This window comes from Aquabacter sp. (genome assembly GCF_965279295.1).
Classification (GTDB): Bacteria; Pseudomonadota; Alphaproteobacteria; order Rhizobiales; family Xanthobacteraceae; genus Aquabacter.
In genome coordinates this window covers 507795-563769 of record NZ_CBDIHQ010000018.1, presented here as the reverse complement: position 1 = coordinate 563769, position 55975 = coordinate 507795, and the positions used below count along the sequence as shown (strand labels likewise).

Annotated in this window: 54 protein-coding genes and 4 tRNA genes (1 of these 58 running past the window's edge); 39 read left to right on the top strand and 19 right to left on the bottom strand. The window is 63.3% G+C overall.

Going from position 1 to position 55975, the window contains the following annotated elements; all coding sequences use genetic code 11:
* Positions 1-752, top strand: the 3' portion of a protein-coding gene (locus tag ADADO0_RS20570) for an ABC transporter substrate-binding protein (protein WP_511307057.1). 286 nt of this gene lie to the left of the window's left edge; only the last 752 of its 1038 coding nucleotides appear in the window; the start codon falls outside the window, past its left edge; it ends in the stop codon at positions 750-752.
* Positions 753-1290: 538 nt separating this feature from the next.
* On the opposite strand, the gene ADADO0_RS20565 is transcribed toward ADADO0_RS20570, so the two are convergent.
* The 3 genes from ADADO0_RS20565 to ADADO0_RS20555 are packed head-to-tail and all read right to left on the bottom strand — an operon-like array spanning position 1291 to position 3814.
* Positions 1291-2079, bottom strand: a complete 789-nt coding sequence (locus ADADO0_RS20565; RefSeq protein ID WP_511307056.1) for an SDR family NAD(P)-dependent oxidoreductase — start codon at positions 2077-2079, stop codon at positions 1291-1293.
* 47 nt (positions 2080-2126) lie between these two features.
* Positions 2127-2618: a CinA family protein gene (locus ADADO0_RS20560; protein WP_511307055.1), complete on the bottom strand. Its 492-nt coding sequence runs from the start codon at positions 2616-2618 to the stop codon at positions 2127-2129.
* A complete protein-coding gene (locus ADADO0_RS20555) occupies positions 2615-3814 on the bottom strand; it encodes a bifunctional 2-C-methyl-D-erythritol 4-phosphate cytidylyltransferase/2-C-methyl-D-erythritol 2,4-cyclodiphosphate synthase (protein WP_511307054.1) in 1200 nt (399 codons plus the stop codon). Before ADADO0_RS20555 ends, ADADO0_RS20560 begins: the two co-directional genes overlap by 4 nt.
* A 204-nt stretch (positions 3815-4018) precedes the next feature.
* Here ADADO0_RS20555 and dusB point away from each other — a divergent pair, with 204 nt between their 5' ends.
* The 18 genes from dusB (at position 4019) to lpdA (ending at position 26375) form a co-directional block, all read left to right on the top strand.
* Positions 4019-5074, top strand: coding sequence for a tRNA dihydrouridine synthase DusB (gene dusB / locus ADADO0_RS20550; protein WP_511307053.1), 1056 nt, complete (start codon positions 4019-4021; stop codon positions 5072-5074).
* Positions 5071-6195, top strand: coding sequence for a two-component system sensor histidine kinase NtrB (locus ADADO0_RS20545; protein ID WP_511307052.1), 1125 nt, complete (start codon positions 5071-5073; stop codon positions 6193-6195). Before dusB ends, ADADO0_RS20545 begins: the two co-directional genes overlap by 4 nt.
* Before the next feature lie 7 nt (positions 6196-6202).
* On the top strand, positions 6203-7645 hold the full coding sequence (ntrC, locus tag ADADO0_RS20540; RefSeq protein WP_511307051.1) for a nitrogen regulation protein NR(I): 1443 nt from the start codon (positions 6203-6205) through the stop codon (positions 7643-7645).
* 337 nt (positions 7646-7982) lie between these two features.
* Positions 7983-10187, top strand: a complete 2205-nt coding sequence (locus ADADO0_RS20535) for a putative bifunctional diguanylate cyclase/phosphodiesterase (RefSeq protein ID WP_511307050.1) — start codon at positions 7983-7985, stop codon at positions 10185-10187.
* A gap of 135 nt (positions 10188-10322) precedes the next feature.
* Positions 10323-12551 (top strand): sensor histidine kinase NtrY-like, encoded by a 2229-nt coding sequence (locus ADADO0_RS20530; protein ID WP_511307049.1) that lies wholly within the window; start codon positions 10323-10325, stop codon positions 12549-12551.
* A 3-nt stretch (positions 12552-12554) separates the two neighbouring features.
* Positions 12555-13916 carry a nitrogen assimilation response regulator NtrX gene (gene ntrX / locus ADADO0_RS20525; protein WP_511307048.1) on the top strand — a complete coding sequence of 454 codons (1362 nt, stop codon included), beginning with the start codon at positions 12555-12557 and terminating at the stop codon, positions 13914-13916.
* Between the two features lie 107 nt (positions 13917-14023).
* Positions 14024-15400, top strand: coding sequence for a Trk system potassium transporter TrkA (gene trkA / locus ADADO0_RS20520; protein ID WP_511307047.1), 1377 nt, complete (start codon positions 14024-14026; stop codon positions 15398-15400).
* A 15-nt stretch (positions 15401-15415) separates the two neighbouring features.
* Positions 15416-16834 (top strand): hypothetical protein, encoded by a 1419-nt coding sequence (locus ADADO0_RS20515; RefSeq protein WP_511307046.1) that lies wholly within the window; start codon positions 15416-15418, stop codon positions 16832-16834.
* A gap of 15 nt (positions 16835-16849) precedes the next feature.
* Complete coding sequence (locus tag ADADO0_RS20510; RefSeq protein WP_511307045.1) at positions 16850-17710, top strand: D-amino-acid transaminase; 861 nt, start codon at positions 16850-16852, stop codon at positions 17708-17710.
* 143 nt (positions 17711-17853) lie between these two features.
* Positions 17854-18114 (top strand): RNA chaperone Hfq, encoded by a 261-nt coding sequence (gene hfq / locus ADADO0_RS20505; protein WP_511307044.1) that lies wholly within the window; start codon positions 17854-17856, stop codon positions 18112-18114.
* A gap of 21 nt (positions 18115-18135) precedes the next feature.
* Positions 18136-19494 (top strand): GTPase HflX, encoded by a 1359-nt coding sequence (gene hflX / locus ADADO0_RS20500; protein ID WP_511307043.1) that lies wholly within the window; start codon positions 18136-18138, stop codon positions 19492-19494.
* A gap of 93 nt (positions 19495-19587) precedes the next feature.
* Positions 19588-19866 (top strand): FtsB family cell division protein, encoded by a 279-nt coding sequence (locus ADADO0_RS20495; RefSeq protein ID WP_511307042.1) that lies wholly within the window; start codon positions 19588-19590, stop codon positions 19864-19866.
* A gap of 164 nt (positions 19867-20030) precedes the next feature.
* Positions 20031-21056: a pyruvate dehydrogenase (acetyl-transferring) E1 component subunit alpha gene (gene pdhA, locus ADADO0_RS20490; protein WP_511307041.1), complete on the top strand. Its 1026-nt coding sequence runs from the start codon at positions 20031-20033 to the stop codon at positions 21054-21056.
* An 18-nt stretch (positions 21057-21074) separates the two neighbouring features.
* Positions 21075-21404, top strand: coding sequence for a hypothetical protein (locus ADADO0_RS20485; protein ID WP_511307040.1), 330 nt, complete (start codon positions 21075-21077; stop codon positions 21402-21404).
* Positions 21405-21409: 5 nt separating this feature from the next.
* Complete coding sequence (locus tag ADADO0_RS20480) at positions 21410-22798, top strand: pyruvate dehydrogenase complex E1 component subunit beta (RefSeq protein WP_511307039.1); 1389 nt, start codon at positions 21410-21412, stop codon at positions 22796-22798.
* 169 nt (positions 22799-22967) lie between these two features.
* Positions 22968-24344, top strand: a complete 1377-nt coding sequence (locus tag ADADO0_RS20475; RefSeq protein WP_511307038.1) for a pyruvate dehydrogenase complex dihydrolipoamide acetyltransferase — start codon at positions 22968-22970, stop codon at positions 24342-24344.
* Positions 24345-24388: 44 nt separating this feature from the next.
* Positions 24389-24967, top strand: a complete 579-nt coding sequence (locus tag ADADO0_RS20470; protein ID WP_511307037.1) for a nucleoside 2-deoxyribosyltransferase — start codon at positions 24389-24391, stop codon at positions 24965-24967.
* Positions 24960-26375: a dihydrolipoyl dehydrogenase gene (gene lpdA, locus ADADO0_RS20465; protein WP_511307036.1), complete on the top strand. Its 1416-nt coding sequence runs from the start codon at positions 24960-24962 to the stop codon at positions 26373-26375. Before ADADO0_RS20470 ends, lpdA begins: the two co-directional genes overlap by 8 nt.
* A 67-nt stretch (positions 26376-26442) precedes the next feature.
* Here the strand turns inward: lpdA and ADADO0_RS20460 are convergent, their stop codons facing one another.
* From ADADO0_RS20460 to pabB, 3 genes are read right to left on the bottom strand one after another with little or no spacing between them, the layout of a single operon-like run.
* Positions 26443-26886 carry an aminotransferase class IV gene (locus ADADO0_RS20460; RefSeq protein ID WP_511307035.1) on the bottom strand — a complete coding sequence of 148 codons (444 nt, stop codon included), beginning with the start codon at positions 26884-26886 and terminating at the stop codon, positions 26443-26445.
* A complete protein-coding gene (locus ADADO0_RS20455; RefSeq protein WP_511307034.1) occupies positions 26841-27227 on the bottom strand; it encodes an aminotransferase class IV in 387 nt (128 codons plus the stop codon). The genes ADADO0_RS20460 and ADADO0_RS20455 overlap by 46 nt, the downstream gene beginning before the upstream one ends.
* Positions 27224-28594: an aminodeoxychorismate synthase component I gene (gene pabB, locus ADADO0_RS20450; RefSeq protein WP_511307033.1), complete on the bottom strand. Its 1371-nt coding sequence runs from the start codon at positions 28592-28594 to the stop codon at positions 27224-27226. The genes ADADO0_RS20455 and pabB overlap by 4 nt, the downstream gene beginning before the upstream one ends.
* A 186-nt stretch (positions 28595-28780) precedes the next feature.
* Between pabB and ADADO0_RS20445 the strand changes: the two genes are divergently transcribed.
* On the top strand, positions 28781-29536 hold the full coding sequence (locus ADADO0_RS20445) for an AzlC family ABC transporter permease (RefSeq protein WP_511307032.1): 756 nt from the start codon (positions 28781-28783) through the stop codon (positions 29534-29536).
* Positions 29533-29877 carry an AzlD domain-containing protein gene (locus tag ADADO0_RS20440; protein WP_511307031.1) on the top strand — a complete coding sequence of 115 codons (345 nt, stop codon included), beginning with the start codon at positions 29533-29535 and terminating at the stop codon, positions 29875-29877. The genes ADADO0_RS20445 and ADADO0_RS20440 overlap by 4 nt, the downstream gene beginning before the upstream one ends.
* Before the next feature lie 13 nt (positions 29878-29890).
* On the opposite strand, the gene ADADO0_RS20435 is transcribed toward ADADO0_RS20440, so the two are convergent.
* The 3 genes from ADADO0_RS20435 to ADADO0_RS20425 all read right to left on the bottom strand — a co-directional run bounded on the left by ADADO0_RS20435 (position 29891) and on the right by ADADO0_RS20425 (position 33808).
* Positions 29891-31870, bottom strand: a complete 1980-nt coding sequence (locus ADADO0_RS20435; protein ID WP_511307030.1) for a PhoX family protein — start codon at positions 31868-31870, stop codon at positions 29891-29893.
* Positions 31871-32011: 141 nt separating this feature from the next.
* Entirely contained in the window at positions 32012-33421 is a 1410-nt protein-coding gene (gene glnA / locus ADADO0_RS20430; RefSeq protein ID WP_511307029.1) for a type I glutamate--ammonia ligase, read from the bottom strand.
* 48 nt (positions 33422-33469) lie between these two features.
* The gene (locus ADADO0_RS20425) at positions 33470-33808 is read right to left on the bottom strand and encodes a P-II family nitrogen regulator (RefSeq protein WP_511307237.1); all 339 of its coding nucleotides are present in this window, start codon (positions 33806-33808) and stop codon (positions 33470-33472) included.
* A gap of 217 nt (positions 33809-34025) precedes the next feature.
* Here ADADO0_RS20425 and ADADO0_RS20420 point away from each other — a divergent pair, with 217 nt between their 5' ends.
* On the top strand, positions 34026-35519 hold the full coding sequence (locus ADADO0_RS20420) for an NAD(P)H-hydrate dehydratase (protein WP_511307028.1): 1494 nt from the start codon (positions 34026-34028) through the stop codon (positions 35517-35519).
* 35 nt (positions 35520-35554) lie between these two features.
* Here the strand turns inward: ADADO0_RS20420 and ADADO0_RS20415 are convergent, their stop codons facing one another.
* Complete coding sequence (locus ADADO0_RS20415) at positions 35555-36829, bottom strand: multicopper oxidase family protein (protein WP_511307027.1); 1275 nt, start codon at positions 36827-36829, stop codon at positions 35555-35557.
* A 305-nt stretch (positions 36830-37134) separates the two neighbouring features.
* On the opposite strand from ADADO0_RS20415, the gene ADADO0_RS20410 reads away from it, so the two are divergent.
* The 8 genes from ADADO0_RS20410 to ADADO0_RS20375 all read left to right on the top strand — a co-directional run bounded on the left by ADADO0_RS20410 (position 37135) and on the right by ADADO0_RS20375 (position 45025).
* A tRNA-Leu gene (locus ADADO0_RS20410) sits at positions 37135-37219 on the top strand.
* A 91-nt stretch (positions 37220-37310) separates the two neighbouring features.
* Positions 37311-38660, top strand: coding sequence for a trigger factor (gene tig, locus ADADO0_RS20405; protein WP_511307026.1), 1350 nt, complete (start codon positions 37311-37313; stop codon positions 38658-38660).
* A 75-nt stretch (positions 38661-38735) separates the two neighbouring features.
* Positions 38736-39368 (top strand): ATP-dependent Clp endopeptidase proteolytic subunit ClpP, encoded by a 633-nt coding sequence (clpP, locus tag ADADO0_RS20400; RefSeq protein ID WP_511307025.1) that lies wholly within the window; start codon positions 38736-38738, stop codon positions 39366-39368.
* A 481-nt stretch (positions 39369-39849) separates the two neighbouring features.
* The gene (gene clpX / locus ADADO0_RS20395) at positions 39850-41118 is read left to right on the top strand and encodes an ATP-dependent Clp protease ATP-binding subunit ClpX (protein WP_511307024.1); all 1269 of its coding nucleotides are present in this window, start codon (positions 39850-39852) and stop codon (positions 41116-41118) included.
* Between the two features lie 297 nt (positions 41119-41415).
* On the top strand, positions 41416-43833 hold the full coding sequence (gene lon, locus ADADO0_RS20390) for an endopeptidase La (protein ID WP_511307023.1): 2418 nt from the start codon (positions 41416-41418) through the stop codon (positions 43831-43833).
* Between the two features lie 209 nt (positions 43834-44042).
* A complete protein-coding gene (locus tag ADADO0_RS20385) occupies positions 44043-44321 on the top strand; it encodes an HU family DNA-binding protein (RefSeq protein WP_511307022.1) in 279 nt (92 codons plus the stop codon).
* Between the two features lie 404 nt (positions 44322-44725).
* A tRNA-Val gene (locus ADADO0_RS20380) sits at positions 44726-44801 on the top strand.
* 147 nt (positions 44802-44948) lie between these two features.
* Positions 44949-45025 (top strand) — tRNA-Asp (locus ADADO0_RS20375).
* 224 nt (positions 45026-45249) lie between these two features.
* On the opposite strand, the gene ADADO0_RS20370 is transcribed toward ADADO0_RS20375, so the two are convergent.
* The 3 genes from ADADO0_RS20370 to ADADO0_RS20360 all read right to left on the bottom strand — a co-directional run bounded on the left by ADADO0_RS20370 (position 45250) and on the right by ADADO0_RS20360 (position 47239).
* Positions 45250-45645 carry a hypothetical protein gene (locus ADADO0_RS20370; RefSeq protein ID WP_511307021.1) on the bottom strand — a complete coding sequence of 132 codons (396 nt, stop codon included), beginning with the start codon at positions 45643-45645 and terminating at the stop codon, positions 45250-45252.
* Between the two features lie 288 nt (positions 45646-45933).
* Complete coding sequence (locus ADADO0_RS20365) at positions 45934-46080, bottom strand: hypothetical protein (RefSeq protein ID WP_511307020.1); 147 nt, start codon at positions 46078-46080, stop codon at positions 45934-45936.
* A gap of 70 nt (positions 46081-46150) precedes the next feature.
* Positions 46151-47239, bottom strand: coding sequence for an alpha-hydroxy acid oxidase (locus ADADO0_RS20360; protein ID WP_511307019.1), 1089 nt, complete (start codon positions 47237-47239; stop codon positions 46151-46153).
* A gap of 216 nt (positions 47240-47455) precedes the next feature.
* Between ADADO0_RS20360 and ADADO0_RS20355 the strand changes: the two genes are divergently transcribed.
* On the top strand, positions 47456-47776 hold the full coding sequence (locus ADADO0_RS20355; protein WP_511307018.1) for a hypothetical protein: 321 nt from the start codon (positions 47456-47458) through the stop codon (positions 47774-47776).
* 62 nt (positions 47777-47838) lie between these two features.
* On the opposite strand, the gene ADADO0_RS20350 is transcribed toward ADADO0_RS20355, so the two are convergent.
* The 6 genes from ADADO0_RS20350 to ADADO0_RS20325 all read right to left on the bottom strand — a co-directional run bounded on the left by ADADO0_RS20350 (position 47839) and on the right by ADADO0_RS20325 (position 50706).
* The gene (locus ADADO0_RS20350) at positions 47839-48096 is read right to left on the bottom strand and encodes a BrnA antitoxin family protein (protein WP_511307017.1); all 258 of its coding nucleotides are present in this window, start codon (positions 48094-48096) and stop codon (positions 47839-47841) included.
* A 169-nt stretch (positions 48097-48265) separates the two neighbouring features.
* Positions 48266-48333 (bottom strand) — tRNA-OTHER (locus ADADO0_RS20345).
* Positions 48334-48399: 66 nt separating this feature from the next.
* Positions 48400-49542 carry a tyrosine-type recombinase/integrase gene (locus tag ADADO0_RS20340; protein WP_511307016.1) on the bottom strand — a complete coding sequence of 381 codons (1143 nt, stop codon included), beginning with the start codon at positions 49540-49542 and terminating at the stop codon, positions 48400-48402.
* A 49-nt stretch (positions 49543-49591) separates the two neighbouring features.
* Complete coding sequence (locus tag ADADO0_RS20335) at positions 49592-49798, bottom strand: hypothetical protein (protein ID WP_511307015.1); 207 nt, start codon at positions 49796-49798, stop codon at positions 49592-49594.
* Positions 49795-50025, bottom strand: a complete 231-nt coding sequence (locus tag ADADO0_RS20330; RefSeq protein ID WP_511307014.1) for a hypothetical protein — start codon at positions 50023-50025, stop codon at positions 49795-49797. Before ADADO0_RS20330 ends, ADADO0_RS20335 begins: the two co-directional genes overlap by 4 nt.
* A 90-nt stretch (positions 50026-50115) precedes the next feature.
* A complete protein-coding gene (locus ADADO0_RS20325) occupies positions 50116-50706 on the bottom strand; it encodes a hypothetical protein (protein WP_511307013.1) in 591 nt (196 codons plus the stop codon).
* A gap of 136 nt (positions 50707-50842) precedes the next feature.
* On the opposite strand from ADADO0_RS20325, the gene ADADO0_RS20320 reads away from it, so the two are divergent.
* The 8 genes from ADADO0_RS20320 to ADADO0_RS20285 all read left to right on the top strand — a co-directional run bounded on the left by ADADO0_RS20320 (position 50843) and on the right by ADADO0_RS20285 (position 55578).
* Entirely contained in the window at positions 50843-51433 is a 591-nt protein-coding gene (locus ADADO0_RS20320; protein ID WP_511307012.1) for a hypothetical protein, read from the top strand.
* Positions 51434-51490: 57 nt separating this feature from the next.
* A complete protein-coding gene (locus ADADO0_RS20315; RefSeq protein WP_511307011.1) occupies positions 51491-51715 on the top strand; it encodes a helix-turn-helix domain-containing protein in 225 nt (74 codons plus the stop codon).
* 17 nt (positions 51716-51732) lie between these two features.
* Entirely contained in the window at positions 51733-52467 is a 735-nt protein-coding gene (locus ADADO0_RS20310) for a hypothetical protein (protein WP_511307010.1), read from the top strand.
* Between the two features lie 113 nt (positions 52468-52580).
* Positions 52581-53333, top strand: coding sequence for a hypothetical protein (locus ADADO0_RS20305; protein WP_511307009.1), 753 nt, complete (start codon positions 52581-52583; stop codon positions 53331-53333).
* The gene (locus ADADO0_RS20300) at positions 53299-53535 is read left to right on the top strand and encodes a DNA methyltransferase (protein WP_511307008.1); all 237 of its coding nucleotides are present in this window, start codon (positions 53299-53301) and stop codon (positions 53533-53535) included. The genes ADADO0_RS20305 and ADADO0_RS20300 overlap by 35 nt, the downstream gene beginning before the upstream one ends.
* 56 nt (positions 53536-53591) lie before the next feature.
* Positions 53592-53900, top strand: a complete 309-nt coding sequence (locus tag ADADO0_RS20295) for a hypothetical protein (RefSeq protein ID WP_511307007.1) — start codon at positions 53592-53594, stop codon at positions 53898-53900.
* A complete protein-coding gene (locus ADADO0_RS20290; RefSeq protein WP_511307006.1) occupies positions 53893-54330 on the top strand; it encodes a hypothetical protein in 438 nt (145 codons plus the stop codon). Before ADADO0_RS20295 ends, ADADO0_RS20290 begins: the two co-directional genes overlap by 8 nt.
* Positions 54331-55152: 822 nt before the next feature.
* A complete protein-coding gene (locus ADADO0_RS20285; protein ID WP_511307005.1) occupies positions 55153-55578 on the top strand; it encodes a DUF7674 family protein in 426 nt (141 codons plus the stop codon).
* Positions 55579-55975: the final 397 nt, after the last annotated feature.

Here is a 55975-nt window from a genome sequence, read left to right as displayed (position 1 = left end):
ACACCATCCGCATGCAGGCCAAGGGACAGGACATTGTCGCCACCCTGGAGCTGGGGCGCTTTCCCGGCATCGTCCTGGTGGCGCGCAAGGACAAGGCCGACAAGTACAAGTCCATCAAGGACCTAAAGGGCGCCAAGATCGGCGTTACGGCGCCGGGCTCCTCCACCAACTTCTTCGTCAATTTCCTCCTGGCCAAGAACGGCCTGACGCCGGAGGACGTGTCGTTCGTCGGCGTCGGCGGCGGCGCGTCTGCTGTCGCGCAGATGAAGCGCGGCGAGATCGACGCGATGGCGAACCTTGATCCGGTCATCACCAAGCTGGAGAGCGACGGCGACGTGGTGGTGATGGCGGACAGCCGCACCGAGGCCGGCAACAACGCCATCTTCGGCGGCCAGAACCCGGCGGCGGTGCTCTATTTCAAGACCGACTTCGTGAAGGAGAACCCGATCACCACCCAGAAGCTGACGAACGCCCTCTACAGGGCGCTCAAGTGGCTCCAGACCGCGTCCCCCGAGGATGTGGCCAAGGTGGTGCCCGAGGAATATCTGCTGGGCGACAAGGCGCTCTATATGGCAGCGGTCAAGGCGTCCAAGCCAACCTATTCCCTCACCGGCGTGATCCCGGAAAGCGGAATGAAGAACGCGCTGAACATGCTGGTTGAGTTCGATCCCGAACTGAAGGGTGCGAAGATCGACCTCGCAAAGACGTTCGACGGGTCGTTCGTGAAGAAGTCGGCAGAGACCGTCAAATAATGAGCCGGATGGGGCGCCGCGTGTCGGCACCCCATCCCTGGCTGAAGCCGAGACTTCCAACATCTCCGCTGTTTTAATCGCAGCGGCCGGTGATGTGGGGAGCGTAGATTTCCGGTCTACGCAGAAAAATTTTCACAAACATGCCCTTGTCCGGGCCGATTGCATGCCTATCTCTACGTCAACCCAGCCGACGTTGTGCGCCCTGCACAAGCGGAAGACGGACGGATGTACTCCGATTCCGCTTTAGCGCCGACGGGACCTTCTCTGAAACGACAAGGTCCGCTCCAAGTGAGCAGGGGGAACCGGTGGAGTGACGCGGTTGAGATGCCGCCGCCCCGGTTCCTGGCTGGGGCTTTAATTTCAAATGGCGGCGGCCTCCCTTTGATAAGGCTAGCCGTTGCGTGTGCTAAGGGAGTTTGCCCTCCCTCCCACTGGCCGTCATGCCCGGGCTTGTCCCGGGCATCCACGCCCCGCCGTTCATGCGCACCAGCGGCGCCGCGTGGATGGCCGGGACGAGCCCGGCCATGACGGGTCTCTCTTACCCGTTCCGCCGTTCGCCCCTGAGTGTCGGCAGCCCGATGCCGGCGGCATCGAATCCGCCGTCCACGGCGAGAACCTGCCCGGTGATGTAGCTGGCGCGCGCGGAGCAGAGAAAGAAGATCGCCTCCGCCAGTTCCTCCTCCAGCCCGTAGCGGTTGAGCGGGATCGCGTCGTGATAGTCCGCGCGAATCTCGGGCGAGTGCACGGCCTTCGCCATGGCCGTGTCCACGGGGCCGGGCGCGACGGCATTCACCCGGATGCCCAGGCCAGCCAGTTCCACCGCCATCTGCTTGGTCAGATGCGCCAGGCCCGCCTTGCTGGTGCCGTAGGCAATTCTCAGGGTCGAAGCCCGCAGGCCCGAGATCGAGGTGATGTTGACGATGGCGCCGGACCCCACCTCTCGCATCAACGGAACGGCGGCCTTGATGCACAGAAACGGACCGGTGAGGTTGACCGCGAGTACGCGGTTCCATTCCTCGTCCGTGGTTTCAAGCACCGGCTTGAACACGGCGATGCCGGCATTGTTGACCAAAGCGTCGAGCCGGCCGAACCGCTCCTGAACACCGGCGAACGCCGCCGCGACCGATGTCGCATCGGAGACGTCGCAGACCAGCGCGAGCGTGTCGTCGGGTTGGGTGAGGCCGTCCACGGCCTGTTTCACCAGTTCGCCCTCGACATCAAGGAGCGCCACCTTCCACCCCTCAGCGAGGAAGCGGCGGGCCGTCGCGAGGCCGATGCCGCGACCGGCGCCGGTGATCAGCGCGACCTTTTCAGTTGAAGCCGTCATGGCGCGTCCATCCGTTGCGGTTTGATTTGATTTCGCGGCGCGCGGCGTCAGCCCGCAGCCTCTTCCAGCATTTCAAGCGCGACCAGCACCGAGCGCTTGCGGATTTCATCGCGCGAAAGATCGCCGAACCGCATCTCGCGGTGGCCGACCTTGCTGTCGCGCCGGGCGATCCCGAAATGCACGAGGCCCACCGGCTTCTCGGCCGACCCGCCGCCAGGCCCCGCAACCCCTGTGATGGAGACCGCGAGGTCGGTACCCGCCGCCGCCAGCGCGCCGGCCGCCATGGCCCGCGCCGTTTCCTCGCTAACCGCGCCGAAGCGGGCGAGGGTTTCTTCCGGCACATCGAGCATGTCCGCCTTGGCGGCGTTGGAATAGGTGACGAAGCCCCGGTCCACCACATCCGAGGACCCCGGCACGGCGGTGAGGGCGCCGGCCACCAGTCCGCCGGTGCAGGATTCGGCGGTCGCGATCGTCAGCCCCGCCGCGCGGCAGATTTCGAGCACCACGCGTGCCCGCTCATAGACATCGGCGTCGATCATGCTTCGTCCTCCTCCGGCAGGCGCACCGTGGCGGAAGCCATGGCGGCGATGCCCTCGCGGCGCCCGGTGAAGCCGAGGCGCTCGGTGGTGGTGGCCTTCACGCTGATGCGGCTTTCCGGCAAGCCGACGATCTCGCTGATGCGCGCGCGAATAACGTCGCGATGCGGACCGACCTTGGGGGCCTCGCAGATCAGCGTCAGGTCGAGATGGGCGATGACACCGCCGCGTGCCCGCACGCGATCGGCGGCGAAGGCAAGGAAGCGATCCGAGGTGGCACCCTTCCATTGCGGATCGGAGGGCGGGAAATGCGCGCCGATGTCGCCATCGCACAAGGCGCCGAGGATCGCGTCGGTCAGGGCATGCAGGCCAACATCCGCATCCGAATGCCCGTCGAGGCCGCGATCGAAGGGAATGGCGATGCCGCCGAGCATCACATGGTCACCGGGGCCGAAGGCGTGAACGTCGAAACCGGTGCCGGTGCGCACGTCGTTGAGCGGCGGGCGCAATGCGCGCTCGGCGCTCGCGAGGTCGGCCGGATGGGTCAGTTTCACGTTCGCAGCCTCACCCTCGAAGATCGCCACAGCGTGGCCCGCCCACTCCATCACCGCCGCATCGTCGGTCAGCCCCACGGCCCCGGCGGCATGCGCCCTGGAGTGGGCCTCGCGCAGCATGTCATAGCGGAACGCCTGGGGGGTCTGCACCGCCCGCAGCAGATCGCGCGGCGGCGTGCTTGTCACCATACCGGCCGCATCCACTTGCTTGATCGTATCAGTGACCGCCAGAGCCGGCACGGCCGCGCCGTGGGTGGCGGCCGCAGCGATGGCGCGCGTCACCAGGGCAGGGGAGGCGAAGGGGCGAGCCGCGTCGTGGACCAGAACGAGATTCGGCCTGGAGGCGCTTAAGCCCTCAAGGCCTGCCCGGACCGACCCTTGCCGGTCGGCGCCGCCGGGGACTGGGGCGAGCATCTTGGGCAGGCCGGCGCTCGCCTCGCAGAACAGGTCGTCATCGTCCGGGTGGATCACCGCTTGGACCCAATCGACCCCGGAGTGCTCCGCGAACAGGCGCAGGGTCCGGCGCAGAACGGTTTCGCCGCCGATCAGGCGGTATTGCTTGGGCACGCCGCCCATGCGGTTGCCGCGCCCCGCTGCCACCACGATCACGCCGCACAGCATCGCGTCAGATTCGCTTTCGTTCATTTCGAATCCCTTGAAGCCGGCCTGAGCCTGCGGCGCAAGCCGTCGGCGGGGGCGTCGCCGTGCGCGGAACGGGCCGCAATCCACTGCCCAACTGGGCAATAAGGCATTGTGGCAATGACGCAATATCGGTCATGCGACGAAAGCGATTATGGATCGTTCAATGTGCCCTTGCGTGGGCACCCCGAATGTCTAGAATGTAGGCAAATGACAGGCGGCCTAATTTCTGTGCAGGAAGATTTGTTTCTCTCGCGTCCGCCGCTCCGAATTGGCCGCCACACGCTGCCCAATCCGGTGCTGCTCGCCCCCATGGCAGGCATCACTGACGCCCCCGTGCGCCGTATGGCGGTGCGGCATGGCGCCGGTTTGGTCATTTCAGAAATGGTCGCTAGCGAGGCGCTGCTGACCGGCCACGCCGAGATGATGCTCCGCGCCGAGCGTGCCGGCAGCCCGCTTCACGCTGTGCAACTCGCCGGCAACGAGCCGCGCTGGATGGCCGAAGCCGCCCGCCTCGCCGAGGGGGAGGGCGCCGACATCATCGACATCAACATGGGCTGCCCCGCCAAGCGCGTGACCACCGGCGCCGCCGGCGCGGCGCTGCTGCGGGACCTGCCGCTCGCCACCCGCATCCTGGAGGCGGTGCGCGGGGCTGTGAGCGTGCCGGTGACGCTGAAGACTAGACTTGGTTGGGATGACGGTGCCGACGTCGCTCCAGATCTTGCTGTTCGCGCCGCCGACGTGGGGGTTGATCTGGTCACTGTCCATGGCCGCACTCGCTGCCAATTCTACACCGGGCGGGCCGACTGGAGTGCGGTGCGGGCGGTAAAAGACCGGGTCTCCATCCCCGTGGTGGTGAACGGCGATCTCACCCGCTGCACCGACGCGGTGGCGATGCTGGACGCCTCCGGCGCGGACGCCGTGATGATCGGACGCGGCGCCCAGGGGCGCCCGTGGTTCCCCGGTCAGGTGGCGCGGTTTCTAGCAACCGGAACGGTTTCCAGCGATCCGGATGTCGAGACCCAGCGCGATATTCTGCTGGAAATGTACCAGGGCTGGCTGTCGCTCTACGGCGCCGCGCTCGGCATGCGACAGGCCCGCAAGCATGTGGGCTGGGCCTTGGAAGCCGCTGCCAACACCACCGGGAGGGGCGAGGCCTGGGCCAAATCCTGGCGCAGCCGCCTCCTGACCCTGGAAAACCCCGCCGAGGTCCAAACCGGCATCCGCGACGCATTCGACGATCTAAGCTGGAGGGCCGCAGCATGAAGGCCGAGATGAAGCGTCGGCCCGAGGATTTGAGCTTTACCCGGGCGATCCTGGATGCGGTTCCCCATCCCGTCGTGACCCTGTCCGGGACCGGTCAGATTGTCGATGCAAACGTTGCGGCAGAAGCATTCTTCGAGATGAGCCTGCCAGTTCTGAAGCGCCGCGCTTTCTCCGAATTCGTGCCGTTCGGCACCCCCTTGCTGGGTCTGATCGACCAAGTGCGGGCACGCGGCGCGGCGGTGAATGAATACCGTGTCGACCTCGGCACGCCGCGCAATGGCGGCGAGCGGGTGGTGGATATTCATGTGGCGCCGGTCAACGAACGGCCAGGGCATGTGGTGGTGATGCTCCAGGAGCGCACCATCGCCGACAAGATGGACCGCCAGCTCACCCATCGCGGCGCCGCCCGTTCGGTCAGCGCACTCGCCTCCATGCTAGCCCACGAAATCAAGAACCCGCTTTCCGGCATTCGCGGCGCCGCCCAGCTTCTGGAACAGGCCGCCTCCGACGAAGACCGGGCGCTGACCCGCCTGATCTGCGACGAGGCCGACCGGATCGTGAAGCTGGTTGACCGCATGGAAGTGTTTTCCGATGAGCGCCCCGTCGAGCGCGAGCCGGTGAACATCCACGCCGTTCTTGAGCATGTGCGAACGCTGGCGACATCAGGCTTCGCGCGGCATGTGCGCTTCATTGAGGAATACGACCCCTCGCTGCCGCCTGTGCTGGCAAACCGGGACCAGTTGATCCAGGTGTTCCTCAACCTCGTGAAGAACGCCGCGGAAGCGATCGGGCATGACGGGGATGGAGAAATCCAGCTCACCACGGCGTTTCGGCCGGGCGTGCGCCTCACCGTTCCCGGCACCTCCAGCAGGGTCAGCCTGCCATTGGAATTTTGTGTGAAGGACAATGGTAAGGGCGTGCCAGAAGACCTTCATCCCCACCTGTTCGACCCCTTCGTGACCACCAAGCCGACCGGAAGTGGCCTCGGGCTTGCATTGGTGGCGAAGATCATTGGCGACCATGGTGGGATCGTCGAATGCGACAGCCAGCCCCGCCGCACCACCTTCCGGGTGCTCCTGCCGATGTATCGCGGCAAGCGCGCCGCCGCCGAGGACAACTGAGGTATCCATGCCGACAGGAAGCATCCTGGTCGCCGACGACGACGCTGCGATCCGTACCGTACTCAACCAGGCCCTGTCGCGGGCGGGGTATGAAGTGCGCTCATGCGGGAATGCGGCCACCCTCTGGCGCTGGGTCAGCCAAGGCGACGGCGACCTCGTCATCACCGATGTGGTGATGCCGGACGAAAACGCCTTCGACCTTCTGCCACGCATCAAGAAGGCCCGGCCGGATCTGCCCGTCATCGTCATGAGCGCGCAGAATACGTTCATGACAGCCATCCGCGCTTCCGAGCGGGGCGCCTATGAATATCTGCCCAAGCCCTTCGACCTTAAGGAGCTGATCTCCATCGTCGGCCGCGCTCTGGCCGAACCCAAGAAGGCCGATATCCGCGTTCTTGGGGTCGAGGACCAAGAGAATATTCCGCTGGTCGGCCGTTCGCCGGCCATGCAGGAAATCTATCGCCTTCTCGCCCGGCTTATGCAGACCGATCTCACCGTGATGATCGCGGGCGAAAGCGGTACCGGCAAGGAACTGGTGGCGCGCGCGCTCCATGATTACGGAAAGCGGCGCAACGGGCCGTTCGTGGCGATCAATATGGCCGCGATCCCGCGCGACCTGATCGAAAGCGAACTGTTCGGCCACGAGAAAGGCTCGTTCACCGGCGCTACGACGCGCAATCCCGGCCGCTTCGAGCAGGCCGAGAGTGGAACACTGTTTCTGGATGAAATCGGCGACATGCCGATGGAGGCGCAGACCCGCCTGCTGCGTGTCCTCCAGCAGGGTGAGTACACCACGGTCGGTGGGCGCACGCCCATCAAGACCGATGTGCGCATCATCGCCGCCACCAACAAGGATCTGCGCACGCTGATCCAGCAGGGGCTGTTCCGCGAAGACCTGTTCTTCCGCCTCAATGTCGTTCCGCTGCGTCTTCCGCCGCTGCGCGAGCGCGCCGAAGACGTGCCGGATTTGGTGCGCCACTTCTTCCTTCAGGCGGAGCGGGAAGGGTTACCGGCCAAGCAGATCGATGTCGCCGCGCTCGATCGACTGAAGCGTTATCGCTGGCCGGGTAACGTCCGCGAACTCGAAAATCTTGTGCGGCGTCTGTCGGCGTTATACCCTCAGGAGATCATCAGTCCCGGCATCATCGAGGCGGAACTGTCGGAGCCGCTGCCCAGCGCGCTTTCGGAGGACGGCCCAGCGGATGCCACCCTGGGCGCTTCCGTCGAACGTCATCTGAATACGTATTTCGGAGGGTTCGGCGAAGATTTGCCACCTCCCGGCCTGTACCACCGCATCCTCAAGGACCTGGAATATCCGCTTCTCTCCGCAGCTTTGGCAGCCACGCGCGGCAACCAGATCAAGGCGGCGGAACTGCTCGGTCTCAATCGCAACACCCTGCGAAAGAAGATCCGGGACCTCGATATCCAGGTCATTCGCACCAGCCGCTAGGCAATTTCCGGAAGAAGCCGTTATTGTCTCAAACCCATCATGATCCGGCTGTCCGGTCATGATGGGGCGTTCCATTATGAATGCTGAAGAGAAGCACGTCGCACATCCCTCGACGATCTTGTCCCCGCGATCATCAGCATGTGCTGGCCCAAATGGGTCAGCTCGTTCTGGCATGCTGCTTATCTCAATGACCCCGCTGGTGTATTCGGCCGCATCGCCTTCGATATTTTTGAAATTAAAAGAGAATTCTAAAATGTGCGGCAGTGGCGAACGGCCGAGCTTTAGTTTGTAGTTTTCGCGCGGAGGTGCATACTCGACCGAAATCGGCGGGGTCGAGGTGGTGGAAGAAGGCGCATCAAACGCCGGCCGGCTCCTCGGTGCGCTGAGTGCGTTCATCGGATCAGTTGGCACGCGGGGCAACTGGCTGGAGGCCGTTCCAACGTTTTTCGAAACGCTCGCGACAATTCAATCCTACGATCGCGTCGCACTCTTTTACGTGCATGAAGCAAGCGGAGTCGGGCTCGGCGTTTCCTGCCGCATTGACTGGGCTTCGCCAGGCTTGCGTAATTTAACGGATAACGCACACCCGCCCGTTCGGCCAATTGAGGGCGATCCGACACAGCAGGATTGGGCCGCTCGGCGATCACGCGGCGAGATGATCGAGGGTGTTGCGTACGAACTCGACGGCTACCTCGGGCGCTACTTTCGAGAAAACGGCATCGTCCGTTTCCTCACAGTGCCGATTATGGTGGACGGCAGGTGGTGGGGTCACCTTTGCGTCAGCTTGGCTGACATCTCTCACGTCTGGAGCACCATCGAGCGCGATTTGCTCCGGGCCGCAGCGGCGATCATAGCGCGCTGTGAGGACTGGTCTCAGTCGGATCAGAGTATCAATGAAGCCACCCGCCTGGCCATGCTCAACACGTCGGTGGACGGCATCGTCTCCATCAATGAGGCCGGGCTGATCATCGAGTTCAATCCTGCTGCCGAGCGGATGTTCGGTTATAAGCGCCAGGACGTGATCGGCCGCCAGCTGGGAGATACGATCATTTCGGCCCGCCATGCCTCTGCCCACAAGGTTGGGCTGACGCGATATATCGCCGGCGGCGCCGCCACGTTGATCGGCCGCCGCGTGGAGACCGAGGCGCGCCGTGCGGATGGCGAGATCTTTCCGATCGAATTGACTGTGACCGAGGTCAAGGCAGACTATCGCCGCCTATTCACCGCCTATATCCGCGAAATTTCAGATCGGCTTGCGGCTCGTGCGCGGCTTGAACGCCTTGCTTATCAGGACCCTCTGACGGGGTTGCCGAACCGGACCGGGCTTCTGCGTGCCGTCGCCGCGGGTGGGGGCGTGGCGGGCGGGGCGTTGGTTCTGCGGCTGCCCGATCTCGCGATCCTCGCCGCCAGCCTCGGCGATGCCTTCATAGAGCCCCTGATATCGGCAATTGCCCTTAGGCTCAGGGCCGTTCTTCCCAGCGACGCCATTCTTGCCCGAACGGGTGAAAGTGAATTCGCGGCATTGTTTATCCGCCCAGGAGCGGTGGATGCGGCCGGGATTCTGCTGGAGCAGGCGATGCTCGCTCCGATTGAGACGGAGGGCCGCCGTTTTTTTGTCCGGGGCAATATCGGGATGGCAAGAACGGGTGGACCCGTCGAGCCAATCCTGCGGAATGCCGAGATGGCCTCGCGCGCGGGGAGCGGCGGGCTGCACATTTTCAACGACACGATCCGTGCCGGGCACCAGGTACGGCTTAATCTGGAGATCGCTCTGCGTGAGGCATTGATCCGGCATTCAGATGAAATTTTTCCCATGTTCCAGCCGATCCGGGAGACCACGACCGGACGGGTGGCCGGCTTCGAGGCATTGGCCCGCTGGCGCCATCCGGTTCAGGGGATGATTTCCCCAGTGGAATTCATCCCGCTGGCAGAGGAGGCGGGGCTCGCGGACAGTTTGGGCGACCTGATGCTGGAGCGGGCCTCCAGTGCGTGCGCTCAGTGGAACCGGCTTCGCGAAGGGCGGGGGCTTCCACCGCGCTATGTCTCGGTCAATCTCTCTGCAAAGCAGCTCTCCGCGCCCGATCTGGTGCCACGCATCATCGCCATTCTCCAGCGCAACGGTTTGGCGGGGGACCAAGTGCGATTTGAGCTGACAGAGAGCACACTACTTTCCCAGCCCGTCGCAGGCGGGCGCATATTGCAAAGGCTGCAAGGCCTGGGTTGCCTTATCGCGATCGATGATTTCGGGACCGGTTATTCCAATCTCAGCTATCTCCAGGGCCTGCCAGCGGATGTGCTGAAGCTCGACAAATCGTTCTTAAACAATCTTGAACACGATCTGCGCGCCCGCAAGATCGTCTCTGTGATTGTCGACCTCGCTCATACCCTCGGCTTGACGGTTGTGGCGGAGGGTGTGGAAAATATTTCCACCCTCCACGAAATCCGCGAAGCGGGATGCGATTTCGTCCAAGGTTTCCTGCTCGGACGGCCCATGCTGTTTCATGACGCGGCAGTGGTGGAAGACGATCTCGCCTGTTCTTGAGCCGGGTTTCGACCGCAATCGATCCTCAGGGGACAAAATCCGCGCTTGCGGTGGTTCCGTCTGTCACATTTTTGCACCAGTGTCGTTCCACAGCATCATGTGGCCGCGACTCGTCCACACTTCTGGGTAAGCCGAATGAATGTGACACCCCTGGATCGATCGGACGGCAACCCCGCAGGTATCGGCGGGGGCCCGGCGAGTTTCGGGTGGTTCGCCCCGACGATGGTGCTGCTGGCCCTGGCGTCGGCGTTGACCACCTTCCTGATCCTCATGGGGCTTACCCCGGTTATTCCCAGCCATGAGGTCGTCATCGGCCTTCTCGCGGGCAATGCTTTCGCCGTCATCGTTCTTGGCGCCATGGTGGGCCGCGAGGTTTGGCGGATCGCGCGGGCCCGAGCACGCGGGCGGGCGGCGGCGCGCCTGCATGTGCGCATCGTCGGGCTGTTCGCGGTGGTGGCTGTGGTGCCGGCGATCCTGGTGGCTGTGGTGGCGAGCCTGACGCTTGATCGCGGGCTCGACCGCTGGTTTTCCATCCGCACCCGAGACATCGTCGCGAGCGCGGTGCAGGTGGCGCAGACCTATGTGCGCGAGCACGCCTTGAACATCCGCGGCGATGTGCTCGCCATGAGCAGCGACCTCACGCGGCTGAAGCCTATGTATGAAAACGACCGGGCTCGGTTCCAACAGGTGCTGACCGCACAGGCGGCGTTGCGCAATCTGCCGGGCTCGGTCCTCATCCGGAGCGACCTTTCCGTGGTCGAGCGCGCCCAGGTGAATTCCGGACGCGAGTTCCTGGTCCCGGCCAATATCGCCATAGCCGATGCCACCACCGAGCAGCCGATCATCTACCTTCCCAATGACGCCGACTTCGTGGGCGCGTTGGTGAAGCTGAAGGATTACGAAGACCTGTATCTTTACGTCGCCCGGCCCATCGATCCACGCGTCATCGGCTATCTCAAGACCACGCAGGAAACCCTCGCGGATTATCAGAGCCTGGAGCAGCGGCGGTTCGGCGTGCAGGTGGCGTTCGCGCTGATGTACGCAGTCATCACCCTCATCGTGCTGCTTTCGGCGGTGTGGCTCGGCATCAATTTCTCCAAATGGCTGGTGGCACCGATCCGCAGGCTGATTTCCGCCGCCAATCATGTGGCGGACGGGAATCTCGACGTGCAGGTACCGATCTATCGCTCGGAGGGCGATCTCGCGGCGCTCGGCGAAACCTTCAACAAGATGACCGCAGAACTGCGGACCCAGCACAGCGACCTGACGCGTGCGAACGATCAGATCGATCGCCGTCGCCGTTTCACCGAGGCTGTGCTCTCCGGCGTCGGCGCCGGCGTGATCGGCCTCGATCCCGAGGCGCGCGTCACCATTCTCAACCGCTCCGCCGAGCGCCTCGTGGGCGTCAAGGAGAGCGAGGCGCTCGGTCTTTCCCTGGCTGAGGTGGTGCCGGAAGCCGCTGCCCTGGTGAAAGAGGCGGAGACGGCGCGCCAACGCTTCGTGCAAGGCAATATCACCCTCACGCGCGAGGGGCGCGAGCGTATCTTCGCTGTGCGCGTCACGACCGAGCAGTCGGGCGAGGAGGGGCACGGCTGGGTGGTCACGCTTGATGACATCACCGCCCTGATTTCTGCACAGCGCACCTCAGCCTGGGCGGATGTGGCGCGCCGTATCGCTCATGAGATCAAGAACCCGCTGACACCCATTCAGCTTTCCGCCGAGCGCCTGAAGCGCAAATACGGCAAGCTTATCACCCAGGATCGAGACGTGTTCGATCAATGCACCGATACGATCATCCGGCAGGTGGGGGACATCGGCCGCATGGTGGATGAGTTTTCTTCCTTTGCCCGCATGCCCAAGCCTGTGGTGGACAGCCAGGATTTGGCGGAAACCCTGCGTCAAAGTGTGTTTTTAATGCGGGTTGGCCATCCTGAGGTCACGTTCGAGGCGGAAATCCCGACCTCCCTCCCGGCGCGCTTCGACAGGCGCCTTATTTCACAAGCCTTGACCAACATCCTGAAGAACGCCGCGGAGGCCATCGAGGCCGTTCCGGCGCAAGAGCGCGGCAAAGGTCGCATTCGCGTGAGCGCGGATCGCATCGGAGACGATTTGGTGGTGGACGTGATCGACAACGGACTAGGCCTTCCCCAGGAGAACCGGAACCGGCTGCTGGAACCTTATGTGACCACGCGCGAAAAGGGCACGGGCCTCGGCCTCGCCATCGTCGGGAAAATCATGGAAGAGCATGGCGGGGGAATTGAGCTGAACGATGCACCGGACGAGCGGGGGGCTTGGGTTCGGCTACGAATTCGCGCAGACGGCCCGGTTGCGGCTGAGCCCGCAGCGGCGGCACAGGGAGCCTGAACAATGGCGCAAGACATCCTGGTCGTCGATGACGAAGCCGATATTCGCGATCTTGTAGCGGGCATCCTTCAGGACGAAGGTTTCTCCGCGCGCACCGCGCGCGATGCGGACACGGCCCTCGCTGCCATCGCCGCCCGCCGGCCCAACCTGATCTTTCTCGACATCTGGCTCCAGGGCAGCCGCCTGGACGGGCTAGAGCTGCTCGACGTCATCAAGGCGGAGCATCCAGACGTGCCGGTGGTGATGATTTCCGGCCACGGCAACATTGAGACAGCGGTCGCCGCCATCAAGCGCGGTGCCTATGATTTCGTGGAGAAGCCGTTCAACGCGGACAGGCTTCTGGTGATTGCCCAGCGCGCGCTTGAAACTTTGCGGCTGCGCCGCGAGGTCCGCGAGCTGAAGCAACTGACGCCGCACAAGCTGGTAGGACGCTCAAGCGCCATTCAGCAATTGCGCTCGACCGTCGAGCGGGTGGGGCCGACCAATTCGCGCATCTTGATAATCGGGCCTTCCGGCTCGGGCAAGGAGCTTGCGGCCCGCATGATCCATGCGGCTTCGACCCGTGCGAATGGCCCATTCGTCGTCATCAATGCCGCCGCCATAACGCCCGAGCGCCTGGAGTTCGAGCTGTTCGGCGTGCAGCAGAGTGAGGGGCAGGACCAGCGGCGCGGCGCTCTTGAAGAGGCGCACGGCGGCACGCTTTTCCTCGACGAAATCGCCGACATGCCCCGCGAGACCCAGAATCGGGTGCTGCGCGTTCTGGTGGAGCAGACCTTCAACCGCATCGGTGGAACCGACAAGGTCAGCGTGGATGTGCGCATCATCTCCTCCACCGGTCGCAACCTGGAGGAGGAGATCGCCAAGGGGCGTTTCCGCGAAGACCTCTACCACCGCCTCTCGGTGGTGCCGATCCGCGTGCCTCCACTGGCCGAGCGGCGCGAGGACATACCGGACCTGGTGGACTTCTTCATCGAGCTGATTTCCCAGACCACGGGTCTTCCGAAGCGCCTGATTGCTGAAGATGCCATGGCGGTGCTTCAGTCCCACGACTGGCCGGGCAATGTTCGCCAACTCCGCAACAATGTGGAGCGGGTGCTGATCCTCGCAGGCGGGGATCCCGAGGGCATCGTCACCGCCTCCATGCTGCCTCCGGATGTGGGCGCCCTGGTGCCGAACCTGCCGACCGGAAACGGCGGCGAGCATCTGATGGGCCTTCCGCTACGGGAGGCGCGCGAGGTGTTCGAGCGCGAGTATCTGGCAGCGCAGATCAATCGCTTCGGCGGCAACATCTCACGCACCGCGGAGTTCGTCGGCATGGAGCGGTCCGCCTTGCACCGAAAGCTCAAGGCGCTTGGTGTAGGCTGACGCAGCGGCTTTCGTATCGTTAGCGGGGGCAGGCCGAAAACCCGGGCGCTGCCATAGGCGTTGCACGGACGAAGGGTTAAGCTCGAAATCGATTGGGGGAATCGTCGATGAAGGTCGTGATCTGCGGAGCTGGGCAGGTAGGGTTTGGCATTGCCGAACGCCTCGCGGTCGAGCAGCACGACGTGTCGATCATCGATGCCGACCCCCGGCGCATTCAGGTTGCGACCGAACAACTCGACGTCCACGGCGTTGTGGGGCACGGTTCGCATCCCGACGTGCTCGCCCGTGCCGGCATCGAGCAAGCCGACATGCTGATTGCCGTGACCTTGTCGGACGAGGTCAACATGGTGGCGTGCCAGGTTGGCTATTCCCTGTTCAATGTCCCAACCAAGGTCGCGCGCATCCGCGCCCAGACCTATCTCCAGCCGGAGTGGCGCGAGATGCTCTCGCGCGACCATCTGCCGGTGGATGTCGTGATTTCCCCAGAGGTGGAAGTGGGCGAGACGGTGCTGCGCCGCCTTTCGCTTCCCGGCGCGATCGATACGGTTAGCTTTTCCGACGGCGCGGTGGTGGTTGCAGGCGTCTATTGCGGCGAGGATTGTCCCATCCTCGAGACGCCGTTGCGTGAACTGACCCAGCTTTTTCCCGACCTGCGGGCGACCATCGTCGCGGTGCTCCGAAACGGCAAGCCGGTGGTGCTGAAGAGTTCGGACCATATCCGGGCCGGTGACGTGGCCTATTTCGTCGCCCAGGCCGCGCAGGTGCGCCGGACACTGTCGATCTTCGGACACGACGAAATTCCAGGCCAGCGCATCGTCATCGCGGGCGGGGGCAATATCGGCCTTTACGTTGCGCAGGAATTGGAGCGCCGGAATTCGGCCGCCAAAATCAAGGTCATCGAGGCCGGGCGTGAGCGGGCGCAACTGATCGCCGAAACGCTACAGCGTTCGGTGGTGCTCCACGGCGATGCGCTTGCGCGGGAACTGCTCGACGAGGCAGGTGTACCCGACGCGGACACCATGATCGCTCTGACCAACGACGACCGCATCAACATCCTCTCCTGCCTGCTCGCCAAGCAGATCGGGGCGCGGCGCATCCTCTCGCTGGTCAATGAGCAAGGCTATGCCGCCTTCGCCCAGGGCTTGGGGATCGATGCGCACGTAAATCCACGCCAGATCACCGTCTCGAAAATTCTCCAGCATGTACGTCGTGGCCGAATTCGCGGCGTTCACTCTTTGCTGGACGGCACGGGTGAGATGATCGAGGCGGAGGCGTTGGAGACCTCGCCCCTGGTCGGCCGTCCTTTGCGCGATATAGACCTGCTCGAGGGATTGCGTGTCGGCGCCATCGTGCGCAATGGCGAGGTCATTTTGCCGACCGGCGACACTGTGGTTCGGGCGCAGGACCGCGTGATCCTGTTTGCTCTCGCCGAACGCATCAAGCGCGTGGAACAGTTGTTCCGCGTTAGCCTCGAATTCTTCTGAGCCACCGAGCTTTCCATGGCGTCCATCGTCCGCCTTCTCGCCCTCGCGCTTGCCTGGACCGGCCTCATGGCGCTCGTGCCGGCGCTGGTTTCCATGCGCTGGGCGGAGGGGATGGCGCCGGCCTTTCTTGCCACCTGCCTGGTTTGTATCTTCCTCGCTGTCGCCATGCGGTTTGCCAGCGCGGGTCTCGGGGGGCGTATCCGGCGCTTTCAGGTATTTGCCGCTCTGGCGGGCCTCTGGCTCATCGTTCCCTTGCTTGCCGCACCAGCCATTGCAGAGGCGACCGGCCTTAGCCTTTGGCGGTCCTGGTTCGAGGCGCTATCGGCCTTTACGGCCACTGGGTTCACGGCGGTTGAGAGCGGGCCGAGAAGCCTGTTCATCTGGTTCGCACTCCTGCAATGGAGCGGTGGGCTGCTCACCATCGTCTCTGGTGTCGCGGTTTTGGCGCCGGCCGGCATTGCCGGCTTGCCCAACCGCGCCGTTCATCATCTTGATGAGATCGATGCGGTGGATACGGCCGGCGTTCTGAGGGATGTGGCGCCGGTCTATGCCGGGATCACATTTCTCTCCTTTCTGGCGATGCTGATGTGTGGCACGGGGCTTTATTCGGCCTTCTGCCTCGCCACCGCTGCGACCTCAGCAGGCGCGCATCTGCCGCCCGAGGCGCGTGCTGCGTTGGAAGGCGGCTTCGCCACACGCTGGGCGCTGCTGCCCTTCTTGCTCTGGGCGGCCACCAGCGTGCGCTGGCACAAAGCCCTCGTAAGCCGGCGGATCCATGCCGCGCCAGAGCAGCCGGAAAGCCTCCTGCTTCTTGGCTATTGGCTGGTGCTGGGCGTGATCTTTTCCGTCATCCTGTTCCGGCTCCCCTTCGACATGCAGGTTGGCGAAGCCTTCGGGCAGGGCCTGTTCGCCGCTGCCTCGCTCATCTCTACGAGCGGCATGCTCCCGGCGTCGGATACCTATACCGGCCTGCCGGCGGCTCTTTTGCTATTGGTCGCTTTAGTCGGCGGCGGTGCGCTGTCGGTTGCCGGCGGCCTCAAAATCCTGCGGGTGCGCGCCATGCTGCTTCGAGCCCGTGGCGATCTCTTGCGGCTTATCTCGCCGAATGTGGTGCAGCCCTCGCGCACCGGCGAGGGTGGAGTGGGTTCGGCGATGCGCGGGGTGTGGGTCGGCATGGTCAGCATGTTCGCAACCCTCGCGATCACGCTCATTGCCATCGGTGCCGGCGCGCCAAGCTTTGAAGCCGCTGTGACCGGGGCCGTTGCGGCGATCACGAATACCGGGCCGCTCTATGACGAATCCGGCGCCGGCTGGCCTTCCATTTCATCCTTGCCGCCGCTCTCGGTGCTGGGCGCGGCCTTCGCCATGATCGCGGGGCGGCTGGAGACTGTGGGCGCTTTCGTGCTTATTCATCTGGCCGTCTGGCGCACCTGAGGTCGAGCCCGTTCCATGTCGCGCATCGCTTATGTCAACGGCCGCTACGTGCGGCACGGCAATGCCGTGGTCCACATCGAGGATCGTGGCTATCAGTTCGCCGATGGGGTCTATGAGGTCTGCGAGGTGCGGGCGGGACACCTGATCGACGTGCGCCGGCATCTTGACCGGCTTGATCGGTCGCTGAGTGAATTGCGCATCAAGTCCCCCATGTCTCGTGCCGCGCTCCAGGTGGTGTTGACGGAGACGGTGCGCCGGAATGGCGTGCGCAACGGTCTGGTCTATCTCCAGGTGACGCGCGGCGTGGCGCGGCGCGACCATGCGTTTCCAGCCGGCAACATCGCCCCCTCGATCGTGGTGACTGCCCGTTCGACGGATGGCGCGGCTCTGGAAAAAACCGCTGCCACCGGCGTTGCTGTGATCACCGTGCCGGACAATCGTTGGGAGCGGGTCGATATCAAGACGGTCGGGCTGCTACCGAACGTTTTGGCAAAGCAGAAAGCGAAGGAAGCAGGAGCACGGGAAGCTTGGTTCGTGGACGAACACGGCAAGATCACCGAGGGGTCCTCGACCAACGCCTGGATCGTCAGTCGTGACGGGGCACTGGTGACGCGCTCGGCCGATACCGGCATTTTGCGCGGAATTACCCGAACAGTGCTGATGGACGTAGCGGCACAAGAGGGTTTGAGTGTCGAGGAACGGCCTTTTACCCGTGCTGAAGCCCTGCAGGCGCGAGAGGCTTTCATCTCCTCAGCATCGGGAATCGTGCTGCCGGTCACTGTCATCGACGGCGAAAAAATCGGTGATGGTACGGTGGGGCCAGTCGCGCAAAAGTTGCGTGCGCGCTTCCACGATTTGGCAGAAATCAGCCGATGATGCAGTGCAGCGCAGAATGGTGCGGAGCAAAATATCCTTGCACCTTCCACGCGCTGTGCCATCCTAGGAAGTCTAAATCCCGCCCGTTCGGTTGCAATTGAACCGGGGAGGGTGGGGCAACGCCGAAACAATGGAATACGAAAATGGCGGCGGAACGCACACAAAATCTTCAGGACACATTCCTGAACCACGTACGCAAGAGCAAGGTCCCCCTCACCATCTTCCTCGTGAATGGGGTCAAACTTCAAGGCGTCGTCACCTGGTTTGATAATTTCTGCGTGTTGCTGCGGCGGGACGGGCATTCCCAGCTGGTTTACAAGCACGCAATCTCCACCATTATGCCTGGACACCCCGTGCAATTGTTCGATCCCTCGGACGAGGCTGCGGCGGTGGAGAAGGCTTAGCCGCGCGTGGAGCGCCAATCTTTGAAGGGTGCAGCCGGGCCGGGGAAAGGCTTCGACCGTCAGGCCCCGACCGTCCGCTGCGCCGTCATCACCCCATCCTTCACCAAGCGCGCCGCGCGCGGCCTGGATGAACGCCGCTCTCCCGAGGCCCGCCTCGAGGAGGCGGTGGGGCTTGCGCTCGCCATTGATCTGGAGGTGGTTTATCGCGGCCTTATCTCGCTGGGCGAGGTGAAGCCGGCGACTTATCTGGGCTCCGGCAAAGTGGAAGAGGTCGCGGGCATTGTCGCGGCGGAGGAGGTCGGCCTTGTCTTTTTCGATGCTGCGCTTTCGCCGGTGCAGCAACGAAATCTGGAAAAGGCTTGGTCCACCAAGGTGGTAGACCGCACCGCGCTGATTCTGGAAATCTTTGGCCAGCGCGCCCGCACCAAGGAAGGCGCGCTCCAGGTGGAGCTTGCACACCTGAACTACCAGCGTTCGCGCCTGGTACGATCCTGGACCCATCTTGAGCGCCAGCGCGGTGGATTCGGCTTCCTTGGTGGGCCCGGAGAGACACAGATCGAGGCGGATCGACGCCAGATCGGCGACCGTATCATCCGCATCGAGAAGGACCTTGAACAGGTGAAGCGCACCCGCGCCCTCCACCGCACCAGCCGCAGGCGGGTGCCTTATCCGGTGGTGGCTTTGGTGGGTTATACCAACGCCGGCAAGTCGACCCTCTTCAATCGCCTGACCCGCTCCGAGGTGATGGCGCAGGACCTGTTGTTCGCAACGCTCGATCCCACGTTGCGCAGCGTGGACCTGCCGCACGGAACGCGGATCATTCTCTCCGACACCGTGGGCTTCATCTCCGAACTGCCGACACAGCTTGTCGCCGCCTTTCGCGCCACGCTGGAAGAGGTGATCGAGGCAGACGTTATTCTGCATGTGCGCGACATGTCCCATCCCGACAGCGATGCTCAGGCGCAGGATGTGCGCGATGTGCTCACCGAACTGGGCATTGAGGTCGAGGCGTCGGGGCGGATGGTGGAGGTCTGGAACAAGATTGATCTCCTCCCCGAAGAGGCGCGCGAGCAACTCTCCAATACCGCTGGGCGCATCGACCTGGGTGATCGCCCAGTTCTGGTATCCGCTTTGACCGGCGAGGGCACCGGCGACCTGCTTGATGTAGCGGAGCGGATGATAACGGCCGGACGGGTGATGCTGGACGTCACCATTCCTGTGGAGGATGGCGAGGGCCTCGGCTGGCTTTATCGCCATGGCGAAGTTCTGGAGCGGCGCACCGATGACACGGGCGAGATGCATGTGGCCCTGCGCATCCTGCCAGAGCGCGCTGCGCTGGTGAAACGGCGCTTTGGAGCGGCGCGGGTGCATAAGGCTTAGGTTTTCCCGCAATCCTTTAACGAGGCGGCAACCAGCCTGTCCTAATTGTAGGGCATGCAGACCCGCTCGCGCTTCCGCTCTGTGCTCTCCGTCATGGCGCTCTACGTCGTGGCCGGAGGCGTCATCGCCTACTTCGCCTATCACGCCTACAGCGGCGACCATGGCCTGCGCGCGAAGCGAACCTATGAGCAGGACGCCGCGCAATTGGAAGCCGAGCTTGCAAAGCTCAAGGCAACGCGCCGGGCGATCGAGAACAAAGTCTCGCTTCTGGATGCCCAGCGCCTCGACCCCGATCTGCTCGACGAGCAGGGGCGGCGGCAGCTGGATTTTGTCCACGCGAAGGACGTTGTGCTCCTGAAACCGCAAAAATAAACCGAAGATAAGTTCACGAGGCAAATGAACTAAAATTCAGTTCAAGTGAGCAATATCAAGCATTTGCAACATGTTGCGGTGCAGCACAGCACAAATGGCGCTTTGAGGCCTCGTGCAGGTGCGCTAGAGCTTCTTCAGGTTTAAGCGTTTGCCTGAGGATGACGATGGCTACCAAACGACCCGCCGCTAAGGCGGCTGCGCGTGCCGAAGCGGTACCCGGAGAGGTACCGGCCTTCTCCAAGGAGCAGGAAGTCAACGCATATCGGGAGATGCTCCTGATCCGCCGCTTCGAGGAGAAGGCGGGGCAGATGTATGGCATGGGCCTCATCGGCGGCTTCTGCCACCTCTATATCGGCCAGGAGGCCGTTGTGGTGGGCATGCAGATGGCGATGAAGACCGGCGATCAGGTGATCACTGGATATCGCGACCATGGGCATATGCTGGCCACCGGCATGGAGTCTCGGGGCGTCATGGCCGAACTGACCGGCCGGCGCGGTGGGTATTCCCACGGCAAGGGCGGCTCGATGCATATGTTCAGCATCGAGAAGCAGTTCTTCGGCGGCCACGGCATCGTCGGCGCCCAGGTTTCGCTCGGCACCGGCCTCGCCTTCGCAAATCACTACCGCGACAATGGCGCTGTCTCCGTCACCTATTTCGGTGATGGCGCGGCGAACCAGGGCCAGGTCTACGAGAGCTTCAACATGGCCGAGCTGTGGAAGCTGCCGGTCGTGTATGTGATCGAGAACAACAAATACGCCATGGGAACGGCTGTGAGCCGCGCCTCGGCCCAAACCGACTTCTCCAAGCGCGGCGCCTCCTTCAACATCCCCGGCGAGCAGGTGGATGGCATGGACGTGCGCGCGGTGAAGGCGGCCGGTGAGCGTGCGCTCGCTTTCGCCCGCGAAGGCAATGGCCCCTATATCCTGGAAATGCAGACCTACCGCTATCGCGGCCACTCCATGTCCGATCCGGCGAAATACAGGTCGAAGGAGGAGGTCCAGAAGATGCGGACCGAGCACGACCCCATCGAGCAGGTGCGCGCGCGGCTACTGGAAGGCAATTTGGCCACCGAGGAAGATCTGAAGAAGGTCGACGCGCAGATCCGCGACATCGTCAACGAGGCTGCGGACTTCGCCAGCCACGATCCAGAGCCCGATCCCTCGGAGCTTTATACCGACGTGTTGCGCTAGTCGGCGGGGCATCGGGAAATGGAAAAGATAGCCCTTATCCTGATCCTGCTCTCCGTGGTCGGCATTGCCGCGAGTTGGGGCGTTGCGGTCTATGAAGGCACGCTCGCCGAGGAGGCGCTTGGCGCCGTGAGCATTCCGCGGCGGGCGCAGATCATCATCTGGCCGTTCGCCTCGAAGGGGCGGATGAACCCGGCCAATGCGCACGGACGGCGGGCCGGCAAGGCTCAGATCGTTCTCATCGCCTCCGTCATGGTCGCGGTCGCCGCGACCTCCGTTTACACCAATCTCACACATGAGCGTCCCGCCAAGGCTGCGTCAGCGGCCGGCACGGCGCCGAGCCAGAGCTGACAGCCATGCCCATCGACATCCTCATGCCGGCTCTTTCTCCCACTATGGAGAAAGGCAACCTTACCAAGTGGGTGAAGAAGGAAGGCGACGCCGTGAAGTCCGGCGACGTCATTGCCGAAATCGAGACCGACAAGGCGACCATGGAAGTGGAAGCGGTCGATGAGGGTTTCCTCGGCAAGATCCTGGTGCCGGAAGGCACCCAGGACGTGGCCGTGAATACCCCCATCGCGACCATCCTGGCCGATGGCGAGGATGCCAACGCCGCGCCCGCTCCTGAGAAGGTGGCCGAGCCTGCGCCTTCGCCGGCGGCAGCCGCCGCTCCCGAGCCGCAGAAGGCGCCGGCTCCGTCGGCCGTCGCCGCCCCGCCCAAGGTGGAGATTCAGCCTGACGTGGATGTGCCGGCCGGCACCGAGATGGTGACGATGACCGTGCGCGAGGCGCTGCGCGATGCGATGGCCGAGGAAATGCGCCGAGACGCTGATGTCTTCGTCATGGGCGAGGAAGTCGCCGAATATCAGGGCGCCTATAAGATCACCCAGGGCCTGCTTCAGGAGTTCGGTCCCCGCCGCGTTGTCGATACACCCATCACCGAGCACGGCTTTGCCGGCATGGGCGTCGGCGCGGCCATGGCCGGCCTCAAGCCCATCATCGAGTTCATGACATTCAACTTCGCCATGCAGGCGATCGACCAGATCATCAACTCGGCCGCCAAGACGCTTTATATGTCCGGCGGGCAGGTGCACTGTTCCGTGGTGTTCCGCGGCCCCAACGGGGCAGCAGCGCGCGTTGGGGCCCAGCACAGCCAGGATTATGCGTCCTGGTACAGCCACGTTCCCGGCCTCAAGGTGGTCGCGCCCTATAGCGCGGCGGACGCGAAGGGGCTTCTGAAGGCGGCGATCCGCGACCCCAATCCGGTGATCTTCCTGGAAAACGAAATCCTGTACGGCCACTCGTTCGAGGTGCCCAAGCTGGATGATTATGTGGTGCCAATCGGCAAGGCACGCATCGCCCGGCCGGGCAAGGATGTGACGCTGGTGGCATGGTCCATCGGCATGACCTATGCGCTGAAGGCGGCCGAGGAATTGGCCAAGCAGGGCATCGATGCGGAAGTTATCGACCTGCGCACCATTCGTCCCATGGACGTGCCCACCATCGTCGCCTCGGTGAAGAAGACCGGCCGCTGCGTGACCGTGGAAGAAAGCTGGCCCCAGTCCGGCGTCGGCGCCGAGATCGTCGCGAAGCTTATGTCGGAAGCGTTCGACTATCTGGACGCTCCGGTGCTGCGCGTGACCGGCAAGGACGTACCCATGCCGTATGCCGCGAACCTCGAAAAGCTCGCCCTGCCTTCCGTCGCCGACGTGATCGCAGCGGTGCACGCGGTTACGTATCGCTGAGCACGCTGGGCGCCAGCCTCGAGTATCGCGGGATATGCCATCGCGGACCCGGTGGTCTTACGAGAACGAAACGGTCGAGGCCCGCAGGGCTCGCCGCCGGTCTTTCGGGATGCCGTTTACGATTGAACAAGCCAACGCGCCGCTGGCGCTGAACGGGTGAGCTGAAGCAATGCCCATCGAAATCCTGATGCCGGCCCTGTCTCCTACCATGGAGAAGGGCAACCTCGCCAAGTGGCTCAAGAAGGAAGGCGACAGCGTCAAGTCCGGCGATGTGATCGCCGAGATCGAGACCGACAAGGCCACCATGGAAGTGGAGTCCATCGACGAGGGGATCATTGCCAAGATCTTGGTTCCCGAGGGGACACAGGACGTGCCGGTGAACCAGCTCATCGCCGTGCTCGCCAGCGAAGGCGAGGACGTGAAGGCCACTGCCGCCGCCGCTGGTGGCGCAAAGCCCGCCGCTGCGGCGGCTCCGGCCCCTGTGGCCGCTGCCGCGCCGGCTGCTGCTCCGACCGCTTCAGCCCCAGTTGCCGCACCGGCCGCTGCCGCGGAGCCGGCGCCAGCTCCCGCTGTAAGCGGGCAGGGCGAGCGCATCTTTGCCTCACCGCTCGCCCGCCGTCTTGCCAAGGAAAAAGGTGTGGATCTGGCCGCGCTGTCGGGCTCCGGTCCGCACGGCCGCATCGTCGCGCGCGATCTAGATGGTGCCCAGTCTGGTGCGAAGCCGGCCGCTGCGCCAGCGGCTGCTCCGGTTGCCGCCGCTCCCGTTGCTGCTGCCGCGCCCGCTCCCAAAGCTACGGCCACCGCGCCGGGCCCCGAGCAGGTCAAAGCGCTCTACGAAAAGGGCACTTACGAGGAAGTCCCGCTCGACGGAATGCGCAAGACCATCGCCAAGCGGCTGGTGGAGAGCGAGCAACTGACGCCCACCTTCACACTCTCGGTGGATTGCGATCTCGATGACCTGATGAAGCTGCGCGAGACGGTGAACGCCACGGCGCCGAAGGACAAGGACGGCAAGCCAACCTACCGCGTCTCCGTAAACGACTTCATCATCAAGGCGCTGGCGCTGGCACTCCAGAAGGTACCCGCCGCAAACGCGGTGTGGGCCGAGGACCGCATCCTGCGCATGAAGCATTCGGACGTGGGTGTTGCGGTCGCCATTGAGGGCGGCCTGTTCGCCCCGCTCGTCAAGAAGGCAGAGACCAAGACGCTTTCCGCCATCTCCAACGAGATGCGCGACCTTGCCGGCCGCGCCCGCACCAAGAAGCTGAAGCCCGAGGAATATTCTGGCGGCGCCACGTCCATCTCCAACCTGGGCATGATGGGCATCCGGAATTTCACCGCGATCATCAACGCCCCGCAATCCTCCATAATCGCCATCGGCGCATCGGAGCAGCGTGCCGTGGTGCGTGGCGGCGAGATCAAGATCGCGACCCAGATGACCGCGACCATTACCTGCGACCACCGCGTCATGGACGGTGCGCTGGGCGCGGAGCTTCTCGGGGCCTTCAAGGACTATGTCGAGAAGCCCTTCGCGATGCTGGTGTGAGACCCGCCGGGCGGTGACAGCCGCCCGGATAAGGATGCGCGGGGATGAAGCTTTATCTCGCTGGGCCGGAGGTCTTCCTCGATGACGCTAGGGATATCGGCCGGCGCAAGGTGGAGCTGTGCACTCTGTACGGTTTCACCGGCCTTTACCCGCTCGACAACGGGCTCGCCCCGGGCCTGCCGGGCGCGAGCCGTCGAATCTTCGAGGCCAATGTCCGCATGATGCGCGCCGCTGAAGCCGTCATCGCCAACCTGTCCCCATTCCGGGGCGTGAGCGCGGATGCCGGCACGGTGTTCGAGTTGGGCTTCTGTTTTGCGCTTGGAAAGGTCGTGATTGGCTATTCCGGCACGCCGGAAAATCTGGTCGTCCGCACGCGTCGGGCGATCGGCGCCGGCCAGCATCAGGCGGCGCCGCTGGCGGATGGGATGCATGTGGAGGATTTCGATCTTCCGGACAATCTCATGCTCGCCGAAGCGGCGATCCTCGGGGGCTACCCGATTCTGGTCCCGGAGGCGCCGGTGGCGGACCCCTGGCGCGATTTGAATTTGTTTGAAGCGGCCCTGGCGGCCCTGAAGTCACAGACATTTCCGCGCGCTGCGCGGCAAGGAGACGGCAATGGCTGACACCTATGACGTGATCATCATCGGCGGCGGACCCGGCGGCTATGTGGCAGCCATTCGTTCGGCGCAGCTGGGCTTTAAGACCGCCGTGGTGGAAAAGGCCCATCTCGGCGGCATCTGCCTCAACTGGGGCTGTATTCCCACCAAGGCGCTGCTGCGCTCGGCCGAAATCTACCACTACATGGAGCACGCCAAGGATTACGGCCTCTCCGCCGAAAACATCGGCTTCGACGCTGCCGCCGTGGTGAAGCGCTCGCGCGGGGTGTCGCAGCAGCTCAACACCGGCGTCGGCTTCCTGATGAAGAAGAACAAGATCGACGTGATCTGGGGCACCGCCAAGATCACGTCGCCGGGCAAGCTCTCGGTGGTGGCCGCCGAAAACCCGCCCAAGGGTTCGCTCGGCGCAGGCGACTACACTGCCAAAAACATCATCGTCGCCACCGGCGCCCGCCCACGCGCGCTGCCGGGCCTGGAGCCGGACAAGAAGCTGATCTGGACCTATTTCGAGGCCATGGTGCCGGAGAAGATGCCCAAGACCTTGCTGGTGATGGGCTCGGGCGCCATCGGCATCGAGTTCGCGTCGTTCTACAAGACAATGGGCTGCGACGTGACCGTGGTGGAAGTGCTGCCGCAGATTCTGCCGGTCGAGGATGAGGAAATCTCCGCCCACGCCCGCAAGCGGTTTGAAAAGCAGGGCATGAAGATCATGACCGGCGCCAAGGTGACGGGCATCACCAAGCACCCCGACAGCCTCACCGCGCATATCGAGGATGCCAAGGGCGCGAAGATCGACCGGACCGTTGACCGGATGATCTCGGCGGTGGGCGTGGTGGGCAACGTTGACGGCCTGGGGCTGGAAGCCATCGGTGTCAAGATCGAGCGCGGCACCATTGTCACCGACGGGCTCGGCCGCACCAATGTGCCGGGCGTGTGGGCGATCGGCGACGTGGCCGGCCCGCCGATGCTCGCGCACAAGGCGGAGCATGAAGGCGTGATCTGCGTCGAGACCATCAAGGGTCTCCATACGCATGCCATGGACAAGAACATGATCCCCGGCTGCACCTACTGCGTGCCGCAGATCGCCTCTGTGGGTCTCACCGAGAAGAAGGCCAAGGAGCAGGGCCGCGAAATACGCGTCGGCCGCTTCCCCTTCGTCGGCAACGGCAAGGCGATTGCGCTCGGCGAGCCCGAGGGGCTGGTGAAGACCATCTTCGATAAGAAGACGGGCCAGCTTCTCGGCGCGCACATGGTCGGTGCGGAAGTCACCGAACTGATCCAGGGCTTCGTCATCGCCATGAACCTGGAGACCACGGAAGAAGACCTGATGCATGCGGTCTTTCCGCATCCGACCCTCTCGGAAACCATGCACGAGAGCGTGCTGGATGCGTACGGCCGGGTGATTCACACCTGAGGACCAACGCCGACGGGAGCGGCGAGTTCGCTCCTGTCCTCCACGAGCGTGCAGGCTGGCGGGAAATTTACCCCAGCTTGGCCCGCATGGCCTGCGCGACGCTGAAATCGGATAACGATTGCCCCTCAAGTGCGGCGACGGATCGAATACCCAGGCTGCTCGTGAGGAAGATTTCCCTCGCCCCTGTCAGATTGGCCGGTGTCAGTGTCCCCTCCTGCGCCCCCGCCCTCAACACTTCGGCACGCATGATCCCGGGGAGGGCACCATCGCGAAGCGGCGGGGTCAGGATCTCACCTTCTAGCACCGCGAAAAGGTTGGCGATGGTCGTCTCCGCCACGCGCTCGCGCGTGTTCAGCAGCACGGCGTCGTCCACCCCGCGTGCAGCGGCTTCTTGCCGGGCGAGGATATTGTCCAGATAGTTCAGCGACTTAACCCCTGCCAACGGCGAGAATTCATTGCGTCGTGTCACACGAGCAATGATGAGCCGTGCGGGCGGGGGAGGGGGAGCCATGGGCGCGGCGGTGATGAGGACGGTGGCGCGGGCTCAGCAGGTGGCAGCACGCCGCGCGGGCCGACGCCGCGGGTCACGGTCAGCCGCAACACCCCCGACGCAAGCGCGTTTGCCTCCAAAGTGTCAGTGAGGGCAACGCCGAAATCGACGTCGGGCAGCTGGAGGCCGATTATCCCGGCCCCAACGCGAAGACGGGAGAGATGGGCGGCCAGCCGCAGCACGCAGCCATCGCGCGCCTGCATGGTCTCGAACAGCCCATCGCCCAGCGTGAAGCCACGGTCGGCGGAAGAAATCAGGGCGTGATCAGCGTCCATCACGGCACCATTGAGCCAGACTTTCATGGAGCCTCCCCGGTCACGGCCCGTAGCATCGGCGCAATCTTCACCATGCTTTCCTCGTATTCGCCCGCCGGATCGGAATCCGCGACGATCCCCCCACCGGCCTGGGCGATCAGCGTCTCGCCCGAGCGCACCAGCGTGCGGATGACGATGGAACTGTCCATCGCGCCATCGAGGCCGATCCAGCCGATGGCGCCGCAATACGGACCACGCGGCACCGTCTCCAGTTCGTGGATGATCTCCATGGCGCGGATTTTCGGAGCGCCCGTCACTGAGCCGCCTGGAAAGCACGCCCGCAGCAAATCAAGCGGACCAAGGCCAGGCGCAAGTCTGCTCTCCACCGCCGAGACCAGATGATGCACGGAGGCGAATGTTTCCAACCCGTTCAGAACGGGGACCCGCACGCTGCCCAGCGCCGATACTCGGCCAAGATCGTTACGCATGAGATCGACGATCATCAAATTCTCGGCCCGATCTTTCGGGCTCGCCAGAAGCTCCGCCGCCAGGGCGGCATCGCGCTCTGGGTCGGCATCGCGTGGGCGCGTGCCCTTGATGGGCCGGGTCTCGATCGCGCCATTGGAGGTGAGGCTGAGAAATCGCTCTGGCGAGGCGCTGATGACTGAGTGTTCGGCCCCGCATCTCAGCAATGCCGCGAACGGCGCCGGGCTAAGCGCGCGCAGGCGGAGATACAGCTCGAGATCCGAAAGTCCCTCGGGTCGCGCCGCGCGCATGCGCTGTGTGATGTTCGCCTGGAAGATGTCGCCGGCGCGAATGTACTCGATTGCACGGGCGATGCCGGCCTCGACCTCCGGCCGGGTCTGTCCGGCCTGCCAGGTTCCCCGCGCTGTCCAATCGGGGCTAGGTGCGTCCTCGGACGGCGCCTGGGCGAGCCGGGAGAGCACCCGTTCAAGACGTCCCGAGGGTCCGCTGGACAGGGCATAAGCGGCTTGAAGTTCATGGTCGAAGGCCAGAATGGTGTCGTATAGGCCCACCATCATGTCCGGCATCGCTTTGCCCGCCGCCATATCCCGCTTGGGTGCAGGTAGGCGCTCCATATGCCGGCCGAGTTCGTATCCGAAGAAACCCACCGCCCCAGTGCGGAATGGCACCGGGCAGTCGCCATCCGGCGGCGGGAGCTTCGACAGTTCGCGCTTCAAGATAGCGATGGGGTCGCCTGCCGCTGACTGCCCATCCACACGCGTGCCGTCCCGATCAGCGACGATCACGCTGTGTGGCTCGACGGCGATATAGGAATAGCGCCCCCGCCCGCCGTCCCGCGCACTGCTTTCCAGCAGGGCGGCGACCGGATCGTCCGCGAACGGCGCAAAGGCGGCCGTTGGCTCACGATAGATGATGGGTCGGATGCGCACGGGTGGCGACTCTCGTGGAACGGCGGCACTTGCCTTCTACGATCATATGATACCGCAGAGAAAGCGCGGCCGTGCTCCGACGCATGGGCCGTGCCCAAGCTCTGCGTTCCCGCGGGTAGCGTCGGCGGGACGAGGTGGTAGGTTGAAACGAAATAGCGCCGCCAGGCGCGCTATCAGCGAGTGCCCGTGTCGTCTCCCGAAACCCTCCCTGAACCATCGCCAGCCGACATCAACAAGTCCGTCTCCCGCTGGTATCTCGCGGGCTTCCGCGATGCGTTTTCGGTTCCGGGGTTTGTTTTGTTTGCCGGCTATATCGGGTACGGCGGACTGATCCAAGGCATTGGATTTCCATTCTTCGCGGGGATGCTCTCGACGCTCCTCATCTGGGCGCTGCCGGCGCAGATCATCCTCATCGGTGGGCTCGCGACCGGGACCGGGCTCCTGCCTATCGGGTTGGCCGTGACCCTCTCCTCCATGCGGCTGTTGCCGATGGTGGTGTCGCTCGCGCCCTTCATGCGGAGTACGCGCAGTTCGCTCTGGAAAGAACTGCTCGCGGCGCATCTCGTCGCCATGACCATGTGGGCGGAGGGGCAGCGCCTGCTGCCCAAGATGCCGCCCGCCGGCCGATTCCCGTTCATTCTCGGCCTGGGTTCGGGGTTTCTTGCCATATCCATCGTGGCGACCGCCATCGGGTATCAACTGGCGGGCGAGCTTCCACCCGCAATGGCCGTGGGCTTGTTGTTTCTCAGCCCCATTTCCTTCACGCTTTTGATGATCCGCGGGTCCGATACAGTCACCGACTGGTGCGCGCTGGCCTTTGGCTTCCTCACGACACCATTCGTCGCAGGTATGAGCGGCGGCGCGGACTTGATGATCAGCGGCGTCGGTGGCGGAACGCTCGCCTATCTCATCGGCCGAGCGGTGCGCCGGAGGCGGGCATGATCCAGCTTAGCGAGTGGCATGCCATTCTCATCGTGTTGCTGGTCGGCTTCCTGCCCACCGAGATGTGGCGTTCGCTGGCAGTCATCGCCGGGCGGCGGGTGCACGAGGGCGGCGAGCTTCTGGCCTGGGTGCGGGCTGTGGCGGCTGCGCTACTGGCGGCGGTCGTGGCGCGGCTGATCTTCGTGCCCACCGGCCCGCTGGTGGACATGCCGCTCTGGCTGCGGATCTTCTGCATTCTGTGCGGCATTGCTGGCTTTCTGGCCTTCCGCGGCTCGGTGTTCGTGGGCGTGGTTGTGGCAGAGGCCGTCCTGATCGGCGGGGCATGGCTGATTCTGCATTGAGAACAGCCGCCCGCTATGTCCCGACCCGTCCTCCGCCGATCCTGGAGATCGCTACCACCGAGGGGCGTGGCGGCATGCCGGGTTTGAAATCCGGCCATCGGGTCGAGGGATCATCAAACGAGGATAGGCGTCCGTCCCCGCTCTCGCCGGGGTGCTGCACGGCGACAAACAACGTCGTGTCATCCGGCGTGAAGAAGGGCCCGCACATTTCCGCGCCTATCGGCACGGAGAAGAAGCGCTTGGCCGTCGCGCGCCCCGCACCTTCGGTCTCCACCCCCCATATGCCGTCGGTACGTCCCGTGTCCTTGGCGGAATTGCCATCGGTGGCAATCCAAAGCCGACCCTGGCTGTCTACTGCGCAATTGTCGGGATTCGCGAACCAACCGTAGCCGGATGTCGCGGAGGAGAAGGTCGCGCCCACGTCAGCAATGGACGGGTCGCCGCATTTCACCAGGATTTCCCAGGTGAAACGGTCGCTGGAATGGTCGCCACCTTCGGGCGCGATTTCTACGATGTGGCCGAACGCGTTCTTCGCTCGGGGATTGGCGGCGTTGGTCTCATCTTCCTTGCGGGTGTCGTTGGACGTGAGCATCACATAGACTTTGCCGGTGCTGGGATTGACCTCTACGTCTTCAGGGCGATCCATCTTGGTGGCGCCCAGCGCGTCGCTGGCGAACCTTGCCTCGATCAACACTTGCGCCTGATTGGCGAAGCCGTTCGCTTGGGTCAGCGGCCCCTGCCCGAACACCAGCGGACGCCACTCCCCGCTGCCATTGGGGTGAAACACTGCCACGGACAGGGTTCCGGCATCCAGCAGGTCACGGTTGGCGTCGCGGTTATCGGGATCGTATGGCCGCTCGGTGACGAAGCGATAGACATAATCCATCTTCTGGTCGTCGCCCTGATAGACCACGAAGCGGCCGTCACGATTCACGACATTGGCGGCGCCCTCGTGCTTGAAGCGGCCCATAGCGGTGCGCTTCTTGGGCGTGGAGGTGGGGTCGAGTGGGTCGATTTCCACCACCCAGCCGAAGCGGTTCGGTTCGTTCGGTATCTTCTCGATGTCGAAGCGGTCGTGGAAGCGCCCCCACGCATAGAGGCCGGCTGGCACGCCATATCGCTTCAGGGCGGAGCTGCGGGGATGACCATCCGGCTTGCCGAGGAAATAGACGTTGAAGTTTTCCTCGCAGGTCAGCCAAGTGCCCCATGGCGTGACGCCGCCAGCGCAATTGTTGATCGTGCCGAGAACGAACCGGCCGCTGGGATCGTCCTGGGTTTTTAGAAGTTCGTCCCCCGCCGCCGGACCCGAAAGCACCATCGGTGTGGTCGCGGTGATGCGTCGTGCGACTGGAGAATCCGCAATAAGGCGCCAGCGGCCCTGTTCACGCGCCACCTCGATGACGGAGCCGCCATGCGCCGCCATTTCAATGTCCACCCGCTCGCGCGTCATGCCGGGAAAGCCGTTTCTGGCGCGCTGCGGTCCGATGCCGGGAAACATCATCTCCGGGCTGGTGTATTCGTGGTTCACCACCATGATGCCTCGCGATGACGGATCAGCGCCCGCGCGCGGGATGAAGCCCACGAAGTCGTTGTTGTAGCCAAACTGCATGGCCTGGGCGGCGGCGCTCTGGTTCGCCGGGTCGAACGTCGGCGCGCCTGATAGCACCGGGTCTCCCCAGCGAACCAGGACGTGCGCTTCATGCCCTTCCGCAACATGGATCGTGCCGTCGGGCGCTGCGGTCAGTTCGGGGAAGGGAAAGCGCGTATCGCCCGAGGCGGGCGCTTCGGCACGGGCGGCATCGTAGGCGAGCGGGGAGAGGGTCGCGCCGATGGCGGCGACACCGAGGAGCCCCTTGAGCAGATCGCGGCGGCCGAAGCGCGCTGCGGTCACGTCTCCGAACGTGGGATTGCCCGAAGCGTTGCTCGGCGCGTCGTCATGCGCCTCGCGGGCAATGGCGAGAGGTTCGGTGTCTAGATCGCTGGGAATGCGCATCGGGCGGCTCGGTTCGGGTGCATGCCCCCATCGTAAACTGCGCGCGTGACGCCGCCACGAAACAAAAGGGGCGCCCGTGAGGGCGCCCCAGTTGGGAGGAACCTTTAAGGTCCGTGGGCGGCGCGGCGGCCGCCCTTTTGGTCAGACCGAATAGTACATTTCGAATTCGACCGGATGCGGGGTCATGTCGTACCGCATCACCTCGGTCATCTTCAGATCGATGTAGGCTTCGATGAAATCCGAAGTGAACACGCCGCCCTTCTGGAGGTAGGCGTTGTCGTCTTCCAGGGACTTCAGGGCCTCGCGCAGCGAACCGCACACGGTGGGGATCTGCTTCAGTTCCGCCGGGGGCAGGTCGTACAGATCCTTGTCCATGGCCGCGCCGGGATCGATGCGGTTCAGGATGCCATCCATGCCGGCCATGAAGAGGGCTGCGAAGGCGAGATAGGGGTTCGCGCCCGGATCGGGGAAGCGAACCTCGACGCGCTTGGCCTTCGGGTTGTTGGTGTAGGGGATACGGCAGGAGGCCGAACGGTTGCGCGCAGAATAGGCGAGCAGCACGGGGGCCTCGTAGCCGGGAACCAGCCGCTTGTAGGAATTGGTCAGCGGATTGGTGAAGGCGTTCAGCGACTTGGCATGCTTGATGATGCCGCCGATGTACCACAGGCATTCCTGGCTGAGGTCGGCATACTTGTCGCCGGCGAACAGGGGCTTGCCGTCTTTCCAGATGGACTGGTGAACGTGCATGCCGGAGCCGTTGTCGCCGAACACCGGCTTCGGCATGAAGGTCGCCGTCTTGCCGTAGATGTTGGCCACCTGGTGGATGCAGTACTTATAGATTTGCAGGTGGTCGGCCATGGTCACGAGGGGGCCGAACTTGAGGCCGAGTTCGTGCTGGGCGGAGGCCACTTCGTGGTGGTGCTTCTCGACCCTGGCGCCCATCTTGGCCATGGCGCCGAGCATCTCGGAACGCATGTCCTGGGCACTGTCGATCGGGGGAACGGGGAAGTAGCCGCCCTTGGTCTTCACGCGGTGGCCGAGGTTGCCGCCCTCGTAATCGGTGTCGCCGTTGGTCGGTAGCTCGATCGAGTCCAGCTTGAAGCCCGTGTTGTACGGGTCGGCCTTGAACTTCACGTCGTCGAAGATGAAGAATTCGGCCTCGGGGCCGAAATAGACCGCGTCGCCGATGCCAGTCGACTTGGCATAGGCTTCCGCCTTCTTGGCGATACCGCGTGGGTCGCGCGAATAGGGTTCGCCCGTCGTCGGCTCAACAACGTCGCAGACGATGGACATGGTGGTTTCGGAGAAGAACGGATCGATGCACGCCGTGGCTGGGTCCGGCATGAGCTGCATGTCGGACTCGTTGATCGCCTTCCAACCGGCAATCGATGAGCCGTCGAAGGCGGTGCCTTCCGAGAACAGCTCCTCGTCCACCATGGACAGGTCGAATGTTACGTGCTGCCACTTGCCGCGAGGATCCGTGAAGCGCAGGTCGACGTATTTAACGTCGTTCGCCTTGATCGAATCAAAGACGTCCTTGACTTTTGTCATTTTCGGAACTGCCTTTCCTGCAGATGCAGGCTCTAGGTAGCCCAAGCGTCAGATGGCGTCGAGACCCGATTCCCCGGTCCGGATGCGGATGGCTTCCTCGATGCTGGAGACGAAGATTTTTCCATCGCCGATGCGCCCGGTCTGTGCCGCGCGACGGATAGCATCGACGGCCTTTTCGACCATCTCGTCGGAAAGGACGACCTCGATCTTCACCTTGGGGAGGAAATCGACCACATATTCTGCGCCGCGATAAAGTTCTGTATGGCCCTTCTGGCGCCCGAAGCCCTTTGCTTCCGTAACCGTAATGCCTTGCAAGCCCACCTCCTGAAGTGCCTCTTTCACTTCATCGAGCTTGAACGGTTTGATGATGGCCTCAATCTTCTTCATGCGCTCCGTCTCCCCATGACCCGGCCCGCCGATGGCTGGCCGCGCCGCCTGCTCTTTAAGCAGGATGCGTGCCATGCCCGCCGTTGCTGATGTCGGGCGGCGAAGTTGCAGATTCTATGATTAAATTATAGTCAATTGACTAAAATATATTCACTTACATCTTCAGGCACCGACCATCTCTGGATCAGAAATAGGCATGTGAATGATGGGCAGGGACATGACCGCGCTGTTGGAGCCCGAGCAAATGGCCCACGCCGACGCACTGGCGATCGCCGGTGGGGTCAGCGGGACGACGCTGATGGAGCGTGCCGGAATGGCGGTAGCGGATGCCGTCGCGCGCCGTCCATACCCTACGCGCATCGCGGTTCTTTGTGGTCCGGGAAATAATGGTGGCGACGGGTTCGTCGCGGCGCGGGTGCTGGTCCAGCGGGGTTTTAAGGTCCGTCTCGCCCTCCTCGGTCAGCGCGATGCACTTATGGGCGATGCTGCGCGGGCCGCAAAACGCTGGACCGGGCCGGTGGAAAGCGCCGAGAGCCTGGATTTCTCATCCATCGACCTGATCGTCGATGCGCTCTACGGCGCGGGGCTGGGGCGCGACCTCGCGGGGGCGCCGCTCACGCTGATCGAACGCATGGCCGCGAGCGGGAAGCCGATCATCGCCGTCGACCTTCCCTCAGGGCTGGATGGCCTCACCGGGCGGGTGCGCGGCGCTGCGGCGCCTGCGGAGGAGACTGTCACCTTCTTCCGCCGCAAGCCCGGCCACCTCCTGCTGCCCGGCCGCGCCATGTGCGGCAAGGTCCGTGTGGCGGACATCGGCATTCCCGACAGCGTGCTGGAGGAGATCAACCCGAAAACCGCGGTCAACGACCCCTTCGCCTGGCGCGCGAGCTTTCCCGTGCCGGCCGGCGATGGCCATAAATATCGACGTGGCCACGCGGTGGTGGTCAGCGGCGGCGCCTGGACCGCAGGCGCCGCCCGGCTGGTGGCTCGTGGAACGTTGCGGGCGGGCGCGGGTCTGGTGACGATTGCCTGCCCGCCAGATGCGCTGCCCATGCACGCGGCCTCCTACGCCGCGCTGATGGTGCGGCCAGCCGCGACGCCGGAGGATCTCGAGCGCCTGCTCGCAGACCCGCGTCTCGTCGCCCTTGCCATCGGCCCAGGGTTGGGAGCGGGAGAGACCGCACGCGAGATGCTTCAGGTCAGCGCAGGACCCTCGCGCAGCTTGGTCGTGGACGCGGACGCTCTCACGAGCTTTGCCGGGGAGCCGCTTGCGCTCGCCGCCATGCTTGCATACGCCGCACAAGCGGTCGTGACGCCGCACGAAGGGGAGTTCTCACGCCTGTTCGGCGACGTCGGGGAGGTGATGGGCTCACCCTCAAAAGTCACCCGCGCACGCGCGGCCGCGCAGCGGCTCGGGGCCGTGGTGGTGCTGAAAGGGCCGGACACGGTCGTGGCCGCGCCGGATGGGCGCGCCACCATCGCCGAGAACGCGCCGGCTTTTCTTGCGACCGCCGGTGCAGGGGATGTGCTGGCGGGACTCATCTGCGGCCTTCTAGCCCAGGGAATGCCGGCCTTCGAGGCGGCGAGCGCAGGCGTGTGGCTGCATGGAGAAGCCGCGCGCGAGGCCGGCCCCGGTATGATCGCCGATGACCTGCCGGAGGCTCTGCCGGCGGTTTATACGCGGTTGTTCGCGGAATTGTCGTCGTCCTGACTCTGACCGCCCGGAGGCGGTAGCTCAGGTCAACGTCATTTCACCTCGTAGGATCGCGCCGCCACCACGGCGCCATCGCCGCCCCTGAGGCCGACAATGGCCCATTTTCCGGGGCTATCGGCCAGCAGGGCGACACGAACCGTGGTCTTGGGGCCGACAGGCACCGCATCGTGCCACCAAGGCTTCCAGCCATCGTCGAGGCCGTCAAGCAAGCGGCAGGGGGCGCCGTGAAGCTGGACCGCCACCGGCGCATCCGATTGGTTGGCGAAAGCCAGCACCACTGAGGTGCCGCGCGCCACTGTGCCCACTGAGGGGAAAGACGAAAGGCTCACGGTGCCAGGCCCGATCGGAACCTCGAAACGCGACGCCTTTTCCAGTGGAATCTTGTCGGGGAGGCCGTTCGAGGGCAGCGCGGTGGGGAGCGGCAGTGCCGGCGTGCTCTGCGCGCTACCGGAGCCGACTGGCGTCACGAGGGCAAGCTGGATAGGCAGGCTGCCGGTCTCGACATTCACGGGAATAGGATCGGCGGTGCCGATGTCCACTGCGAGATCGAGCCGCCCGCCCGGCGTCAGTTGGGCGCGACCGTCCTTCAGCGCGAAGGGCTGCACCGGCTGGCCGTCCACCGCGAGCACATAACAACTGGCGGCGATCTGAAGCCGAAGGAACTGAACGCCGGCGTTCACCAGCCGCAGGCGCGAGCGATCGCTGGCAGGCGCCTCGAATGTCGGCGAGACCGCCCCGTTCACCGTGAGCAGCGGCACCTTCGTCGTGGGGTCGGGCGCCCAGGACTGGATGAGCAGAACATGGTCGGACGCATAGGCCGAGGTGCCCGGCTCCTCCACGATCAGCGCACCCGCCAAAGCGCGTTGCGCCAGTTCGGGCTGGAAAGCGCGATACAGATAGGTGCCGGCATCCGGCGGGGCGAAACTGATGTCTGCGCTGGCGCCCTTGGCGATGGCCTCTCCGGTGAGGCCGGGCACGCCGTCGAGCGCATTCGGCACCCTGACACCCTGCCAGTTGATCGAAAGCGGCGTCTCGATGGTGTTCTCCACCGTCGCCGTCAGTTTTTCTCCATGCTTCACCCGCAGCACGGGTCCAGGCAGCAGATTCTGGAACAGGGCGAGTGGCGTCTGGCCGCCCAGTTCGATGCGCTCCATTGTGGATACCCGCAGCCGGGAGACCTGAGCTGTGGCAGGGGCCGGAGGAGTGACGGAAGATTGGGCGAACGCGAGGCGGGGCAGGGCGCTGCCTAGCGCGAGAGCGGCGGTTCCGGTGAGGACGGAACGGCGGGAAGGGCCATCAACGCGCAAAGCTGCTCTCCTCGGGCAAGACTGGAGCGTGGCGACCTTGTCTCGCCCAGGCGCAAAGGGCAAGACGCATTTACCTCTCCGGGCCGCGACCAGATGCGGCCATTTCGGGCCGGGACCCGAAATTCGCCGACGTGCGACGCAACATAAGGCGTTGTTGGCTTCTAAGGTCAGATTTGGGGGTGGATTTTGCCCGCTTTTTCTTGCTGCACGTCAAACGCGACATGATATAAGCCCCAACCCGGTCGGTGCCGATTCATTGAAACGCGCACCCGGTGAGCCGTGCCTGACGCGCGGGTTCGATGGCTGCGGGCGTGGCGGAACTGGTAGACGCGCGGGATTTAGGTTCCCGTGACGAAAGTCGTGGGGGTTCGAAACCCTCCGCCCGCACCACGCCATCGTATCTCGGTCGCGCGCCGCGCCTCTCGCGAGGTGTGCTCGGAATTTTATGCCGCCTCGGCGGCTTTTGAATGAAGGCAAGACGATGCAGGTGACTGAGACTCAGGTGGACGGCCTCAAGCACGCGTTCCGCGTGGTGCTTCCCGCCACCGAACTGGACGCCAAGGCCAACACGCGCCTGACCGAGCTGAAGAATACCGTTCAGCTCAAGGGCTTTCGTCCGGGCAAGGTTCCGGTGGCTCACCTCAAGCGCGTCTATGGCAAGTCGGTGATGGCTGAAATCATCGAACAGGCCGTGACCGAGGCCAACGGCAAGATCGTCCAGGAGCGCGGCCTGCGCCTGGCGCTCCAGCCGCGCGTCGAGCTGCCGAAGGATGAAGACGAGGTACGCCGCGTGATCGACGGCGCTGACGACCTGACCTACACGGTCGAGCTGGAAGTGCTGCCGAAGATCGAACTCGGCAATTTCCGGGACATTTCCATCGAGCGGCTTGTGACCGAAGTCTCGGATGCCGAGGTGGACGAAACCCTGAGCCGTCTTGCCGATTCCAACCGTCCGTTCGCGGCGAAGGAAGCCGCTGCGGAAAACGGCGACCGCGTTACCGTGGACTTCGCCGGCTCAATCGATGGCGTGCCGTTCGAGGGCGGCACCGGCGAGGGCATTCAGGTTGTGCTGGGCTCCAACAGCTTCATTCCGGGTTTCGAGGAGCAGCTTGTTGGGATTTCAGCCGGCGAAGACCGCACGGTCAATGTGTCATTCCCCGAGGCTTATGCGGCCCGTGAACTGGCCGGCAAGGACGCCACCTTCGAGGTGAAGGCGTCGCTGGTCGAGGCGCCCGGGACCTTCACCCTGGACGACGAATTCGCCAAGACGCTCGGCCAGGACAGCCTGGACAAGCTGAAGGAGCAGGTGCGCCAGCGGATTTCGCAGGAGCACACCGGCGTCAGCCGCCAGAAGGTGAAGCGCGCCCTGCTCGACGCACTGGACGGCATGCACCAGTTCGACGTTCCCCCGACCCTCGTGGGACAGGAATTCGACGGCGTGTGGGCGCAGGTCCAGCAGGACCTTACCGCCCAGAACCGCACCTTCGCCGACGAAGGCACCACCGAGGACGATGCGCGGGCCGACTATCAGCGCATCGCGGAACGGCGGGTCCGTCTCGGACTGGTTCTTGCGGAGATCGGTGAGCGCAACAATATACAGGTCAGCGATGACGAAGTGACTCGCGCGGTGGTGGAGCGGGCGCGTCAATTCCCTGGTCAAGAGCAGCAGGTTTGGGACTACTATCGCCGCAATCCCCAGGCGATGGCGTCCGTCCGCGCTCCTCTTTTCGAAGAGAAGGTTGTCGACTTCCTCCTGGAGCTTGCATCCGTGACCGATAAGACGGTCTCGCGTGAGGAGCTCTACAAGGAGGAAGAGGAAAAGGCGGCCTGATCCCAGGCCGTCATTCGTCTCCACAGTGACGAAAGAGCGCGGCGTGCCTTCGGGGCGTCGCGCCGAGGACCTGAGATGCGCGATCCTGTTGATACTTTCGTGAATTACCTTGTGCCGATGGTGGTCGAACAGACCAACCGGGGCGAGCGTTCGTATGACATTTATTCGCGCCTGCTCAAGGAGCGCATCATCTTCCTGACCGGGCCGGTCGAGGACGGCATGTCCACCTTGACGGTGGCGCAATTGCTGTTCCTTGAGGCGGAAAACCCCAAAAAGGAAATCTCGATGTACATCAACTCCCCCGGGGGAGTGGTGACGTCGGGACTGGCGATCTACGACACCATGCAGTTCATTCGCCCGCCGGTATCCACCTTGTGCGTAGGGCAGGCGGCATCCATGGGGTCGTTGCTTCTGACCGCCGGTGAGAAAGGCATGCGCTTCGCACTGCCAAATGCTCGAATCATGGTTCACCAGCCCTCAGGCGGCGTTCAGGGCCAGGTCACGGACATCATGCTCCATGCCCAGGAAATCCTGAACCTGAAGAAGCGGTTGAATGAAATCTATGTGAAGCACACAGGGCAGACCTACGAGCGAATCGAGACTGCCCTTGAGCGCGACAATTTCATGACTGCCAGTGCCGCGCAGGAGTTTGGCCTTATCGATTCGGTGATCGATAAGCGGCCCACGGACGATACGGCGAAGGCCTGATCCATCGGCTTGCGAAGGTCGGATCGTCAGAGGGCTCTTGCGTGCAGTGCAAGATCGCGCTTGCATGCGTAAATGAGCCGGCTTGCAGAACGATCCGTCCGGTGGATTCGTCCGCTTGATTTCGAGGCTGCGCGGGGTTTCCAGCCCGCGCAGCGCAGCTTCGCCCGTTTCATGCGGGGAGATCAGGCAGATTCTACGCTCCCGGTTTGGGGGAAGATGAGATCGTCCGCGCTCCCGGCGCGGACGGGGCGGTGGCATCCGCAGCGTTCCAGGCTTTCTTTGAGGATACGAGCCTCAGGCAGGCCGAATGGGCATAATCCATGCATATGCCTTGATCGGAGTGTCGGAGGGTGGTTGGCTGAGGTTTGGCCCTGGGGTCGGACCGGGAGGAGCGGGCGGTGAAAATCGCTTTTGCTCCCGCATTGGGTTTCCTGCGTCGGGCACATTTGGTGCGCGAGAGGGGAGCCGGACGGAGATGAAGATGAGCAAGACCGGCGGCAGCGACAGCAAGAACACGCTTTACTGCTCGTTCTGCGGCAAAAGCCAGCACGAGGTCCGCAAGCTCATCGCAGGGCCTACGGTCTTCATTTGCGACGAGTGCGTGGAACTGTGCATGGACATCATCCGCGAGGAATCCAAGTCCTCGCTTGTGAAGTCGCGTGACGGCATTCCCACCCCGAAGGAAATTCGCAAGGTCCTGGATGACTATGTCATCGGCCAGGAGCACGCGAAGAAGGTCCTCTCGGTTGCGGTGCACAACCACTACAAGCGCCTGAACCACGCGACCAAGCACGGCGATGTGGAACTGGCAAAATCCAACATCATGCTGATCGGGCCGACCGGTTCGGGCAAGACATTGCTTGCTCAAACCCTCGCGCGCATCCTTGATGTTCCGTTCACCATGGCCGACGCCACGACACTCACCGAGGCGGGCTATGTGGGTGAGGATGTGGAAAACATCATCCTCAAACTGCTCCAGTCGGCCGATTATAATGTCGAGCGGGCGCAGCGCGGCATCGTCTATATCGACGAAATCGACAAGATCAGCCGCAAATCGGACAACCCCTCGATCACGCGCGATGTGTCCGGAGAGGGTGTGCAGCAGGCGTTGCTGAAGATCATGGAAGGCACGGTTGCCTCCGTTCCCCCGCAGGGTGGCCGCAAGCACCCCCAGCAGGAGTTCCTTCAGGTCGACACCACGAACATCCTGTTCATCTGCGGTGGCGCGTTCGCGGGGCTCGACAAGATTATCGCAGCGCGCGGCAAGGGCGGCACCTCCATCGGCTTTGCCGCCAAGGTGGCGTCGGTCGAGGATCGCCGGCCAGGCGAGGTGTTCCGCGAAGTGGAGCCCGAGGATCTGCTGAAGTATGGGCTGATCCCGGAATTCATCGGCCGTCTGCCGGTTCTTGCGACGCTGGGAGACCTGGATGAGGCCGCTCTGAAGCAAATCCTATCCGAGCCGAAGAATGCGCTGGTGAAGCAGTATCAGCGGTTGTTCGAGATGGAGAACGTGGATCTGACGATCCATGAGGAGGCGCTCGGCGCAATCGCCCGCAAGGCGATTGACCGCAAGACCGGTGCGCGCGGTCTGCGGTCCATCATGGAAGGCATCCTGCTGGATACCATGTTCGACCTGCCCGGCCTCGAAGGGGTCGAGGAGGTCGTCATCAGCAAGGAAGTGGTCGAGCAGAATGCCCGGCCGCTCTACATTTACGCCGATCGGGTCGGCGACGCTGGCGCCAGTGCGTGAGGCTCTGGCCCCCACCCTTCGCCTCCGCGCCTGTGGCGTTGAGGCGGGGCGGGGGCTCGCCTTTTCGGCATGGGCGGTTTTGGTTCCGACGGGTGCGCGTTGTGCGGTGCGGAACATCTTGAAACCCGCATTTACGCTCTCCATTTATGTTTTGAAGACTCCGGCATCCTGGCTCGTTTCTCGTGCCTCTCGCGGCAATCCTGCCGCTCCTGCATTGAAATTCCGCTCAGGTCCCGGCTGCGTTGCGCAGACGGACGTCCGTCCGCCTGCGCCTGCGTCACATGAAAGGATTGGGTCATGACGAGCCAAAAGCCGCGCCCCCCTCTCGTCCCGGGCGTCTCCCAGACGTTTCCGGTGCTGCCCTTGCGGGATATCGTGGTGTTCCCGCACATGATCGTTCCCCTGTTCGTCGGTCGCGAGAAGTCCATTCGCGCCCTCGAAGAGGTGATGCGCGGCGATACCTACATCCTCCTGGCCACCCAGGAGAACGCCTCGGACGATGATCCGGCGCCTGACGCCATCTACCGCGTTGGAACGCTGGCGACCGTTCTACAGCTTCTGAAGCTGCCAGACGGCACCGTGAAGGTGCTGGTTGAAGGCGTGACCCGCGCCCAGGTTGTGCAATACACCGAGCGCACCGACCTCTACGAGGCCGAGGCGATCACCCTGGACGACGAAGCCGGCGACAAGGTCGAGGCTGAGGCGATGGCGCGCTCGGTTGTCACCGAGTTCGAGAATTACGTGAAGCTGAACAAGAAGGTGTCGCCCGAGGTGGTGGGTGTCGTCGGTCAGATCGACGACCACTCCAAACTCGCCGACACCATCGCGTCTCATCTCGCGGTGAAGATCCCGGAAAAGCAGGGCGTGCTGGAGACCATCAAGGTCGCCGACCGGCTTGAGAAGGTTTTGGGCCTGATGGAGAGTGAAATCTCCGTGCTCCAGGTGGAGAAGCGCATCCGCACGCGGGTGAAGCGCCAGATGGAGAAGACCCAGCGCGAGTATTATCTCAACGAGCAGATGAAGGCGATCCAGAAGGAGTTGGGCGACGAAGACGGTCGCGACGATCTCCAGGAGCTGGAAGACCGCATCAAGCGCACCAAGCTGACGAAGGAAGCCCGCGAAAAGGCGACGCACGAGCTGAAGAAGCTCCGCCAGATGTCGCCCATGTCCGCCGAGGCGACAGTTGTTCGCAACTATCTCGACTGGCTGCTTTCGATTCCGTGGGGCATCAAGAGCAAGGTCAAGAAGGATCTGGATTTCGCCCAGTCGATCCTCGACAGCGACCACTATGGCCTCGACAAGGTCAAGGAGCGCATCGTCGAGTATCTGGCCGTGCAGAGCCGCGCGAACAAGCTCGCGGGGCCGATCCTGTGCCTGGTTGGACCTCCGGGCGTCGGCAAGACGTCGCTCGGCAAGTCCATAGCCAAGGCGACGGGCCGTGAGTTCGTGCGTGTTTCGCTGGGCGGCGTTCGTGATGAGGCCGAGATCCGCGGTCACAGGCGGACCTATATCGGCTCCATGCCGGGCAAAATCATCCAGTCCATGCGCAAGGCCAAGAAGGCCAATCCGCTGTTCCTTCTGGACGAAATCGACAAGATGGGCGCGGACTTCCGGGGCGATCCCTCGGCGGCGCTGCTGGAAGTGCTGGACCCGGAGCAGAACGGGACCTTCAACGACCATTACCTGGAGGTCGACTATGACCTTTCCAACGTGATGTTCGTGACCACGGCCAACACGCTGAACATTCCCCCCGCGCTGCTCGACCGTATGGAAGTGATCCGCATCGCCGGATACACCGAAGACGAGAAGTCCGAGATCGCGCGCAAGCACCTCATTCCAAATACGGTGCAGAAGCATGGCCTCCAGCCGAAGGAATGGGCCATCGACGAGGGGGCGTTGATGACGCTGATCCGTCGCTACACCCGTGAAGCCGGCGTGCGTAACCTGGAGCGCGAAATTTCCAACCTCGCCCGCAAGGCGGTGAAGGAACTCGTCGTCTCCAAGCGCAAGTCGGTGAAGGTCACCGAGAAGAATCTCGAGGACTTCCTGGGTGCACCGCGCTTCCGCTACGGCGAGATCGACGCGGAGGACCAGGTTGGCGTCGTGACGGGCTTGGCGTGGACCGAGGTGGGCGGCGAATTGCTGACCATCGAGGGTGTCATGATGCCCGGCAAGGGCAAGATGACCGTCACCGGCAATCTGCGCGACGTCATGAAGGAAAGCATCTCGGCGGCAGCGTCCTACGTCCGCTCACGGGCGGTGGATTTCGGCATCGAGCCGCCGCTGTTCGAGCGTCGCGACATCCACGTTCATGTTCCCGAGGGTGCGACCCCGAAGGACGGGCCCTCGGCTGGCGTGGGGATGGTGACGACCATTGTCTCGGTGCTCACGGGCATTCCGGTGCGACGCGATGTGGCGATGACGGGCGAGATCACGCTGCGCGGGCGGGTTCTGCCGATCGGCGGCCTCAAGGAAAAGCTCCTTGCGGCTCTGCGCGGCGGTATCAAGCTGGTGCTCATTCCCGAGGAAAACGCCAAGGATCTGGCGGACATTCCCTCGAATGTGAAGAACGCCCTGGAGATCATTCCGGTCTCTCACATGGATGAAGTCCTCACCCGCGCCCTGGTGCGGCGCCCTATACCCATCGAATGGGCTGAAAAGCCTGTGAATGCCGTGGTTCCTGGCGAAGAAGCACCGGGTGTCGTCGCTCATTGAGCGTTTTCAAGGGCTTAGGCCAATAAGAGGGCGGCGCGACTTTCGCGCCGCCCTTTTTCTTGAGCGATGTCAAGCTTTGGAAATCGTGTATTTATGCGGGTTTGTGGCTGATCGCGCTTGCAAAAGCCGCATTTTCCGTAAATTTTCCGCCCGGTCGTCCTCGGCACAGCCGGTGACGATTCCAGGATAACAAAGGAAGGAACGGTCACATGACCACCAAGAACGAACTGATCGCCGCGGTGGCCGACGAGGCCAAGCTCACCAAGGCCGCTGCGCAGGCCGCGGTGGACGCGACGTTCGACATCATCGCCCAGGCGCTCCAGAAGGGCCAGGAAGTGAAGCTCATTGGCTTCGGCAGCTTCTCTGTGGTGACCCGCGCTGCCCGTGAAGGCCGCAATCCCCGCACCGGCAAGCCGGTGAAGATCAGCGCCTCCAAGGCGCCGAAGTTCACGCCCGGCAAGGGCCTGAAGGAAGCCGTCAACGGCTGATGTAATATTCCCGGACGGGCGCCTCGCCATGTGGCTGGTGGCGCCCCCGGGTCTGGCGGGGCCGGGTCTATCAGGCCCGTGCCCGCCCCTCATCCCGCGCCACCAAGGGGCGGGGTGTTAAAAGCTGGTTCGCACTTCGATGGCTCGCCCAAGGCTTGAGCACGAATTGCCGGCACTTCCTTAAAGTCACGGTGTCTGGATTGGCCTGCGAGCGCTGCTGTGGCGCGCGCGGCAAAGACGTGCGCTTTGCCTGTCTCCACGATGTCCATGCGCCTCCTGCGCCTCCGGAGGGCATCGGGGAGGTTTACTGCGGCCCCAAGGCTCTCTATATGCGGCGTAGCGCCAGCGCGCGCCCGACGTGTCATTCTTCTATTGCGGCGGGATCGACGGCCGGCGTAGCAGGCGGGCGGTTAGCTCAGTTGGTAGAGCATCTCGTTTACACCGAGAGGGTCGGCGGTTCGAGCCCGTCACCGCCCACCATTTCCCCAGCAAAATATTCCGCCAGGTTTGAGGTTGTGCACAGGCCTCGCAATTCGGGCAGGCCTGTGAGAGTTGGGTGCTTGACTTGGTCCGGAGGGGCCTTTATCACCCGCCATCTCGACGCGCCGCCACACGGTGTAGCGCTTCGGGGGTGTAGCTCAGTTGGTTAGAGCGCCGGCCTGTCACGCCGGAGGTCGCGGGTTCGAGCCCCGTCACTCCCGCCATTTTCTTCTTATGAATTCAATATTTTAGTGTTTCGTTTGGAGCGAGCCGTGGCACCTTGTGCATGGCGCGGTGACACTTTTGGCCGCCGCTGGCTGCAGCCCAGTCCAGAAATCGCGTGATTGCCCTGGAAGAGGCGCAGATGCTCTCCCATCTCGCTCAGCCACGAAGTTCGTGAATCACCACAGGTCAGGTATCGCCCGCAGGTGCATCCCGCGCCACCGGTCTACGGCATTGAGGAAATCTGATTCGACAGCCATTGAATGAGCTGATCTTCGTTGTAGATCGGCCCGGTCGGGTTGACCTGATCGCTCGCGCGCTGTCCGCCCACGATGATCTTGGTGCGATGGACTCCAAATTTTAGTACCTTGCTCTTTCCCAAGACAGTTACGTGCAGTCGAATTTCGAGTGTTTTTGTTTCACGGTGCACGTCCGAATAGCGTTCGATCGAGCCAATTGCCTTCATACGCAAAGCGGTATCCAGATCATCAATGAACACCAGCGTTCGTCGGATAACGATCTCACGGATATTCCTAATATCGATTTCTTCGCTTCCAGCATTTTCCCGCTTTTGCTCAATCTTTTCTATAATAGATTCAACAGTATATTTTGATTCTGACATCTTCATTTCCGGTCAGAAGGAAATCTACGAAGTATTTATCAATACATGTGAAATAATTCAAACGTTATAATTTATATTATAACCAATCCGTAATTCCGGTTGGTTTTTCGAGACGATCTGTCGGTTTTGGATTTTAAGTAATACGTAATATTGCATCATGTTTTCGATTTTTTGAATTATTATAGGTAATCTCGGCCATTTTTCCGGTCGTCTGATGCATTTTTCGAATAAAAAAGGCCCTCGCCGAGGCGGGAGCCTTTTTATTATGAGAGATATGCTCAGGATTTATCAGCGCGCGGGCGGATCAATCTTCAGGCCTTTAGGGCCAACTTCGATCTGCAGCGTATTCTGCTTCTTCTCATATTGCTGGTAAGCGAACACGCCTCCCACCACGACGAGCACTGCGATAATGGCGTAAAGGGCGGGTTTGGGCATGGCAAAGCCTCCGGTTGCTTGAGGGAACAACGCAAGCGTAGCCAAAGGGTTCCACGGTGAAGCCGGCGCTTTATCGCCAGAGGACGGTCTCGTCGATGGCGTCGATCCGCGACCGTCCGGTGATCGTCATGGCCACCTCCAGTTCCGCCCGTAGCAGGTGGATCGCATGAGCAACGCCCGCAGCGCCGGCCACCGCCAGCGCATGCACGTAGGGGCGCCCGATCATGACCGCCGATGCGCCCAGCGCGATCGCCTTCACGATGTCGGTGCCACGCCTTATGCCGCCATCCAGCAGAATAGGAATTTCGCGGTTCACCGCCGCCGCGACGCGGGGCAGTGCCTCAATGGACGCCGGCATGGTGTCGAGCACGCGCCCGCCGTGATTGGACACTACAAGGCCCTGAATGCCCTCCGCTATGCCCCGCTTGGCGTCCAGCGGGGAGAGGATGCCCTTCAGGATGATCGGCAGGTCGCTGAGGCCACGTAGCCATGCGATGTCGACCCAAGTGGCGGACCCTGAGAGGAAGCCCGAGAAGAGTGGGCTCTGCCCGATGGCGCCCGCTGCGGATGGCGGCGCCGCCATGCCCTTCAGGTTCACCGAATGGATGCCGGGCGGCAGATGAAACCCCGCGCGCTGCTCGCGATTTCGCAGGCTTGCGGGGGCATCCACCGTCACCACCAGCGCACGATATCCGGCCGCGACCGCGCGGTTCACCAACTCACGGGTGAAGCCCCGGTCCGGTTGGATGTAGAGTTGAAACCAGAGCGGGGTGCTGGCCGCGTGCGCGATGTCCTCCAGCAGCATGCTCGCCTGTGTGCTTACCACCATGGGCGCCTTTGAGGCGCCGGCGCCCTGGACGCTGGCGATCTCGCCATCTGGGTGCGCCAGCTTTTGCAACGCCACCGGTGCGAGGATGATGGGGTGGTTCAATTCCAACCCCAGCAGGCGGGTACGCGTGTCAGCGCCGCTCATGTCCTGGAGCACGCTGCTGCACAGGCGCAGCCGGTCGAACGCCGCCCGGTTGTCGCGCAGCGTAATCTCATCCGCCGCGCCTCCGTCGATATAGGCGCGTGCGTTGGCATTCAGCCGCTGCGCCGCCAGTTGTTCGTAATCTATAAGCGCGACAGGAGGCGGGGGCGGGGGGGCAGGGTGGCTCACGAGATCACGCTCTTCCGGCGGGGTTCACAATGGGAGCTTAGCAGGAAGCGAGCGCGTCGGGGGCGCTCGCATCGCGCAGGCACCGGGTGGGCAAATCTCGCGCCTTCGTTAGAATAGACGCCTACCGGTTTTGCGCGCGGGCGCCACGCATATGCGATTGTGGTGGTTGCGATCGTCGCCCGAGAGCCGTCCCCAGCCTGACCCGATGAGAGCCTTATGTTGTTCGATGCTGTTGGGTACGTGCCATTTTCCATCGCGTTCTTTGTCGCCGTGGGCGCTGCCGCGCTGACGGGTCTGATGTCCGGCATAGGTTTGTTGACGATACGCGGGCAGGCACTGCCGATCGCAGTGGGAACTGTGGCGGGTGTGGTTGCGCTGGCTGCCGTGATGGTCTGGACCGGTGCGACGACGGGTCCAAGCTCCAGTCATCTCACGGAGATCTTTGTCCGCGGGACCATGATGAACGCCGTTGCGGCGTTTTGCGGTACGTCTGCGGTATCCTTCATCGTCGCCTCGAGGCGCTCGCGTCGTCGTTAGCGCCCGCAGACCAGAGATTCGCCGGTGATGTGATCTACGCGCTCACCCGTCGCGCTCGGCGATCACCCCTGCGGATCGGACCGTATGACTTTCCGCAGCGCGGCATTGATCCGATCCTGCCACCCGGGGCCGGCCTCCTGGAAATGGTCGAGCACATCGCGGTCGAGGCGGATTGATACCGTCTCCTTCGCGCCGGGAATCACCGGCGCCTTGGGCGCCTTCGGGGCCTCCTCCACCGGCTTGGTGGTGGCCGACCTGAATGCGGCCTCCGCTGCATCGCGGACTGTGCCAGGGGAGCGGCGAGATGGCGGCAATGACATGCTTGGTCCTATTCGTGGAAGCTTTTCCGGGCCGCCCTTTAGCGCAACCGCAGGGTCGCAAGCCCACTCCGTTCTGAAACAATGTTGCACGGATTCCCACGCAAAATAGAGCCTAAGGCCCTCAGGCCGTGGTCTTTCCGAAAAGTCATGGGATTTCAGAATATGTGGATGGTACAGCTGGGTGGTCTCGAACCACCGACCTCCGGATCCACAGACCGGCTGAAACCTAGCAACTGCGACATTTCCGGTCAATATGTTGCAGATATGTTGCATGGAGCGGATAGAAATGGACCGCACCATGTGTCAGTCGGGGAGAAGGCGGGCCTCAATCTCCCCCATGGCTTGGCGGTCGTCGTCCTCTGACGGGAACAGGTAGCCGTACAGATCGTAGGTCATCTGGATCGAGGAATGCCCCATCAGCGCCTGGACCTTTTTAGGGGGAAGCCCCTGCTCGATGAACAGGGCGGCCGCCGCGTGGCGCAGGGCGTGCAGCGAGAACTTCGCGTCTGGCGTCTGGGTTGGCAGGCCATCCTTGCCGATCATCTCACGCATGACCGTGACGCCCGCTCGCACCTGAGTGGGCCAGAACACCCGGTTTAAGATGTTGGTGTGTTCCTCGATTCCTCCCGACGCATTCGGAAACACCAAGTCGAGATCGCTGATGGGGCATCGCAGTTTCCACGCCTTCAACATCGCGACGCTGGCCGCCGATAGGGGGATATCGCGGGTGCCAGCTTTTGACTTCGGTGGACCAAACGAGTCTCTCCGATCGACGCGGCGCTGGACACGAATCAAACCGGCTTTGAGATCGACATCGCTCCACGGGAGGCCACGAAGTTCGCTGCTTCGCATGCCCGTCAAAACGGCGATGCGCACGAACGGCACCCACCGTTCGGGCGTGTGCTTCAGGATCGCTCCTAATTCAGCTTTCGTGGGCATGGCAGGCCGAGTCGCACCTCGGGGTGGCCGAGGTAGCTTGATCTCGCGAGCGGGATTGTGGGCCGCCCTGCCGTCACGCGCAGCTTGCGCAAAAATGGAAGTGACGCAGGACAGCACCTTTCGCGCCGATGACCGCGAAAGAATCTTCGATACGTCCTCGACCAGCCTTTGAATGGTGGGCGCACCGATCTTAGAGAGTCTGAGCTTCCCGAGCTTGGGATTAACGTGGTGCTCGAACGTCGACCGGTACCGCTCGATGGTCATCTGCTCCAGGCCATCTTCTGCGCATTTTGACAGCCATCGCTCACCGGCTTCCGCCAGCGTGACGCTCGCCGACTCGGCGGTGTGGATGCCGCGAGACACCTCCCCACGCGCATGTAGGAGGAAGGCATCCGCATCCTTTTTGGTGCTGAACTGCTTGTGGCGGCGCTTGCCCTGGCCGTCGACATAGTCGGCTTGCCACGACGTTTTGCCGGAGGGCAGGGGGCGTTTTCGAATCGTTGCCATTGGACCTCGCACGAAGGGGCGCCGCATAGGCGGCGGGAAGCGGGGAAGGTCAGAGTTCGCAGCTGCCGAGATCGCTCTCGATCAGATCGACATGCAGCCGGTCGGCCATCTGTCTCGCCTGACTGAGCGCCCATACCAGTCGCTCGCCGTCGTCACCGATGTCGGCGATTCCCTGCCGGCTGGTGAGCAGGTGGAGGGCGACGTCGATCGCGCTGAAGACGTTGGCCGCGCGCGCCTCTAGGGTTTGAAGGCTCATGACTGCGCCTCCAGCAGCACGAGTGCTCTCGAGGGCTTCCATCGCGTCCGAGGGATTCCCTCATCGTCGGCGTGGCACACATTGAAGCAATCGGCCTCGCCTTCGGTCTCGCTCCGTCCACGAACGACACCGATGATATTGGTGCCGACGAAGCGGACGCGGTCGCCGAAATTGAAGTCCCAGGCTTTTGGCAAGCCAACATCGGCTGCCGGCACGGTGTCCGTCATGATTGTCTCCATAGGTGGGGAAGGGGTGCCGGCCCGCCGCGGGTGTTCCACGGGGCACGCATGCCGATTGGCAGCGGGCCGGCTAAGGGATCAGTGGATCTCGGTGGAGGGCATGGTCAGGTGCTTCAGGGAGTCGATCGTCGCTTGGCGCCGGTAATAGGCGTCGCGATCCTTTGCATCTCGGGCGGCTTCCGCCCGCTGAGCCTCTCGCTTCGCCTGTCGCTTGTCGGCAGCATTCTGCCGACGCTCTCGTTTCGTGCGCTCTCCCTGGTCCATTCGAATAAGCTTCAGCCGCCGCATGAAGTCAGCCTCGACCTCGGCAAGCCCATTGCTCTGAGCCCATGTCGGCGGTTCCGGTTCGTCGCTGTTGCAATCCCACGCGATCTCTTCGGGATAGCGGCTGTCGTATTCCCGTGCCCGGAACACATCGGGGCCGTGGGTGTGATCATGCGTCGGGCAGTCTCGCGCGATGTGCGGAGATACTTTGTGCTCCAGCTCCGCAGACATGGCTGCAAGTTCGTCCAGATTCGGAACCATAGAACGGATGGCCGCCGCCACGGCGCGAGCATCCTCGCGTTCCTGGACCGTGCGGACGACGCCGTATTCGTAATCAGCGTCCATCTTCATAAGCCCGAGGCACAAGGCCTTGGCGATCACGAGATCATCGGGGGACATCGTCATGCTGCTCTCCTTCTCAACCCCATCATGAGGTTTCATTTGCATAATGTACGAAAGCCTATTGACATGTCAAGCGTGTTTCGTATTTTATGTGAATGGAGGTCGTGGCATAGTTGGGAGGTGAGTGGAGAATGACATCATGGCGTCCCCGAAAGAGTTGGTTCAGGTGGTTGCGCGTGAGACCGGCGTGTCGGAGGCGACAGTCACCGTGCATGACCGAAACCTCGCGCTTGCCGGGCTTCGTTCCGTCGGCGGCAGGGGAAGGGCGGCGGCCCGCATGACTTACACCGACGCCGCCAGCCTCATAATCGCCGTAGCGGGTAGTCGGAGTGTCAAGGACAGCGCCAGGACCGTACGCGAGTATGCTCCTCTAATCGCGACGATGCCTTTGGTGTTCGTCGAGGATGGACGCGATGTGGTTCGTGGCGAGACGTTTGGTGATGCACTCGCCGCATTCCTTGAGGCTGTGCCAGCAAACCGCGGGTCGTACGCAGATCCGCAGCAAGGGTCCGTCGAGGTACATCTGTATGGGCCGAAGCCGGAAGCTAGTATCGAATGGCGGATAAATGGCGAGGTGAGCACTATTAAATACGCCCAGCCAAAGCGGAAACGTGGAGATCCCGCGCCATCATTCGCAGATTTGCAGTTTATCGCGAAATTTACCCAAATAACACTCGGGTTTGTGGGGGAAATAGTGATGAAAAATGACTCTGCTGATCCAAAAATATAGAAAGTCAGTGAGAATGATCAATTTTGACAACGTCTACACGTTCACATGGAGGTCTGAATGAACGACAACATCTCGCTCGCCGACGACATACTTCGGGGAGCCGATGACATCGCCGCATTTCTCGGGTTGGCACCCCGAGCCATTTATCATGCGGCCAGCCGCGCGAAGCTTCCCGTCTTCCGCATCGGCGCCGTCATCTGTGCGCGCAAGTCCACGCTCATGGCGTGGATCTCGGAACAAGAGCGCGGCGGCGGGGCGCGCACCACGGCGGTGGCGGCGTGACGTCCTCGGCAGGCGCAGTGGCGCTGGCCTTCTCTTATGACGCCATCGATGCGGATCTGGCGCAGTCCCTGCGCGAGCAGGCTGCTCGCATCCGCCAACATACGGCGCATGGCACCGAGGTTATGTTGGCCATCGGGCGAGAACTGCTGGACGCGAAGGCACGCCTTCACCACGGCACCTTCGTGGCCTGGGTCGAGGCAGAACTGGGCATGAGCGCGAGATCGGCCCAGATGACGATGCGCTCCGCCGAGATCGCGGCGGAAAGCGAAAACTTTTCGCTTTTGCAGCCGTCGGTCGCGCTCAAGCTGGCGGCGCCTTCTGTGCCGGCCGAGGTTCGCAACGCGTTCGTGGAGCGCGCCGTGGGCGGTGAGCGTGTCCGAGTTGAAGCGGTGTCAGCCGAACTGCGGCGGCTTCGGGACGACAAGAAAGAGGCGGAGCGCGTCGCTGCAGAAGCCGCAGTTCCGAAACGTACCAAGGCCTACCGTGAGGAACGACAGAGGAAGGAACGGGCGGCAGCGGCTGACCGGGAGGCGCAGGAGGCGGAGATCGAGCGCAAAGCCGCCGCTGACGTCGCCGAGCTTGCCGCGATGCTTCAGGCGCGCCTGACTCCTGTGGAATGGGTGCGAGCGCGGGAGATACTGAGCAGCCGCGAAGTCTATGCCTACGAGTACAGAAACGGCGTCAGCGAAATCCGCATCGTCAAAACTATGCGCAGCCTCTCTGGCCCCGAGCCCGCCACCCCCGCCGCCTGAGCGGCCGTGCGGCCCGTTGGTGGGAAAAGTTTTCCCACCTGTCTCCGCCACCATCCCACCACCACCCCACCATCACCAGCCCGCCGGCCACGCCGCGCGGGAGAGGAGGCTCTATGTCCGAAGCCGATGCGGAACCACCAGCACGCAGCGTAGTCCCAGCCACGTCTAACGCCATGCCGCTCGACGTCGTGGGCGACCATGTGCGAGCGCATATGGATAGCGGTGCCAAGGCCGAAGCCAAGGCCGAGGACCACTACAAAGCCGCGGGCATCCACCTCAACGAAGCCAAGGCGCGCATTGAGGCCGGCGGAGAGGTGGTCACTTGGTCGGCCTTCTTGCGGGACAACTGCTCCATCTCTCGCTCGCGCGCCTTCGAGCTTCTGGCGCTGGCGGACGGCAGGACGACCCTCGTGGAGCAGCGTGAGAAGGCTGCGGAGCGGCAGCGCAAGCATCGCGCGCCGGATGCGCCCTCGGAGTCCGTGACGTCACGGACCGCTGTACCTGCCGTAGGCGCAGTCACCATTGGCGGCGCTACCCTCTACAATGCCGACTGCCGCGACATCCTCCCCAGCATCTCAGCGGCGCACCACATGCTGACGGATCCGCCATATGAGGCAGAGTCCCACCGCTCGATGCGCCTAACCCACAAGGCGGTGACCGAAGGGATCAGCGCGGCGCTCACGTTCTCATCGATCACGGAAGAGTTGCGGACCTTCATCGCCGCCGAGGCCCGCCGGGAACGGCGGCGGGAAGCGCGGCACCTACAGCTGCAACGTCAACGGACCCCGACGCCACGGGCTGCACCCCACCGAGAAGCCCACCGCCCTCGCCATGGATCTGGTGCGGGACTTCACCAATCCCGGTGACACCATCGTGGACCCTTTCATGGGTACGGGCGCCATCGGCGTCGCCGCACTGGCCCTGGGACGGCGCTACATCGGGATCGAAATGGACCCAGCCTTCTTCGAAGCAGCCCGCGAGCGCATCGCTGCGCAGGACGGCGCAGGCACGCTTTTCGCCGCCAATGACAACCATCAGGCGGACCTTCTAGCGCTTGGTTCCGCCTGATGGCGCCGCAGAGCCGCGCGCCGCGCGCCTCCCAGTCACCAACAGCGAGACCCTCGATGCCCAAACTCATGGACGCGTATCGCGCCGCTCTGGACGCGCAGCGCGAGGAGTACAGCTTCGTCGAGCAGCTTGGCGCCGCCGAGGCTGAGGTCTGGCGCGCTCGCCGAGCGGGTGACCGACCGCAATTGAGAACAGCCCTTCAAGCCCGCACCGCGGCCCGGCAGGGGCTCCACCGTGCCGTCGTGGAGCACGACGCGCGTTTTGCGACCCTGCAGGCCATTGATGCTCGTTCGAAGGCCCGAAGTGAGCGGCGTGCTGCGCGGAAGCTGGCGCCTACCGGATCACAAGGCGGCAACAATGCTTGACGGCCTCGGTTCCACTCGGGAGCATTGGACCCGCAATCTGAAAGACAATGATGGCCCGGTCGCCATCTTGCGCATGGGGCACCTGGTCGACTTCGACAGCCGGCTGACGGATCCCGCTCGAGTGGTCTACCGATTCCTCATTGACTGGTATCACAGCGGCTATGGCGACGCCCTTGCCTCGGTGCGGCACATCGTAGGCGTGATGCGCGACCGTGCGCCAGACGGGGCTCGCCAGCTATCGCGCAGCGCTGTTCAGCGCGCCGTCGTGCTTCTCATCGAGACCGGCTGGCTGGTCCGCCAGTACACCGGCAGGGGCACCGCCGCGAGCCGGTACGTGCCGGTCTTCAATGTTCTGGAGCTAGCCTCCAACGGCACCTTCCCAGCCGCGATTCTGGATAGTGTCCCAGTAGCGCGGGGACACTACGGATGAGCCAGCTAGTGTCCCGGTAGGTTGGGACAGCACTGTCCCGGTAGAGTGGGACACTACAGCCGTTAGCGTCCCACTCTACCGGGGACAAAGACATGCACACAGGACGCACCTACAAGAGGTGCGTACCTGTTGTAGGGATAATTCCTCCGGTGACGGCCGGCGCAGGCGCCGCCGCCCCGGGAGGTGGCTTCGAAGAACTGCTCGCCGCGTACGACCGTCCAGGCGAAGATGCCGTCGCCGCGAGGCAGGCCTTCGATCGCATCAGGGCGGACGAAGGCGCGTTGGATGCCATGATAACCGCAGCCGCCTCGTGGAAGAGGACGGCGCGCGGCAAGCGCATGTCGCTTGCGCGGTGGATTGGCGAGAGGCGGTGGGAGGCAGCACCGGCAGCCGACAGCGGGCACCGCTGGCCATCCTGTGTGGTGAAGTCCATCAAGCCGCACCTCGACGAAGAGGGGGGATTCGACGGGGCGAGGGTTACGTTCAAGACCCAGGCGGGCACCACCGAGACCCGCGTGGCTCAACATGGGAGAATACCGCACCCTGCAAAAACGCCGTGGAGGCGGAAAGGCCCGCAGTGAACCGGCCCTTCCGATGACCTACGGGAGTTTGTCGGGGCCCGGTTTCTGCTGGGACGGTGGCGGTGGGTTCAAGGCGGCTGCATGACAGACGCAACGGGAAAATTTCCTTGTGCGTCTTTGTCGCCCACGCCACCGCCCTGCCGGTGGAAGCCGGCGGTCGTGGTTCAGCCGCCGACCTTCTGTCAAAAAGGCGGTGGGGATGTAGGCTACGACCAACGACCCTTCTGTTAAGAGCACCGGCATGTCGGAAATCACAGACCACCTACGTGCTGCGAGGTTTGACCGCTCGAATCTGTTCGATGCGATGCTTCTGGCGGATCCAACCTTCTGCCCGAAGTGGGAAGCATTTCTCGAAGAGTACGCCTCTGACCAGGATCTGCCTCTCTATCTGGCTCTAGCCGCTCTGTCGTCGCACGTAATCGAGATTTTGGAGGCCGGAAACACCGACCGGCTTTCCGCTGTCTTCGAGGTGGTGGAGCGATGGCATATCCATGGCGATCACTTCGTAAGAGAGGCGGCGACTGTCGGCTTTTTGGAGTCGCTGCAGAACCAGAGCCAGAATCGAGGCCGGCCACCTGAAGCTTTTCTTCCGTGGCTACTGCCTGAAACGCTACGGCGCTGGAACCGCCTGAACGAGTTCTGGGCGACGGGAAAGCCGATCAGCTAGAGCCCCGCGAATGGGTGGCCATCGCAGCGGAAGTGGAAAGGGAGATGGGGAAGCGCCAAGGGCAGAGGACGGACTTGGGACTTCCGGAAAAATATTCCGGAAGTAAAAGGAGAAGAAACCCGAGCGATGGCTGCCAAAAAGGCGGTATTCAGCAGCCGCAGCAGCCCCAGCGATCACGCCATCAAGCGGACAGCCACCATCCCGGCAACCACCAGCCAAGCCGCAACAGCGGAGGCGGTTACCAGATCCTGTACCAGATCGAGCTTTACCATCTGAAGCAATCGTATTGAATGGTGAACCGATAGTTGCATATAGCACGGCGCAATCGGAATCGCGAGGCCGGCAGCTTCAAATTAACGGCGATTTTTCGTGGGATACTTAGGTGGTCAGCCGCCTA

What these genes read in the sequence shown, in the direction of transcription:
- hfq (WP_511307044.1), top strand. Translation starts at nt 17,854, where the DNA reads ATGGCGGCGGAACGCACACAAAATCTTCAGGACACATTCCTGAACCAC.
- ADADO0_RS20285 (WP_511307005.1), top strand. Translation starts at nt 55,153, where the DNA reads ATGTCGGAAATCACAGACCACCTACGTGCTGCGAGGTTTGACCGCTCG.
- ADADO0_RS20475 (WP_511307038.1), top strand. Translation starts at nt 22,968, where the DNA reads ATGCCCATCGAAATCCTGATGCCGGCCCTGTCTCCTACCATGGAGAAG.
- ntrX (WP_511307048.1), top strand. Translation starts at nt 12,555, where the DNA reads ATGGCGCAAGACATCCTGGTCGTCGATGACGAAGCCGATATTCGCGAT.
- ADADO0_RS20545 (WP_511307052.1), top strand. Translation starts at nt 5,071, where the DNA reads ATGAAGGCCGAGATGAAGCGTCGGCCCGAGGATTTGAGCTTTACCCGG.
- ntrC (WP_511307051.1), top strand. Translation starts at nt 6,203, where the DNA reads ATGCCGACAGGAAGCATCCTGGTCGCCGACGACGACGCTGCGATCCGT.
- ADADO0_RS20495 (WP_511307042.1), top strand. Translation starts at nt 19,588, where the DNA reads ATGGCGCTCTACGTCGTGGCCGGAGGCGTCATCGCCTACTTCGCCTAT.
- ADADO0_RS20325 (WP_511307013.1), bottom strand. Translation starts at nt 50,706, where the DNA reads ATGACGATGTCCCCCGATGATCTCGTGATCGCCAAGGCCTTGTGCCTC.
- ADADO0_RS20455 (WP_511307034.1), bottom strand. Translation starts at nt 27,227, where the DNA reads ATGAAAGTCTGGCTCAATGGTGCCGTGATGGACGCTGATCACGCCCTG.
- ADADO0_RS20295 (WP_511307007.1), top strand. Translation starts at nt 53,592, where the DNA reads ATGCCCAAACTCATGGACGCGTATCGCGCCGCTCTGGACGCGCAGCGC.
- ADADO0_RS20300 (WP_511307008.1), top strand. Translation starts at nt 53,299, where the DNA reads ATGGATCTGGTGCGGGACTTCACCAATCCCGGTGACACCATCGTGGAC.
- ADADO0_RS20315 (WP_511307011.1), top strand. Translation starts at nt 51,491, where the DNA reads ATGAACGACAACATCTCGCTCGCCGACGACATACTTCGGGGAGCCGAT.
- trkA (WP_511307047.1), top strand. Translation starts at nt 14,024, where the DNA reads ATGAAGGTCGTGATCTGCGGAGCTGGGCAGGTAGGGTTTGGCATTGCC.
- ADADO0_RS20370 (WP_511307021.1), bottom strand. Translation starts at nt 45,645, where the DNA reads ATGTCAGAATCAAAATATACTGTTGAATCTATTATAGAAAAGATTGAG.
- ADADO0_RS20355 (WP_511307018.1), top strand. Translation starts at nt 47,456, where the DNA reads ATGTTGTTCGATGCTGTTGGGTACGTGCCATTTTCCATCGCGTTCTTT.
- ADADO0_RS20385 (WP_511307022.1), top strand. Translation starts at nt 44,043, where the DNA reads ATGACCACCAAGAACGAACTGATCGCCGCGGTGGCCGACGAGGCCAAG.
- ADADO0_RS20515 (WP_511307046.1), top strand. Translation starts at nt 15,416, where the DNA reads ATGGCGTCCATCGTCCGCCTTCTCGCCCTCGCGCTTGCCTGGACCGGC.
- tig (WP_511307026.1), top strand. Translation starts at nt 37,311, where the DNA reads ATGCAGGTGACTGAGACTCAGGTGGACGGCCTCAAGCACGCGTTCCGC.
- glnA (WP_511307029.1), bottom strand. Translation starts at nt 33,421, where the DNA reads ATGACAAAAGTCAAGGACGTCTTTGATTCGATCAAGGCGAACGACGTT.
- ADADO0_RS20440 (WP_511307031.1), top strand. Translation starts at nt 29,533, where the DNA reads ATGATCCAGCTTAGCGAGTGGCATGCCATTCTCATCGTGTTGCTGGTC.
- ADADO0_RS20350 (WP_511307017.1), bottom strand. Translation starts at nt 48,096, where the DNA reads ATGTCATTGCCGCCATCTCGCCGCTCCCCTGGCACAGTCCGCGATGCA.
- pdhA (WP_511307041.1), top strand. Translation starts at nt 20,031, where the DNA reads ATGGCTACCAAACGACCCGCCGCTAAGGCGGCTGCGCGTGCCGAAGCG.
- ADADO0_RS20565 (WP_511307056.1), bottom strand. Translation starts at nt 2,079, where the DNA reads ATGACGGCTTCAACTGAAAAGGTCGCGCTGATCACCGGCGCCGGTCGC.
- ADADO0_RS20560 (WP_511307055.1), bottom strand. Translation starts at nt 2,618, where the DNA reads ATGATCGACGCCGATGTCTATGAGCGGGCACGCGTGGTGCTCGAAATC.
- ADADO0_RS20305 (WP_511307009.1), top strand. Translation starts at nt 52,581, where the DNA reads ATGTCCGAAGCCGATGCGGAACCACCAGCACGCAGCGTAGTCCCAGCC.
- ADADO0_RS20485 (WP_511307040.1), top strand. Translation starts at nt 21,075, where the DNA reads ATGGAAAAGATAGCCCTTATCCTGATCCTGCTCTCCGTGGTCGGCATT.
- ADADO0_RS20340 (WP_511307016.1), bottom strand. Translation starts at nt 49,542, where the DNA reads ATGGCAACGATTCGAAAACGCCCCCTGCCCTCCGGCAAAACGTCGTGG.
- dusB (WP_511307053.1), top strand. Translation starts at nt 4,019, where the DNA reads ATGACAGGCGGCCTAATTTCTGTGCAGGAAGATTTGTTTCTCTCGCGT.
- ADADO0_RS20335 (WP_511307015.1), bottom strand. Translation starts at nt 49,798, where the DNA reads ATGAGCCTTCAAACCCTAGAGGCGCGCGCGGCCAACGTCTTCAGCGCG.
- lon (WP_511307023.1), top strand. Translation starts at nt 41,416, where the DNA reads ATGACGAGCCAAAAGCCGCGCCCCCCTCTCGTCCCGGGCGTCTCCCAG.
- ADADO0_RS20555 (WP_511307054.1), bottom strand. Translation starts at nt 3,814, where the DNA reads ATGAACGAAAGCGAATCTGACGCGATGCTGTGCGGCGTGATCGTGGTG.
- ADADO0_RS20470 (WP_511307037.1), top strand. Translation starts at nt 24,389, where the DNA reads ATGAAGCTTTATCTCGCTGGGCCGGAGGTCTTCCTCGATGACGCTAGG.
- ADADO0_RS20435 (WP_511307030.1), bottom strand. Translation starts at nt 31,870, where the DNA reads ATGCGCATTCCCAGCGATCTAGACACCGAACCTCTCGCCATTGCCCGC.
- ADADO0_RS20425 (WP_511307237.1), bottom strand. Translation starts at nt 33,808, where the DNA reads ATGAAGAAGATTGAGGCCATCATCAAACCGTTCAAGCTCGATGAAGTG.
- ADADO0_RS20330 (WP_511307014.1), bottom strand. Translation starts at nt 50,025, where the DNA reads ATGACGGACACCGTGCCGGCAGCCGATGTTGGCTTGCCAAAAGCCTGG.
- ADADO0_RS20365 (WP_511307020.1), bottom strand. Translation starts at nt 46,080, where the DNA reads ATGCCCAAACCCGCCCTTTACGCCATTATCGCAGTGCTCGTCGTGGTG.
- ADADO0_RS20480 (WP_511307039.1), top strand. Translation starts at nt 21,410, where the DNA reads ATGCCCATCGACATCCTCATGCCGGCTCTTTCTCCCACTATGGAGAAA.
- ADADO0_RS20320 (WP_511307012.1), top strand. Translation starts at nt 50,843, where the DNA reads ATGGCGTCCCCGAAAGAGTTGGTTCAGGTGGTTGCGCGTGAGACCGGC.
- clpX (WP_511307024.1), top strand. Translation starts at nt 39,850, where the DNA reads ATGAGCAAGACCGGCGGCAGCGACAGCAAGAACACGCTTTACTGCTCG.
- ADADO0_RS20460 (WP_511307035.1), bottom strand. Translation starts at nt 26,886, where the DNA reads ATGGCTCCCCCTCCCCCGCCCGCACGGCTCATCATTGCTCGTGTGACA.
- ADADO0_RS20420 (WP_511307028.1), top strand. Translation starts at nt 34,026, where the DNA reads ATGACCGCGCTGTTGGAGCCCGAGCAAATGGCCCACGCCGACGCACTG.
- ADADO0_RS20290 (WP_511307006.1), top strand. Translation starts at nt 53,893, where the DNA reads ATGCTTGACGGCCTCGGTTCCACTCGGGAGCATTGGACCCGCAATCTG.
- lpdA (WP_511307036.1), top strand. Translation starts at nt 24,960, where the DNA reads ATGGCTGACACCTATGACGTGATCATCATCGGCGGCGGACCCGGCGGC.
- clpP (WP_511307025.1), top strand. Translation starts at nt 38,736, where the DNA reads ATGCGCGATCCTGTTGATACTTTCGTGAATTACCTTGTGCCGATGGTG.
- ADADO0_RS20510 (WP_511307045.1), top strand. Translation starts at nt 16,850, where the DNA reads ATGTCGCGCATCGCTTATGTCAACGGCCGCTACGTGCGGCACGGCAAT.
- ADADO0_RS20530 (WP_511307049.1), top strand. Translation starts at nt 10,323, where the DNA reads ATGAATGTGACACCCCTGGATCGATCGGACGGCAACCCCGCAGGTATC.